This window comes from Myxococcus sp. AM010 (assembly GCF_013372585.1).
Lineage (GTDB): Bacteria > Myxococcota > Myxococcia > Myxococcales > Myxococcaceae > Myxococcus > Myxococcus vastator.
The window spans coordinates 1-57671 of sequence record NZ_JABXEO010000032.1 but is presented as its reverse complement, the minus strand read 5'-3'; the positions used below and the strand labels follow the sequence as shown (position 1 = coordinate 57671).

At 71.7% G+C, this 57671-nt stretch carries 42 protein-coding genes (1 of these 42 running past the window's edge); 13 read left to right on the top strand and 29 right to left on the bottom strand.

All coding sequences use genetic code 11. The annotated features are described in order from the left end of the window. Window positions 1–706: the 3' portion of a serine/threonine-protein kinase gene (locus HV826_RS16805; RefSeq protein WP_176418040.1), read on the top strand. 704 nt of this gene lie to the left of the window's left edge; 706 of the gene's 1410 nt are visible here — the last part of the coding sequence; its start codon lies off the left edge, out of view; its stop codon occupies window positions 704–706. Between the two features lie 13 nt (window positions 707–719). Here the strand turns inward: HV826_RS16805 and HV826_RS16800 are convergent, their stop codons facing one another. From HV826_RS16800 to HV826_RS16775, 6 genes are all read right to left on the bottom strand, one after another. Further along, on the bottom strand, window positions 720–2786 hold the full coding sequence (locus tag HV826_RS16800) for a neutral/alkaline ceramidase (protein ID WP_176418039.1): 2067 nt from the start codon (window positions 2784–2786) through the stop codon (window positions 720–722). A 145-nt stretch (window positions 2787–2931) separates the two neighbouring features. Next, window positions 2932–5103, bottom strand: coding sequence for an ATP-binding protein (locus HV826_RS16795; protein ID WP_176418038.1), 2172 nt, complete (start codon window positions 5101–5103; stop codon window positions 2932–2934). 161 nt (window positions 5104–5264) lie between these two features. Then, window positions 5265–5924, bottom strand: coding sequence for a DapH/DapD/GlmU-related protein (locus HV826_RS16790; RefSeq protein ID WP_163783462.1), 660 nt, complete (start codon window positions 5922–5924; stop codon window positions 5265–5267). A gap of 12 nt (window positions 5925–5936) precedes the next feature. Then, the gene (locus tag HV826_RS16785; RefSeq protein ID WP_176418036.1) at window positions 5937–7697 is read right to left on the bottom strand and encodes a histone deacetylase; all 1761 of its coding nucleotides are present in this window, start codon (window positions 7695–7697) and stop codon (window positions 5937–5939) included. 182 nt (window positions 7698–7879) lie between these two features. Then, window positions 7880–8584, bottom strand: a complete 705-nt coding sequence (locus HV826_RS16780) for a phosphatase PAP2 family protein (protein WP_255208083.1) — start codon at window positions 8582–8584, stop codon at window positions 7880–7882. Window positions 8585–8665: 81 nt separating this feature from the next. Further along, complete coding sequence (locus HV826_RS16775; protein WP_176418035.1) at window positions 8666–8905, bottom strand: hypothetical protein; 240 nt, start codon at window positions 8903–8905, stop codon at window positions 8666–8668. 142 nt (window positions 8906–9047) lie between these two features. Here HV826_RS16775 and HV826_RS16770 point away from each other — a divergent pair, with 142 nt between their 5' ends. From HV826_RS16770 to HV826_RS16745, 6 genes are all read left to right on the top strand, one after another. Then, window positions 9048–10463, top strand: a complete 1416-nt coding sequence (locus tag HV826_RS16770) for an NAD-dependent succinate-semialdehyde dehydrogenase (protein WP_176418034.1) — start codon at window positions 9048–9050, stop codon at window positions 10461–10463. Between the two features lie 484 nt (window positions 10464–10947). Beyond that, window positions 10948–12225 carry a DUF2380 domain-containing protein gene (locus HV826_RS16765; RefSeq protein WP_368670940.1) on the top strand — a complete coding sequence of 426 codons (1278 nt, stop codon included), beginning with the start codon at window positions 10948–10950 and terminating at the stop codon, window positions 12223–12225. Continuing rightward, window positions 12222–12692, top strand: a complete 471-nt coding sequence (locus tag HV826_RS16760; protein WP_176418033.1) for an NUDIX hydrolase — start codon at window positions 12222–12224, stop codon at window positions 12690–12692. The genes HV826_RS16765 and HV826_RS16760 overlap by 4 nt, the downstream gene beginning before the upstream one ends. A 38-nt stretch (window positions 12693–12730) precedes the next feature. Beyond that, window positions 12731–14416, top strand: coding sequence for a mechanosensitive ion channel family protein (locus HV826_RS16755; protein ID WP_176418032.1), 1686 nt, complete (start codon window positions 12731–12733; stop codon window positions 14414–14416). Window positions 14417–14573: 157 nt separating this feature from the next. Beyond that, the gene (locus HV826_RS16750) at window positions 14574–15158 is read left to right on the top strand and encodes a hypothetical protein (RefSeq protein ID WP_176423687.1); all 585 of its coding nucleotides are present in this window, start codon (window positions 14574–14576) and stop codon (window positions 15156–15158) included. 3 nt (window positions 15159–15161) lie between these two features. Then, window positions 15162–15689, top strand: coding sequence for a hypothetical protein (locus HV826_RS16745; RefSeq protein WP_176418030.1), 528 nt, complete (start codon window positions 15162–15164; stop codon window positions 15687–15689). A 16-nt stretch (window positions 15690–15705) separates the two neighbouring features. Here HV826_RS16745 and HV826_RS16740 read toward each other — a convergent pair whose 3' ends face one another. Beyond that, window positions 15706–16782, bottom strand: coding sequence for a hypothetical protein (locus HV826_RS16740; protein WP_176418058.1), 1077 nt, complete (start codon window positions 16780–16782; stop codon window positions 15706–15708). Window positions 16783–16879: 97 nt separating this feature from the next. Between HV826_RS16740 and HV826_RS16735 the strand changes: the two genes are divergently transcribed. The 3 genes from HV826_RS16735 (at window position 16880) to HV826_RS16725 (ending at window position 22003) form a co-directional block, all read left to right on the top strand. Continuing rightward, a complete protein-coding gene (locus HV826_RS16735; RefSeq protein ID WP_176418029.1) occupies window positions 16880–19813 on the top strand; it encodes a sigma-54 dependent transcriptional regulator in 2934 nt (977 codons plus the stop codon). 456 nt (window positions 19814–20269) lie between these two features. Then, window positions 20270–21241, top strand: a complete 972-nt coding sequence (locus HV826_RS16730) for a COX15/CtaA family protein (RefSeq protein WP_176418028.1) — start codon at window positions 20270–20272, stop codon at window positions 21239–21241. A 384-nt stretch (window positions 21242–21625) separates the two neighbouring features. Continuing rightward, window positions 21626–22003 carry a DUSAM domain-containing protein gene (locus tag HV826_RS16725; protein WP_176418027.1) on the top strand — a complete coding sequence of 126 codons (378 nt, stop codon included), beginning with the start codon at window positions 21626–21628 and terminating at the stop codon, window positions 22001–22003. A 19-nt stretch (window positions 22004–22022) separates the two neighbouring features. Here HV826_RS16725 and HV826_RS16720 read toward each other — a convergent pair whose 3' ends face one another. The 17 genes from HV826_RS16720 to HV826_RS16640 all read right to left on the bottom strand — a co-directional run bounded on the left by HV826_RS16720 (window position 22023) and on the right by HV826_RS16640 (window position 48446). Further along, window positions 22023–23528 carry a glycine betaine ABC transporter substrate-binding protein gene (locus HV826_RS16720; protein ID WP_176418026.1) on the bottom strand — a complete coding sequence of 502 codons (1506 nt, stop codon included), beginning with the start codon at window positions 23526–23528 and terminating at the stop codon, window positions 22023–22025. After that, the gene (locus HV826_RS16715) at window positions 23525–24283 is read right to left on the bottom strand and encodes an ATP-binding cassette domain-containing protein (RefSeq protein ID WP_176418025.1); all 759 of its coding nucleotides are present in this window, start codon (window positions 24281–24283) and stop codon (window positions 23525–23527) included. The genes HV826_RS16720 and HV826_RS16715 overlap by 4 nt, the downstream gene beginning before the upstream one ends. A 22-nt stretch (window positions 24284–24305) precedes the next feature. Continuing rightward, on the bottom strand, window positions 24306–25259 hold the full coding sequence (locus HV826_RS16710) for a hypothetical protein (protein WP_176418024.1): 954 nt from the start codon (window positions 25257–25259) through the stop codon (window positions 24306–24308). 67 nt (window positions 25260–25326) lie between these two features. Next, window positions 25327–25998 carry a DUF4142 domain-containing protein gene (locus HV826_RS16705; RefSeq protein ID WP_176418023.1) on the bottom strand — a complete coding sequence of 224 codons (672 nt, stop codon included), beginning with the start codon at window positions 25996–25998 and terminating at the stop codon, window positions 25327–25329. 107 nt (window positions 25999–26105) lie between these two features. After that, window positions 26106–27755: a mechanosensitive ion channel family protein gene (locus HV826_RS16700; protein WP_176418022.1), complete on the bottom strand. Its 1650-nt coding sequence runs from the start codon at window positions 27753–27755 to the stop codon at window positions 26106–26108. A gap of 229 nt (window positions 27756–27984) precedes the next feature. Beyond that, window positions 27985–28716: a hypothetical protein gene (locus HV826_RS16695; protein WP_368670939.1), complete on the bottom strand. Its 732-nt coding sequence runs from the start codon at window positions 28714–28716 to the stop codon at window positions 27985–27987. 53 nt (window positions 28717–28769) lie between these two features. Further along, the gene (locus HV826_RS16690) at window positions 28770–30551 is read right to left on the bottom strand and encodes a hypothetical protein (RefSeq protein WP_176418020.1); all 1782 of its coding nucleotides are present in this window, start codon (window positions 30549–30551) and stop codon (window positions 28770–28772) included. A gap of 40 nt (window positions 30552–30591) precedes the next feature. Continuing rightward, window positions 30592–32514 carry a HEAT repeat domain-containing protein gene (locus HV826_RS16685; RefSeq protein WP_176418019.1) on the bottom strand — a complete coding sequence of 641 codons (1923 nt, stop codon included), beginning with the start codon at window positions 32512–32514 and terminating at the stop codon, window positions 30592–30594. Window positions 32515–32593: 79 nt separating this feature from the next. Then, window positions 32594–34774 carry a hypothetical protein gene (locus tag HV826_RS16680; RefSeq protein ID WP_176418018.1) on the bottom strand — a complete coding sequence of 727 codons (2181 nt, stop codon included), beginning with the start codon at window positions 34772–34774 and terminating at the stop codon, window positions 32594–32596. Between the two features lie 216 nt (window positions 34775–34990). Further along, window positions 34991–36658 carry a trypsin-like serine protease gene (locus tag HV826_RS16675; protein WP_176418017.1) on the bottom strand — a complete coding sequence of 556 codons (1668 nt, stop codon included), beginning with the start codon at window positions 36656–36658 and terminating at the stop codon, window positions 34991–34993. Window positions 36659–36785: 127 nt separating this feature from the next. After that, complete coding sequence (locus HV826_RS16670; RefSeq protein WP_176418016.1) at window positions 36786–39005, bottom strand: SpoIID/LytB domain-containing protein; 2220 nt, start codon at window positions 39003–39005, stop codon at window positions 36786–36788. 3 nt (window positions 39006–39008) lie between these two features. Continuing rightward, complete coding sequence (locus HV826_RS16665) at window positions 39009–43727, bottom strand: MG2 domain-containing protein (protein ID WP_176418015.1); 4719 nt, start codon at window positions 43725–43727, stop codon at window positions 39009–39011. Next, the gene (locus tag HV826_RS16660; RefSeq protein WP_217918659.1) at window positions 43724–45292 is read right to left on the bottom strand and encodes a hypothetical protein; all 1569 of its coding nucleotides are present in this window, start codon (window positions 45290–45292) and stop codon (window positions 43724–43726) included. The genes HV826_RS16665 and HV826_RS16660 overlap by 4 nt, the downstream gene beginning before the upstream one ends. Beyond that, window positions 45289–45990, bottom strand: a complete 702-nt coding sequence (locus tag HV826_RS16655) for a DUF1175 family protein (RefSeq protein ID WP_176418013.1) — start codon at window positions 45988–45990, stop codon at window positions 45289–45291. The genes HV826_RS16660 and HV826_RS16655 overlap by 4 nt, the downstream gene beginning before the upstream one ends. 29 nt (window positions 45991–46019) lie before the next feature. Then, on the bottom strand, window positions 46020–46910 hold the full coding sequence (locus HV826_RS16650; protein ID WP_176418012.1) for a DUF2135 domain-containing protein: 891 nt from the start codon (window positions 46908–46910) through the stop codon (window positions 46020–46022). A gap of 175 nt (window positions 46911–47085) precedes the next feature. Beyond that, window positions 47086–47838 (bottom strand): translation initiation factor IF-3, encoded by a 753-nt coding sequence (gene infC, locus HV826_RS16645; RefSeq protein ID WP_407938404.1) that lies wholly within the window; start codon window positions 47836–47838, stop codon window positions 47086–47088. A gap of 452 nt (window positions 47839–48290) precedes the next feature. Beyond that, the gene (locus HV826_RS16640) at window positions 48291–48446 is read right to left on the bottom strand and encodes a hypothetical protein (RefSeq protein WP_176418011.1); all 156 of its coding nucleotides are present in this window, start codon (window positions 48444–48446) and stop codon (window positions 48291–48293) included. 160 nt (window positions 48447–48606) lie between these two features. Between HV826_RS16640 and HV826_RS16635 the strand changes: the two genes are divergently transcribed. The 3 genes from HV826_RS16635 (at window position 48607) to HV826_RS16625 (ending at window position 51315) form a co-directional block, all read left to right on the top strand. Next, on the top strand, window positions 48607–49668 hold the full coding sequence (locus HV826_RS16635) for an ATPase, T2SS/T4P/T4SS family (RefSeq protein WP_176418010.1): 1062 nt from the start codon (window positions 48607–48609) through the stop codon (window positions 49666–49668). A gap of 79 nt (window positions 49669–49747) precedes the next feature. After that, on the top strand, window positions 49748–50362 hold the full coding sequence (locus tag HV826_RS16630; protein ID WP_176418009.1) for a DUF938 domain-containing protein: 615 nt from the start codon (window positions 49748–49750) through the stop codon (window positions 50360–50362). Window positions 50363–50493: 131 nt separating this feature from the next. Next, on the top strand, window positions 50494–51315 hold the full coding sequence (locus HV826_RS16625; RefSeq protein WP_176418008.1) for a TonB family protein: 822 nt from the start codon (window positions 50494–50496) through the stop codon (window positions 51313–51315). A 19-nt stretch (window positions 51316–51334) separates the two neighbouring features. On the opposite strand, the gene HV826_RS16620 is transcribed toward HV826_RS16625, so the two are convergent. The 5 genes from HV826_RS16620 to HV826_RS16600 all read right to left on the bottom strand — a co-directional run. Continuing rightward, on the bottom strand, window positions 51335–51742 hold the full coding sequence (locus HV826_RS16620; RefSeq protein WP_176418007.1) for a low molecular weight phosphatase family protein: 408 nt from the start codon (window positions 51740–51742) through the stop codon (window positions 51335–51337). Window positions 51743–52042: 300 nt separating this feature from the next. Next, window positions 52043–52873, bottom strand: a complete 831-nt coding sequence (locus HV826_RS16615) for a hypothetical protein (protein ID WP_176418006.1) — start codon at window positions 52871–52873, stop codon at window positions 52043–52045. A 69-nt stretch (window positions 52874–52942) separates the two neighbouring features. Further along, entirely contained in the window at window positions 52943–55216 is a 2274-nt protein-coding gene (locus HV826_RS16610; protein ID WP_176418005.1) for a PAS domain-containing sensor histidine kinase, read from the bottom strand. Between the two features lie 206 nt (window positions 55217–55422). Further along, window positions 55423–55896: a thermonuclease family protein gene (locus HV826_RS16605; RefSeq protein WP_176418004.1), complete on the bottom strand. Its 474-nt coding sequence runs from the start codon at window positions 55894–55896 to the stop codon at window positions 55423–55425. Beyond that, window positions 55896–57671, bottom strand: a 1776-nt coding sequence (locus HV826_RS16600; RefSeq protein WP_255217261.1) for a lamin tail domain-containing protein, incomplete at its 5' end; no start/stop codon positions are given. The genes HV826_RS16600 and HV826_RS16605, both read right to left, overlap by 1 nt.

Sequence of the window (57671 nt, the reverse complement as noted above, 5' to 3'; positions counted from 1 at the left end):
GCTGGCGGTGACGGCCTACTACCTGTCCACGGGGCAGCTCCCCTTCGAGCGGGGGCAGATGGTGGAGCTGGCGCTGGGCACGGGCCCGGTGGGCGCGCCGCCGCCGCACCTGCTGGTGCCCGGGGTGCCGCCCGCGCTGTCGGAGGTGCTGCTGCGCGCGCTGTCGCGCCGCTGCGAGGACCGCTACGCCACCGCGCTGGAGTTCAAGGAGGCCCTGCTGCTGGCCGCCGCCCAGCCGCTGGCGGACGCCCTGTCACCCCAGACGCCGCCGCCGCGCAGCCACACGCCGGTGCCGTCCCTGGCGTGGCTGGACTCCGAAGGCCCCGCGACGGAGCCCAACATGCTCACCCCGCCCCTGACGTGGGTGGCGCGCGTGCGGCGCCGCTCCGGCGCGGGCGACGTGGAGGTGCTGTGCACCGAGCTGAGCCGGGGCGGGCTCTTCCTGTGCTGCGCGGACCCCTTCCCGCGCCTGTTCAACCGGCTGGAGTTCACCCTGCTGCTGGCCGGCGAGCTGGTGGAGTGCGCGGGCGAGGTGGTGCGGCACGTGGACGCCGCCCAGGCCCAGACGTGGGGCATGTTGTCCACGGGCGTGGGCGTGCAGTTCATCAACCCGTCCGCCCGGCTGTGCGAGCTCATCCGCCGCGTGCAACCCCACCGGCTGACCACGCCCGCGTCCACGTTGATGCGGGCGGAGGTGGTGCTCTGACGCGGGCCAGGCGTCACTTCACCGTGAAGGTCCGCGACGCGCCGGAGTAGGGCCGCACGTTGCCGTCCCAGCCCGACTTCCAGTGGCCTTCGTGGACCAGCCGGTAGGTGCCCGGCGCCGCGTCCTCCGGGATGTCCCACGTCACGGTGACGTGGGAGCACGCCAGCGTGGGCACGCAGTTCTCGCGCTTCCATTGGTAGCGCGTGGCCGGGTCCGCGTCGGTGGCCACGTCCGTCCAGGCGCCGTCCGGCTCGCGCCGCTGCACGCGCAGGAAGGTGTCCTCCAGGCGCAGGTCATTCTTGGGGTGCCCCCCCCAGAAGGTGGCGCGCGCCGTGTCGCCGAGCGAGTACGCGGGCTGTGCGTCGGTGACGACCTCGCCGAAGTCCACCCACAGGAGCTTGTCGTCGAACACCACGCCGGGCTGCAGGCTGAGCTGCTCCTCGCGCAAGTCCCTGGGCGTGGGCCCGGGCGGCACACCGGCCCCGTCCCGCAGCGAGGTGGCCAGCAGGTGGAAGTGCTGCTGAAGGGCCGCCAGCGTCCACGGGCCGAAGTGCGTGGAGGCGCCTTCATAGTCCTGGCGCGCGTACTCCTCGCGGGTGGCCACGTAGCCCGAGTAGGCATTGGACAGGCCCGCGATGACGACGTCCGTCACCCCCGTGGGCGCCAGCGCCCTCTCCACGGTGTCGCGCAGGCGGCGTCCCGCCATGGTCGTCAATTCGAAGGGCACCGCCACCAACGCCAGGTTGCCAATGGTGACCAACTGCAGGGGCAGCACCTCCGGTGTCCATGGATAAGGCCGCATGCCGCCCGTCTCCAGGACGATGGGCTTCTCCGCCTGACACGGCGTGGTGGTGAGCGAGCAGCTGAATTGCCCCCAGGCATTCTGACCGGCGGCGCAGGTGACGCCCTCCACGCCGACGCCCGGCCCGTCCTCCGCTCCCGCCAGCATGGACACGCCGATGGCGGCCGGGCAGGTGGCTCGGGGCGCGCCGTCCGCGAAGGAGGGCGCCACGTCCACCGCGTCCATCTTCACGTAGACGTGTCGGTAGTCCACGCCGCCCGTGAGCGGCGTCTTCGCCTCCGCCCACAGCTTCGCGGCGAAGTCGTACTGCTTGCGACCGGAGAGGTCCGTGTCCTCGAAGTCATCGGCGCCGCCGCCGTGGGTGCCGCCCAGGATGTTGGGCGTCACGTCGCCCTCGTTGGCGTTGGCGAAGGCGGCGACGAAGGCGCCACTGTCTCCGTCCCCCTGCGCCTGCTCGGCGAGGTACGAGGCCAGGCCCTTGTTGTCGCCACTGATGAGGGTGTTGCCATTACCCATGGACGTGGCGTGCACGGCGAACCAGTTGATGAGCCCCACGTCTGCGCCATCCGCGCGGGTGAGGCGCAGCAGCGTCATCCGCGTGTCCACGTCGTGCGCGTAGCGGGCGCGCTCATCGGCCGGGTTGAGCAGGTAGGCGTTGGGAGAGCGGTTGCGGCTGGCCCCGAGCAGCTCCCCGGAGGCCACGCGCAGCGAGCCCCCGGCGAGCCGCTCATGCGCCTGGACGATGGAGGCGACGATGCCGGCGACGATGGCCTCGAAGTTCCGTGGCGAGAAGCCCAGCGTGGTGAGGTTGTAGAAGGTGTAGTGCGAATAGCCCCCCGGCCCGGAGTGGGTGTGGGTGGCGCTCAGCAGCACGTTGTCATCGGTGTACAGGTCGCCGTAGCGCGCGCGCAGCCGCTCCACGACCTGCTGCTTCACCGCCTGGAACACCATGCCCAGGTCCGCGCTGACGAAGGCCACCCGCTTGCCGTTGCAGGGCGAGGCGATGACGAACGCGCGCGAGCGCAGCCGCTGGTGGATGCCGGTGGTCTGCTGCTCCACCATGCCGTAGCCCATCATCCCCACCTCGGCGGCGGGGCCGGTGATGTCGGCGCTGCCCGCGCCCAGCAGGAAGTCCCGCGCGTCCTCGCACGCGCCCGTCAGGCCGGACGCGGAGGACTCGGGGTGCGGAGAGGTCCGCCAGGGCTGGTGAGCCGCCTGGGCGCCCGTCGCGAGCACGAGCAAGAGCGCCAGCAGGTGCCGGACGAAGTAGGTGCGCATGGCCTGCCTCCAAGGCGCCAGGGGACATACCCCCGGAGTGGAAGTGGATAACGCTTCAGGGCGGACGCGCAGTACCGGAAGAAAGAGCCGTCGAGCGGGCTACAGTCCGCGCGAGGGCCGGAGGTGACGCCGGCCCCCCCAGCGCTCACGCGCCCGGCCGGTTCGCCGGGGTCTTGGACGGCGCGGCGCTGAGCGCCACGCGGAAGGTGGTGCCCGCGCCCACCGACGACTCCACGGAGATGTGGCCGCCCAGCGCCGTCACAATCGTGTCGCAGATGGACAGGCCCAGGCCGGTGCCCAGGCCGGAGGACTTGGTCGTGAAGAAGGGGTCGAAGATGCGGCGCAGATGCTCCGGGGGAATGCCCTGGCCCGTGTCGCTCACCACCACCAGCACCCGGCCGCCCACCTCCGCGCGGGTGGTGAGGCGGATTTCGTTCGTCTCCGAGTTGCCCTCTTCGATGGCGTGCGCGGCGTTGATGAGGAGGTTGAGGAACACCTGGAACAGCTTGCCCTCGTTGCCACGCACGAGCGGCACCTCGCCGTAGTCCTTCACCAGCCGGGCGCGGGCGCGCACCACGCTGGCGGCCATCTGCGACACGGATTCGAGCACCGCGTGGACATCCACCGACTCTTCCTTGCCGTCCTCCACGCGGGAGAAGACGCGCAGCTGGCGGACAATCTGGCGCATGCGCTCGGCGCCCTCCCGGGCGTCGTCGAGCACCTGCCGCAGCTCCACCAAATCCTCCGGAGAGAGCATCCGGGGGCGCACGCCGCCCACGGCGCTGTGCAGGTAGTCCAGGTTGGACAGCACGTAGGCCAGGGGGTTGTTCAGCTCGTGGGCGATGCCGGCGGCGAGCAGGCCCATGGAGGCCATGCGGTCGGTCAGCATCAGCTGCGCCTGGGTGCGCTTGCGCTCGGTGAAGTCGCGCGCCACGGTGATGCGCGCGGGCGAGCCGTCCAGCACCACTGCCAGCGTCACCAGGTCCGCCACCACCACCTCGCCGTCGCTGCGCACCAGTGGCATCTCCACCACGCGCGCAGCGCTCTTGCCCTCCAGCGCCTGACTCAGGTGGAGCTGCGCGGCGCCCCGGTCCTCGGGACGGACCAGGTCCAGCATGTGGCGGCCCACCAGCTCCGTGGCGTCGCGGAAGCCCAGGTACTGCACCAGCGCCGGGTTGACGGAGAGCAGCACGCCGTCGCCCACGTGCACCAGCACCGGGTCCGGGAAGGCCTCGATGAGCAGGTGGACGCCGGCCTCGGTGCGCCGCAGCGTCGTCTCCGTGCGCATGCGCAGCGCGTTGGCCGTGCGCTGCTCCAGCGCCAGGGACAGCGCGCCCGACGCGCCCGACAGCAGGTTCACCTCCATGGGGCCCCAGGACTGGGGCTCGCGGCAGTTGTCGAAGCCGATGACGCCGAAGAGCTGCCCGTGGACGTGCAGGGGCAAGAGCAGCACGGAGCGGACGCCCTGCGCCTCCAGCATGGGCGCCAGCAGCTCCGTGAAGTCGCGCGGCTGGCCCTGCACCGGCTCGCCGCGCCGCAGTTGTTCGGACTGGTCGGGCTGCAGGGCCTCGTTGAAGGGCAGGCCGTGCATGTTGGGGTCCTCCAGGTTGGGAGGAATCCCCGGCGCGCACCACTCCGCGCGCTGCGACGCCAGCAGCGCGCCGTCCTCGGCGGAGTGCAGCTCGAAGATGTAGACGCGGCTGGCGGCGGAAACGTGGCCCAGCGGCTCGACGACGGCGCCGTACAGGTCGTCCGGCAGCTCGTGCCCCATCATCCGCCGCTGCACCTGCACCATGGCGTCCAGGTAGCGCTCGCGGGTGGTGACGGCCTCCTCGGCGGTGCGCCGCGACGTCACGTCCAGGAGCGTCCCAATCACCTCGCCCGGCACGGTGGCCAGGGCCCGGGCGGACAGCTCCACCCAGCGGACACCCTGGCCACCGCCGGCATCCACGCGCAGCTCCTGACGCGAAACGGGGGTGCCGGGCACGTACGCCAGCAACGCCTGGGCGCGCTCGCGGTCCTCCAGGTGGATGGCGTCCAGCAGCGCACGGCCCCGCCACGCGGCCACCGGCGCCCCGGTGAGGCGCTCCCAGGCGCCGCCCAGCACCGTGAGCCGCCCCTGGGCGTCGAGCTGGAACACCACCTCGTGCAGCAGCTCGGACAGGTGCTGGAAGCGCTCGGACTCCACCTGGCTCCCGGCGTGCGCCGCCCGCGCCTTCATGGGAGGGAGCAGGTCACACGCCACGTCTGCGGGGACCGTCCCTGAAGCCTCCCCGGGAGCGTCGATGACGGCCGCGTCCCGTTGCTCGTCTGCCACGTGCTGGCCTCCCTTGCGCCTCATCGGGGAGGGGCCGGGGCCCTGACGGCACCAACGGCTGCCGGGAGCGAATCCAGACCCTGCGGTTCCCCTCCCGTGGCGACATCGACCCGAAGCATATCGGGTCTCAAGAACTGGAAGTCAATGAAGGCGGGAGAAGTTCACGCTCCGTCTTCGGGCTCCCATCCACCCGGAGCACCTGAGCGGGGCCGCTGCCGCCGGTCCCCCACGACGCGGGCCGGCACGCCCGCGACAATGGCCCACTCCGGCACGTCCCGGGTGACGACGGCGCCCATGGCCACCACGGCGTGGTCCCCCACGGTGACACCGTCGGTGATGCCGGCGTTGGCGCCCACCCACACGTCCGCGCCAATGACGAGCCCTCGCGAGGTGACGGGCTGCTCGCGCACGGGCCGGTCCGGGGCGAGGCCGTGGTCGAAGGCGTAGAGGGTGGCCCCGGTGGCGATGCGGGTGCCCTCGCCGATGCGGATTCCCGCGGCGCCGCCGTCCAGGCTCGCCCGGGCGTTGATGCTCACCCGGGGCCCGAGCGTCACGGGGCCATGCAGGAAGACCTCCGCGGCGATGCCGCACCCCGGGCCGATGGAGACGGTGCGTCCGGGCTCGGCGAAGATGCGCGCCTCCGGGGCGATGAAGCACCCCTCCGCGATGTCCACCGTCTCCAGCTCGCGCAGCAGCGCCTGCACCTCGCGCTGCCACGCCTCCGCCCAGCCGCGGTGGCGGGGCTTGAGGACGAAGTAGAGCCACGGCATCCAGGAGAGCCGGCGCTTGTGCTGCTCACGGCGAAGCGCGTCCAGGTCCACGCCCATTCCCTATCATGCTCCGGTGGCCCGCCGGGTGGGTTCCCAGGTGAAGCGGCAGCGCTCGCGCTCCAGGGCAATGGCCTCCACGTCTCCGGCCGCGGGCTCCAGGCGCGACACCATGTCGCTCGCCTCCCACGCGTAGGGCTGAGCGTTGAGCAGGACGTGGCCGTCCACCACCGCCTGGGAGACCTCCAGGACGGGCAACTGCCCCAGGTCGCGCAGCAGCGCCTCGAAACGCCCCTGCCGCGCCGGGTCCAGGAAGCGGAAGCGCGCGCGCGCCAGCGCCGCCAGGTGGAACCACATGGGCCGGAAGGCCACGCCCGCCAGGACGAGGCGCCGGGCCATCACGAGCAGCATCTCCGTCGACTCGCGCGCCAGGCCCAGGCCCGGCACGTCCTGGCCGGGGAGCCGCGCGCGCCCCTCGCTGAAGCGCGCGCGAGGGTGACGCAGGCTGAGCCAGTTGACGAAGAGGAAGGGCTCCCCCGCCAGCACGCGGCGCTCCACGACGCAGTCCACCAGCAGGTGCTCCTGGCCCGCCGCGCAGCCGTGCACCTCCATCCGGTCTCCCTCTCCCACGGAGCCCACCTCCACGCGCAGCCGGCTGTAGCCGAGCCGCTCCACGTAGGAGAGGAGGCCGTAGCGGAAGAAGGCGTACTCGAGCGCCTGCGCCGTGTAGTAGCCGAGGATGCGCGGCTGGCGCTGGCCGCCGCTCAAGCCCAGGGAGCCCTCCAGGTCCTCCTGGGTGATGGGCTCGTCCAATGGCGTCACGCCCTCGCGCGTCAGGGAGCGGGCGATGCGCTGATAGCGCGCGCTCAGCGGGTCATAGCGCGCCTTGATGCGGCGGCCCCCCTGCCCCGCCAGGACGAGCACGGTGCCCGCGAACACCTTCCACGCGTCGCGGTGATAGCCCCCGCCCGGCAGCCAGACGCTGGGGATGCCCCGCAGCGCGCGCGCCAGGGATCTATCTCTCCGGCGGGCGCCTCTCAGGGACAGGCCCACGCGGCCAAAGCGGTCTCCCGCGAGCACGTCGCTGCCCGCGATGACGAAGGCCACGTCCGGCCGGGGCATGCGCTCCAGGAGTCCGTCGAGCAGGGCCAGGTAGGTCCTGTCGTCCGTGTCCTCGGGGACGCGCGTCTCGTCCACCTCGGGCGACAGCGCGCCCCAGTCGCTGCCGGACAGCGAGCCAATCCAGGCCCGCTGCTGGCCCGCCAGACACTCCGCCGTGCCATCCGGTGGGTGGGCATCCAAATCCAACACCACGGCCTGTCCGTCGAAGCCGTCCGCGTGGAGGGCGGCGAGCGCTATCGCGATGTCGTTCACCGCGCAGAAGCCGCCGCCGCGCGCCGGGCCGGCGTGGTGGAAGCCGCCCGCCATGTTCACCACCGGGCCCTTGCGCGCCACCGCGAGCCGCGCCGCGCCCAGCGTGCCGCCGCACACCCGCCGCAGGTTGGACAGCAGCGCGTCCACCGGCACGTCGGCGGGGTCGGTGGCGAAGATGCGCGCCAGCGTCTCCGGCTGGCCCAGCGACTCCAGGTAGGCGGCGTCATGCACGCGCGACAGCTCGGCGAGGCTCACCGGCCGCGGGTGGTGCACGTCCTGGGAGCGCAGCGCGCGGGCCTCCAGGAGATACCAGGTGGTGAAGTCCACGCCGCGCGGCTCGATGCCCACGGAGGACTCGATGCCGGTGAGGGGCAGCCGGTAGGACTCGTCGTAGAAGGCGGGCACCGGCGCGCCGCCCCCGCTCCATCGCGACAGCCAGTCCCACAGGCTCATGGGCCCATGTCTCTCACGGCGCCAGGGCTGGGACCAGGGGCCAACGGGAGGCCCAGGCACCACGGCACAGCGGAGCTTCGCGCAGTGAACGGCGCCGTGGGCGCAGACGGGCATGACGCGGGCCGCCAGAGACCTGGCGGGTGGGGCTGGGCCTTCGCGCAAGGCGCACCGCTCGCCGCGCTTCACTCCACCGGGCGCCGGGCCTCCGCGCGCAGCGCGGGGCTCCGTCGGCGGAGCATCCGCGCGCAGACCGCCATGAGCAGCGCCCACGCCAGCCCGGCCACCCAGCCGCCCAGCACGTCCGTGGGGTAGTGCACGCCCAGATAGACACGCGTCAGGCCCACGAGGAACGGCAGCAGCAGCGCCACGGTGAGGACATAGAGCTTGAGCCGCTTGCGCTCGGCGAGCTGGGCCAGCAGCGCGCCGAGCGTGAGATACACCGTGGCCGACAGCATGGCGTGGCCGCTGGGGAAGCTCTGGCTGACCACCTCCGTGAGGTGCGGCACCACGGACGGCCGAGGCCGGGCGAAGAGCTGCTTCAGCAAGACATTGAGGCCCGCGCCGCCCAGCGTCGCGCCCAGCACGAGCAGCAGCGTCCAGTAGCGCCGCACCAGCAGGAGGAAGCCGCACACCGCCACGGTGGCGAGCGTCAGCACGGGGATGCCGCCCAGCGCCGTCACGTCCTCCGCCGCGCGCCGCAGCCACCAGGGCCCCCAGGGCCGCGCCGGGTCCTCGGGGTCGCGCAGCGCCAACAGCATGCGTTCATCGAGCTGCTGCGTCTCGCCCTCGGCCACCTCGTCCGACAGGGCGATGAAGCCCAGACAGCAGACCAGCAGCAGCAGGAGCAGCCCCAACAGCCGCGTGACCGCCACATCCCATCCCGACATCCACTGCCAGAGCCTCCGCCACATGGCGGTGACTGTATGCACTCTGGCGCCTGGCGGGACGTCTCCCGCGCGGAACGTCGGCTATCCGGGCAGACGGATGCGGTCGCTGCCCGCGCTGCCGAAGGCCGCGCCGAGGATGCAGAAGCAGTGCAGGACGATGCCTGGAATGATGAAGAACCAGTAGCCGGCCCCCACCATCAGGAACCACAGGACGGCGCGCAGGAACTGGCCCTTGTAGAGCTGCCCCAGCCCCGGAATGACGAGGGACAGCACCCCAGCGATGAGGAAGTTGAAGCGGCGCTCGCGGATGAGGTCGGCCATGGCAGTCTCCAGTCCTGACCCCCATATAAAGGAGGGGCCGGGGCAGTGAAAGCCCTGGAGTGAACGGCTGGACGCTCGGGCCACGAGCGGCACGGTCTCCCCGCGCCTGGCTGCTATCACAGGGCCCCAAGGAGGCACTCCCATGGCCATCTCCACCATCGACCCGGCGACCGGCAAGACGCTGCGCACCTTCACGCCCCTCTCCGCCGAGGAGCTGGAGGGCAAGCTGCGGACGGCCGCCAACACGTTCCGCGCCTACCGTGAGACGACCTTCGCCGACCGCGTCACCTGGCTGCGGCGCGCGGCCGACCTGCTGGAGGCCGAGGCCGACCGCTACGGCCGCATCATGACGCAGGAGATGGGCAAGCCCTTCGAGGCCGCCAAGGCCGAGGCGAAGAAGTGCGCCACGGCCTGCCGCTACTACGTGGACCAGGGCGAAGCGCTGCTGCGCGACAGGCTCGTCGACATGGGCACCGGCCGCGCCTTCGTGCGCTACCAGCCCCTGGGGCCCGTGCTGGCCATCATGCCGTGGAACTTCCCCTTCTGGCAGGTGGTCCGCTTCGCCGCGCCCGCGCTGATGGCGGGGAACGTGGGCCTGCTCAAGCACGCCCACAACGTGCCCCAGTGCGCGCTGGCCCTGGAGGAACTGTTCCTTCAGGCGGGGTTTCCGCGCGGCGCCTTCCAGGCGCTGCTCATCGAGACCGCCGACGTCAATCGCGTCATCGAGGACCGCCGCGTGCGCGCGGTGACGCTCACCGGCAGCGAGGGCGCGGGCCGGGCCGTGGGCGCCGCCGCGGGCAAGGCCATCAAGAAGGTGGTGCTGGAGCTGGGCGGCAGCGACCCATTCATCGTCATGCCCAGCGCGGACCTGGAGCAGGCGGTGGAGACGGCCGTGTCGGCGCGGCTCATCAACAACGGTCAGTCCTGCATCGCCGCCAAGCGCTTCATCGTCGCCGACGCCATCTACCCCGAGTTCGAGCGCCGCTTCGTGGAGCGGATGAAGCGCGTCACCGTGGGCGACCCCATGGACGCGAAGACGGACCTGGGCCCCCTGGCGACGCGCGGCATCCGCGACGGGCTGCACGCCCAGGTGGAGGCGAGCGTGAAGGCTGGCGCGAAGCTGCTCCTGGGCGGCGAGCCCCTGGAGGGTCCGGGGAACTTCTACCCGGCCACCATCCTGGCCGAGCCGCCGCCTCAGGCCCCCGCCTTCCACGACGAGCTCTTCGGCCCGGTGGCCACGCTGCTGCGCGCGCGCGACGTGGACCACGCCCTGGAGCTGGCGAACGCGACGCCGTTCGGCCTGGGCGCGAGCGTGTGGACGCGAGACGAGGCCGAGCAGCGGCGCTTCATTGACGGCATCGAAGCGGGCATGGTGTTCGTCAACGCGCTGGTGGCGTCGGACGCCAGGCTCCCGTTTGGCGGCGTGAAGCACTCCGGCCACGGGCGCGAGCTGGCGGACGTGGGCATCCACGAGTTCGTCAACATCAAGGCCGTCCGCATCGCCGCGGCGGAGGACACGGCGCGGCAGCCTCCGCCCCGCGGCGCCATCAGCGAGTAGCGACGGGGGACTCACAGGTCCGGGGTGAGGGGTGTGCTCAGGCGCTCTCGCGCCTTGTGTGCGCGCCCTCGGAAGCGCGGGCAGACGCAGCAGTGCGCCATGAGAGCCACTCCCCCTGGGAAGTCCGAACTTCAAGACGGACACTCTTGACGAGTCCTAGGCGGGAAGCTCCACGCGAGGGCACGCTAATCTCCGCCACGGAGGAAGCGACGCTGCGGCCGGGCGCCTTCGCCTCCGTGGGCCTGAGGGTGGACACTGCGCGCGGATGCCCTGCTGTGGATGGTGGCGGTGCTGGCCACGGGATGCGCTTCTGTGCCGGAAGCGCCCGGGCCTGGTGGAGCGCTGCGCTACACGTCGCGCGAGGCAACGTCCCCCGCACCACCCGGACGCTCCGCCGTCCGCTATTTCAGGGTCCGAGGTGCACCAACGGCGATTGCGTCGCCAGGGGCCACGTCACGACGTAACGGAAGCCGGGCCTGGCGCCGTGTCTGGAGCTGCCGGGGGAGGCGCGCGGAGCGGCGCAGCGGAGCGGCAGGCAGTCCTCGACGCCATCGACGAGGTGAAGCGCGCCTTGGCGGGCAGCGAGGCCGCGCGCGCTCGACTCGCGTCGCGTCCGCCCTCCTTCGGTGGCCGGGGACTCCATGGGGCGTTCACGCGCTACCTCGACCACGGCGACAGGCAACGGGTGTGGCTCCGAGGCGCGCTGGGGCGTGCCACCGCGCTGGTGGGCGTGGCGTCACAGGTGGGGGACTCCGACATGGAGCGGGGCCTCCTCCGCATGTCGGGGCCTCGCCTCCAGGCCGCGATGTTCGGAACGCTGTTGCTGTCCGCGTGGGTAGACTTCCTTCAACTCGCTGACGCCGTGCTTCGACAGTGCCCCGCCTATAGCGTTGAGAAGCTGTTCGCGGACCTGAATCGAGTTCAAGGCTTGATGGCTCCGACGCTGGCCGACCTCGCCTCGGGGGACTCGGAGCGCGTCGAAGAGGCGGCGACCGCGATGCCCGAGTTGATGGGGAAGCTGACCCACGAGTTCGACGCGATTCATCGAGGCGCCCGCGCGGCCATGGAGAACGGCGCCAAGCTCATGGTGGCGGCGCAGGTGGTGGAGATGTTCACCATGGTTTCCACGATGAAGCTGTCACTCCCCCGGTTGCCTCCGGCTGGACCCGCGACGCTCGGCGTGGGGCTGGTGATGAGTCCGGGTGGCGTCATGGTGGGCTCGCGAATCGTCGTCTCCGCGGAGTGGGTGGAGATGCTGCGAAGGCTGGTGCAGGCGGGAGTCCTCTCCGTTCCGGCTGTGAGCGCGGCCATCCGCATTCACGGCGGACAGGTGATGATGGCCCAGGCGCACCAGGACTTGCCCAAGGGCGTGCGCGACGCGCTGGGGGACAGCCCCGAAGTGCGCGGCATGCGGGTGACGGGCAGAGCGGGCGCGGGCCTGTCCGACGCACCGAAGCACCACGTGTTACCCAAGGAGCACCGCGAGTGGTTCGAGCAGCGCGGCTTCAAGGGCGACATGGACATCGACCAGTTCTGCGTGCGGCTGGAGCAGGCCCACCACGAGGCGATTCACGGTGGGGGGAACTGGAAGCTGGGGCGGACGTGGCCTGGAGAGTGGAACCGGATGATCATGAAGGTGCTACGCGACGCAGAGGCCGAAACTGGCCGGAGGCTGAAACGGAACGAGGTCTTGAAGCTCGTCGCGAGCTATTTGAAGGAGTACGACATCCCGATGAAGTTCACCATGGGGAGGAGCCGATGACCGTCGGACGTTCATGGCTGGGGAACTGGAAGGCCCGACTGTATGAGCGAGTCCGCAAGCACGGTTACGACTCGCTCACCGCCTTTGCCGAGGCACGCCCTACCGCCTCGCTGGTTGAACTAGCCGAGGAACTTGGCAAGGACGATGTTGCCGGCGTCCAGGTGTTTGGTGGGTTGGTGGCCGAGGCGGAGCGGAGCAAGCAACTGACTCGTCTGGTGCGCGGGCAACTCGTGCGCGAACTGCACGCATATCTCCCCAATGGATGGCCGCCCGTAGAGGACGACACAAACCGCTTCGATATCGCACAAGCGCTCGCCCGCTGGAGCAGCTACACCCCAGAGACGCATGAGGAGCGCGTGAAGCAGGTGAGAGCTGCGCTCCGCGCGAGACCTCCACCGCCCGGCTGGCGCCCGCTCGGGCCCGATGACGAGCTGCTCCGGACGCTCCTTCCCGATGAGGAAGCCTGACCTCAAGCGTGTCCGCCGACGTGATATTCCGCAGTTGCATGGAAATCTTCCAACTCGCGGATACGGTCGAATTGAACAACGCATGGCTCGTCGGCCTGAGCGTGACGTTGCTGCTGCTCGCGCTCTGGGCCGTTCTCGTGGTCTCCAGTGCGCTGCTGTACCAGGGCATCCGGCTGGTGGGGGTGAAGGCGCTGGAGCAGGCGGCCGACACCCTTCGCAAGCGCGCCCGGCTGAGCGCCGCCCTCCTGTCCTTCGTGGTGGTCATCGCTGGCATCGCCGTGCTGGGCGTTTCCCTGTGGGCGAAGAAGGACCTGGCCCCCCACTTCAATGCCTTGCTCGCGGGCGTGACGGTGGAAGGGCTGGCGGCCCTGGGGCGCGGAGCGGGGCTGTTGGTGCTGTTGCTGGTGGCCGTCCTGGTGCTGGAGCGAGCGGCGCGCCGGCTCCTGGTGCGGCTCGAACGCAGGTTGAACGCCTGGCAACTGCCTCCAGAGCACAAAGCACATGCGCAGAAGGCGATGGAGCAGGGGCCTGGCTTCATCAAGCTGCTGCTGGCCTACTTCGCGGTGGGCATGGCGGTCGCCTCGCTGCAACCCCCAGCCGCGTTCGCCTGGCTCATTGACACCGTCCTCTTCGTGCTGCTGGCCATCAGCGGCGGGCGCCTGACGGTGTCCCTGCTGCACCTGATGTCTGGGCGGCTGGTCGGGACCTGGTCGGCGAAGAGCACGGCCACGAAGTACGAGGAGTACTTCATGGCCCTCATCCGGCTGCTGCCGGTGGGGCAGAAGAGCCTGGAGGCCATCGTCTACATCTCCGTGGCGACCCTCATCATCCGCCGGTTCCAGGGCCTGGAGCTCTTCGCCCCATACGGGCCGGTGCTCATCCGCGTCATCGCCCTGTTCTTCGCCGCCAGCGTCGTCGTGGAGTTCGTCCGGCTGCTCATCGCCCGGGCCTTCAAGGTGGACGGCCTCGACCTGGATGATTCGGCCCGGCGCCGCAACACCTTCGTCGCGCTCATCCAGGGCGCCTCCAAGTACCTGGTCTACTTCCTGGTGGGGATGATGGTGCTCAGCGACCTTGGCGTGGACCCCACCCCCATCCTCGCGGGCGCGGGCATCGTCGGCCTCACCGTGGGCCTGGGCTCGCAGGCCATCGTCACGGACATGGTCAACGGCATCTTCCTGCTCTTCGAGGACCAGATATTGAACGGCGACTACATCCGCATCAACGATACGGAGGGCGTGGTGGAGGAGATAACGCCTCGCATCACCCGCATCCGCGACCGCTTCGGGCGCCTCCACATCCTCCGCAACGGCGAAGTCAAGAATGTCATCAACTACAGCCGCGGCTGGACGCTGGCCGTCGTGGACATGGCCGTGGCCTATGAATGCGACCTGAAGAAGGTGATGAATGTGATTGGCCAGGTCTGCGAGCAGGTGCCCATGCTGTCGCAGGGCAAGGTGACCGAGATGCCCAAGCTGCTGGGTATCGAGAGCATGGACGAGAGCTGGATGACCCTGCGCATTGAAGCCAAGGTGCGGCCGGGGACGCACTTCGACGTGAAGCGGCTGCTCAACCGGCTGCTGTTCGAGGCCTTCACCGCCAACGGCCTGGAAATCCCCTACCCCAAGTCGGTGGAATACGAAGGGGCCTCATTGCTGCCCGCCACCTCCGCGCCGCCGCAGGAGGAGCCGCAGGCGCTCGCCGCTTCGGACCGGCACCGGTAGCCGAGCCTGCGTCCCCATGGGCCCGGATGCCCCTGACGCCATCCGCCCCCTGACACGGAAGTCGCGGCTTCCTCCCAATGCGGCACGTCGCTCCCTCGGAGAGACCCCGGCACGAGGGTTGCTCTATTGCATCCGCAACCACTCCTCAGGGGGCTCCGTGCATTCCTCGCAGTCCGTCATCGCACCTGACTCAAGGCTCCGGCGCTGGTCCATCCGCGCGGCGTTGCTCCTCGCCTGCGTGGCGACCATGGCGACCTCCCAGGACAACACCGTGCGGGCCATCCAAGCCGGGGCCCCGTTCGCCCTCACCACCGAGCAATTGAAGACGACACGCCACGTCACGGTGCGCATCGCGCCCCAGCGCGACGAGTTCTCGACCAGCGTGTCCGTAACGACAGTCATGACGGCCCAATGGGTTCCCGACACCCCTGTCCCGGGGCAGCGGCCCACGCTCCAGGTGCAATGGCCTGTCGTGGAGCCCCACGGCAACACCCATCGCGAGCGCATCCTCCTGGCGGAGAACGACAGCGCCCCCGTTGAGGCAGCCGCATACTCCTATCACCACCTCGACTGCGACGCCCAGCAGGAGTGTGTCTGGGAGGGGGAGGTGGAGTTCAGCATCGACAGCGAAAACCCGGGCACCGTCGACATGCAAGCCTGGAGCGTGGAAATCTCAATCGACCCATACAGCGGCAAGACGCTCTCCGAGCGTGACCTCTCCGTCGTCATCTCGGAGCACTGACGCATGCCCCCCACCAGGCGCCCCTCGCCGGGCAGCGCGATGTTGCATCCCCTCACCCTGGCGGCGGTGGCCCTGCTCGTCCTCAACGACCATGTGCTCAAGGCGCAGTGGCCGTCCTGGTGGACAGGAAAGCTGTCGGACGTGGCGGGGCTCGCCATGTTCCCGCTGCTGCTCCAAGGGCTGTGGGAGCACCTCGGCGCGCGGGGCCGGGAGGACTTCGAGCCCTCCCGCGCGGTGCTCCACGGCTGCGTGCTGCTGACGGGGTTGTGCTTCTCCGCCATCCAGGTCTCCGAACTCGCGGGGGATGGCTGGCGCTGGGGACTGGGCCTGCTTCAATGGCTCCCGCGAGCAATGTGGGCCCTCCTCACGGACGCCCCACGGCTTCCGCGCGTGCTCCCCGTCGCGCACGTCGCGGATGCCGGGGACCTCCTCGCGCTGCCCGCGCTGTGGGTGGCCTTGAAGGTGGGCGGGCAGCGGTGCGCACCTCGCGCCGCGCCCAACGCGGGCGCCCCGAGCAGCGCGCCCGCGTGACACACACTCCCGGCAGCTACCGCGTCCGCGTCCGGCCACCGCCGGGCGCGCCGTGGACCTCCTCCAGCGCCTGCGTCACCGCCTCCACCTCCGCCCCGAGCTGCTCCACGCTCTGCCGCAGCCCCAGCCCGGCGAGGTCCTCGCCCGCGGTGTCCGCCGAGCGCACCCGCAGCACCTGCGCGTAGAGGCCCTCCAGGGTGTAGTAGAGGCGCATGTGCTCGGCCTCGAGCCGCGTCGCCGCGGTGGCCAGCTCCGCGCGCTGACGCCGCTGCGCCTCCAGCGCGGCCAGCGCCCCGGCCAGCCGCTCCCGCACCACCGCGTCCTCTTCCGAGGCCACCCGCGCGGCCAGCGCGTCCCGCTCGGCATCCAGCCGCTGGGCCTCATCCGGTGGCGCCAGCGCCCGCAGCTCCCGCTCGCGGCGCACCAAGGCATGACAGCCCTGCCGCAGGGCCTCCACCGTGCGCTCCGGCGCATGCACCAGCTCGCGCAGCACCGCGGGCCCCTCGCGCAGGGCCTCCATCAGCCGGTCGCAGAGTGCATCCACCTTCGCCACCCGGGCGTCCACCTCCAAGCCACCCCCGGGCGCCCGCTCCGGCGCTCCGGCGTCGCGCGCGCGGGCCTCGTCACGCCGGGGACGCTCCAGGTGCTTCAACGACGCCAGGAAGAAGCCCAGGGCCACGAAAATCAGCCACCACAGTCGGCGGGGCTGCGCCAGGGCAATCAACACACACGTCATCGACGCCGTGACATAGGCGGCGCCCCGCGCGGGGTTGCGCGAGCGGCTGGACAGCGCCTCCCGCTCGGCGCGGCGGGCGGCGCGCTTCGCCTCCCGCCGCCACTGCTTCTCCCACTTCCGGCGAACCTTCCGGGGCGGCATTTGCCCGGTGCGGCGCACCCAGGCCTCCACCGCCGCGTCCTCACGCGCGCGGCCCTCCGAGAGCGCGTCCTCCAACCTGAGCAGGCGTTCATGTTGGAGACCGGAGGGTGGGGAAACCGGAGGCTGGGAACGTCCGCGAGGCACGGGGTGACGATAACGACGACACGCCCCCTCAGGGAGGGGAAGCGCGCCATTCGTCGCCTGCTGCATATGCAGCGTGCAACAAACGGAAATGCTCAACCGTTTGCATTCGTCCTGGGAAACTCCGTAGAGAATGTGCCCTGGCGGGGGGGCGAAAAAGGGGGCAGGTGCCGTGGAGTTACCGGAGGAGAAGGCGGAGAGCGCCGGGTGGGAACCCGAGAGCATCCGCGCCCTGCGAGGTGAGCAGAGCCGCGCGGCGTTCGCCCGCCTGCTGGGCGTCACCCCTCTCACCGTCTACCGTTGGGAGCTGCCGAGCGAAGCCCCCCAGGCCCGACGTCCGCGAGGCCGCGTGGCCGTGGCGCTCCGCCAGCTCGCCGCGCGAGGCGGAGCCCCCACGCCCGCCGTCTCCGCGTCCCAGCGGCAGGAGCTGCACCCCGAGGAGCTGGCCCGCATCCTCTCCAGCGTCACCCACCTGACGCGGGCCGAGTGGCGGGCCGCGGAGGAAGAGCTGCTGTCGCTGCTGGCCTCGGGCCTGCTGCGCACCGCGGGCGCGCGGGCCATGGCCGCGGTGGGCCTGGCCTACCTCCAGCGCTGGGGCCGCGAGGACAGCCGGGGCGCCTTCACCACGCTGCTGCCCCACCTGGCCTTCGCCGACGCCGGCATCCTCCCGGAGGAGGTGGAGCTGCGCGTGCTCGCCATGGCGGCCACCCTCTACGCGTCCCCGGACGGGAAGCTGTTCGACGCGAACAAGTCCGCCGCGTACGTGGCGCGCGCGGAGGCGCTGCTGGCCAACCACGACGACCCGGAGGTCCGCTGCCAGCTGCGCATGGCCGAGGTCGCCTGCGGCTTCTACCTGGGCGAGGCGGAGCGCATCACCCACGGCTCGGGGCGGCTGGCGGATGCGCTCGTGGGGGTGAAGGACCCGGCCCTGCGGCTGCTCGCCGAGGACGCCTGCGCCCACGAGGCGGCCCTGCGCGGCGAGGCCACCCTGGCCACGCGCCGCTTCCGCGAGGTGGCGCAAGGCGCGGCGCGGATGGGCTACGCCTTCCTGGAGGCGCGCAACCTGGCCTTCCTGGCCCAGCGCCGGCTGGACGAGGCCTGCGAGCCGTCCGAGGCGCTCCAACTGGTGCGCCGCGCGCGGGAGGCCGCGTATGGCGGGCGCATGGTCCGCGGCTTCTCCTTCATCTTCGCCGCGCGCGCGGAGGCCGAGGCCCTGCTGCGGCTGGCGCGCTTCGCGGAAGCCGAGGCCGTGCTGGATGAAGGGGACGCGGTGGTGGAGGAGCTGCGCTGGACGCCGCTGTACCTGACGGTGACGCGCGCGCGGCTGTACCTGCTCAGCGGCCGGTACCCGGGCCTGCGCAAGCTGTCGCGGCACCTGACGGCCTACGACGGCACCATCCAGCGGGCCCTCACCGGGGCCTATGCCCAGTTCGCGGAGTCGCTGGCCGACCTCGCCGAGGGCGACGCGGCTCGCGCGGCGGAGGGCTTCGCCGCGGCCGGGCAGCGCGCCATGGAGCTGGGCGGCTGGCCCTACCTGCGCCGCGAGTGCCTGCTGTACGAGACATATGCGCGTGTCTACGCCTGCCAGCGCGACGAGGGCCGGGTGCTGCTGCGGCGGGCGCGCGCCTTCCTGGAGCGCATGCCGTCCGCGTGGCACTCCGCCCTGCTCCACCGCTTCGAGGCCTTGCTGCACGTCCTGGACGGGCGCACCGCGGAGGCCCGGTCGCTGCTGGAGGCCGCGCTGGGCACCTTCAGCCTCACTGGCGACTTGTGCATGACCGTCTACACGCGCCACCTGCTGGCGCTGCTGGCGCGGATGGAGGGCGACCCCGCCGCCGGCGAGCTGCTGGCCGCCAGCGAGGCGGAGCTGCACCGCGTGGGCATGGTGGTGCACCACCAGCACTTCGTGCACGACGCCGTCCGCGCGCCCCACGCCACCGCCCGCGAAGCCGAGGGCGCCCCCCGCCTGGGCGCGGAGGCCCTGGTGGTGCCCTTCGAGCGGCTGTCGGTGCGCGGCATGGGCGCGCCCCTCATCCAGCGTGAGCTGCTGGCCGTGGTGGAGGGGCTCTTCCCCCACGGCGCGCCCCGGCTGGAGGAGCTGGACTCGCAGGGTCGGGCCACGCCGCTTTGCGGCGACGCCTCCGTGCCCGCCACCGAGGCCGTGGAGTTCGGGGACGGCTGTGGCCGGCGGCTCCGCCTGGGCGTCGCGGGTCACCTGCCCTCGGACGGCCGCGCGCTGCTGACGGCGCTGTCCCGGATGGGTGGCTTCGCGCTGGAGGTCGCCGCCCTGCGGGGCTTCGCCCAGGTGGACGTGCCCGCCCTGGCCAGTGACGACGCGGACGTGCGGGACGCGGACGTGCCCGGCTTCATCGCCGCGTCGTCCGCCATGCGGCGGCTGCGCTCGGAGCTGGCGAGCCTGTCCTCCAGCCGCGCCACCGTCATCGTCACGGGCGAGTCCGGCTCCGGCAAGGAGGTGGTGGCGAGGGCGCTGCACGCCTTGTCCGCGCGCTCGCAGCGGCCCTACGTGGCCTTCAACTGCGCCGCGGTGCCCCGGGACCTCTTCGAAGGGCAGCTCTTCGGCTACCGGCGCGGCGCGTACACCGGCGCGGCCACGGACCACCCGGGCGTCATCCGCGCCGCGCACGGCGGCACCCTGTTCCTGGACGAGATTGGCGAGCTCCCCCTGGAGGTGCAGCCCAAGCTGCTGCGCTTCCTGGAGAACGGCGAAGTCTTCCCGCTGGGGGAGATGCGGCCGGTGGAGGTGGACGTGCGGGTGGTGGCGGCCACGCACCGGGATTTGGGCCAGCTGGTGCGGGAGGGCCGCTTCCGCGAGGACCTCTACTACCGCCTCCAGGTGGTGCCGGTGCGCGTGCCCCCGCTGCGCGAGCGGCGCGAGGACGTGGTGGCGCTGGCCCGGCACTTCGTCCGGCAGCTCACGCCCCAGGGGCTGGAGCCGCCGCGGCTGGGGCCGGACGCCATCGCCGCGCTGATGTCACACCCGTGGCCCGGCAACGTGCGCGAGCTGCGGAACGTGATTGAGCGGTCCATGGCCTACGGGCCGTTCCCCGCGGTGCTGGGCGCGGAGCAGATGCGCATCGCGGGCTGAAGTCAGAGGAGTTTCCCCAGCCCGCGATGCGCTCCGCCCTGTTTCCCCACACCCCTGTGGGAAGCGGCTCCAGAGGTGCGTGCCCCTGGAAGAACACACCCACGGGTCGGAGAGGGGGGAAACTCCGGCCCGGGGTGCCGAGGCCACCGAAGCGGCCTCATGCGAAAGGTGCGTGTCTCCGGCGCCCACCGCGGCACCGGATGCACTGTCGGAGGTGTTAAGCACCCGGCGTGCCAATGCCCGGGAGGGTGATTGACTCAAATGGAAATCATCCGCGCGGCCGGACAGGGGGCGGGCATATCCAATGGATGCACCACGGCATCCATCTGAATCATTCCGGATACACTGGATGTCCAGCCGACCCGACAGCCGAGCAGCCTCGCTGATGGCCAGGGTGAGCGCTCCAGGGGCGTGTGGGACAGCGGCGGAGGTGGAAGTGGGTTAATGGGGAGCGCGATGACCCACGCTGCCTCGTCCCGCCGGTTCCAGGCCTTCAGCCTGGGGGTGCTTGCCTTCACGCTGGTCGTGATTCTGTGGGGTGCCTTCGTGCGCGCCACGGGCTCGGGTGCCGGATGTGGAGACCACTGGCCGGTGTGCAACGGCGAGGTCATCCCCCGAGCCCCCAGCGTCCAGACGCTCATTGAATACACGCACCGGCTGACGAGCGGCCTGGCGATGATTCTGGCGGTGGCGCTCTTCGTCTGGGCCCGGAGGGGGCACGCCCAGGGCCACCCGGTGCGGAGCGCGGCGGCCTGGGCCCTGTTCTTCATGATGACGGAGGCGCTCGTCGGCGCGGGAATCGTGCTGCTGAAGTACGTGGCGGACAACGCCTCCGTGGGCCGGGCCCTGTGGATGGGCGTGCACCTGGTGAACACCTTCCTGCTGGTGGGCGCGCAGACGCTGGTCATCTGGTTCTCCCGGGGGCGGGCCCCGTTGAGACTGAGGGGTCAGGGGCTGCCGGGCGCGCTGATGGGCCTGAGCCTCCTGGGGCTGCTGGTGCTGGGCGTGAGCGGCGCCATCGCGGCGCTGGGGGACACGCTATTCCCGTCCACCTCGCTGGCGGAGGGTTTGCGTCAGGATGTTTCAGAGACGGCGCACATCCTCATCAAGCTGCGGGTGCTGCACCCGCTGCTGGCGGTGAGCGTAGGCGCATTCCTGGTGCTGGCGTCGCGGTGGGTGGCGCGGGCGCGGCCGTCGGAGGACGTGCGCCGCGCGGCGTCCGCCATCACCGTGCTCTACGCGGTGCAGCTGGGCGCGGGCGTCACCAACCTGCTGCTGCTGGCGCCGGTGTGGATGCAGCTCGTGCACCTGCTGCTGGCGGACTTCGTGTGGATGGCGGTGGTGGTGCTGTGCGCGGGGGGACTGGCCGCGGATGCGCCGCGGGTGGTGGCGGAGACGTCGCCCGCTTCGAGCGCCGAGCCGGCTTGAGCAAACCACTCCCGTTCAAGAGGTCGGAGCAAGCACTGGTGGACAAGCGCGCGCAGGCTGCTCCAGCAGCGCCATTGGCAGCGGCACCCGCCGTGACACAGACCACCGCGACGCTTACGCCCTGGCGTCCTGCGCCGACGGCACCGCATCGGAAGCCGCCGTGTACGTCGGGGCCCTGGATGCCGCCATGGACCAAACCAGTACCACGGCTCAAGGAGACGCCGACGACGGCCGGCGTGAACACTGCCTGAACACATATGTCCAGTGCCGGCATCAAAAGAGCCGACATGGGACGGCGACTGATATGCCTGTTTCCGGTACTGCGAAGGGCAACGGCAGTGGCCCCATGAAGACTGCAGCCGCAGAAAGCGCAAGAGGCCTCCGATGCCGGTGCATCGCACTTGGCACGCCATCCGGGAGCTCAACCGCCGCGTCAACGACATGGGCGAACCGCTTGCGCTCACGGACGAACCCCGTGCGCGCCTGATTGACGCCGCATCCAACGTGGCCATCACACCCGACGCCGTCGCCCTGGCGTTCCAAAGCAACGCGAGCGCCTCTGAGCTGCTCGGAGAAGTCACAAAGCGGATCCGTGAAGGCTTATGGCGACTGTCACGAGCGCTGACCGAAGCGACCAGACGACAGGAGGCGGGCGGCTTGGACGGAGCACGCGCGCCGCTCATCGAGTTGCTCGCCATTGAAGTCGTCTCGTTCTATCGAGAGCTCGCCCAAGCCCAGCTTGAAGCCCTCGGCGAGCCCTGACGACAAGCCCGCCCAGGCATCAACGCGAACGCGCCGCCGTGCCCAGCCGCAGCCCCCGCGGCACCACCACGCGCTCCACGACGTCGAACAGGCCACTGGCGACCAGCGCCAGCGCGGCGGCGGGGACCGCGCCCTCCAGGATGAGCCGCACGTCATCCAACCGGATGCCCGTGAGAATCGGCTGGCCGTAGCCCCCTGCGCCCACCAGCGCGCCCAGCGTGGCGGTGCCCACGTTGATGACCGCGGCCGTCTGGATGCCCGCCAGGATGGACGGCGCCGCCATGGGCAACTCAATGCGCCACAGCCGCGCCCCCGAGGGCAGACCCAGCGCCTCCGCGGACTCGCGAACCTCGAGCGGGATTCCCGCCAGGCCCGCCGCCGTGTTCCGGACAATGGGCAGCAAGCTGTAGAGGAACAACGCGGCGATCGCCGGACGCGAGCCAATCCCCAGCAGCGGAATCATCACCACCAGCAGCGCCAGCGACGGCACTGTCTGGATGACCCCCGTCAACCCCAACACGCCCCGCCCCAGCCGAGGCCGCCGCGCGGCCAGCACGCCCAACGGCACCGCGAGCGCCACCGCCGCCAGCAGCGACACCCCCACCAGGAACAGGTGCTCACGCGTCCGCTTCCACACCCGGGCGGCCAGCCCGTCCCCACGCACCTCCGAGCTGACACCCAGCGCCGTGGCGAGGAAGCCCGAGGCCACGCGCCCCTCCGACACACGCTCCAGCCGGGCCCGCGCGTTGAGCTTCACCATGGCCTCCTCGGACACGCGGCCCTCCAGACGCAGCATCGCGGCCAGGGCCTCGGGCGCCCGCGCCTCCAGGTCGTCGCGATACAGCAGCACCGCGTCGTACGCGGGGAAGTGGCGCAGGTCGTCCTCCAGCACGCGCAACCCGTAGGCTTCAATCTCCGCGTCAGTGGAGTACAGGTCCGTGAGCTGGAGCGACCCGCTCTCCAAGCCCCGGTACGCCAAATCATGGTCCAGCCCGCGCACGTCCCGCTGCGGCAACGCGTAGCTGTCTCGCAAGGCGGGCCAGCCGTCCGCGCGGTCCATGAACTCGTTGCTGAAACCCAGACGCAGCGAAGGATGGGCACGCAAGTCAGAGATGCGACGGATGCCCAGCCGCTCAGCCTCCGCTTCCTTCATGCCCAGCGCATACGTGTTGTTGAAGCCCAGCGGCTCGCTCATCCGCAACCCCGCCTCGGCCAGGGCCGCACGCAGCGCCGCGTCGTCCGGCAGGTGGCGCCCGGACAGCAACTCCTGGCGCAGCGTGCCCGTGTACTCGGGATACACGTCGAGCTCTCCCCGGCGCAGCGCCTCCCAGAGCACGGCCGTGCCGCCCAGCTCCCGCCGATGCGTGACCCGCGCACCGGTGCTCCGCGCGAGCTGCGCCGCCGCTTCTCCCAGGATGACGGACTCGGTGAACTTCTTGGAGCCCACGCGCACGCCGTCCCCAGCCGCGGACGCCCCGCCACACGCGCACACGAGCAGCGACACCAGGAGCCACACGCCCCTCACGCCTCGCCTCCCATCCCGCCGCCGGGAAGGGGCCGCTGCGCCTGGATGAACCGGGTGACGAACGCCTCCGCGGGCCGCGCCTCCAAATCCGCGAGCCGTCCCTGCTGCACCACGCGGCCCTCCCGCATGAGCAGGATGCTGTCCCCCAGGAAGCCCGCCTCCGCCAGGTCGTGCGTCACCAGCACCACCGTCTTGCGCAGCCGGGCGAAGATGCCGCGCAGGTCACCTTGCAGCTCGTGACGGACCAGGGGGTCCAGCGCGCCCAGGGGCTCGTCCAGCAGCAACACGTCCGGGTCCAACATCAACGCGCGCATCAGCGCCACCCGCTGACGCTGACCGCCGGAGAGCTGCGAGGGGTAGCGCGCCAGCGCGTCCGTGGGAAAGCGCGTCAACTCCACCAGAACGTCCAGCCGCTCGCGCGTCTTCGCCGCGGGCCAGCGCAGGTGGCTCGCCATGAGGGTGACGTTCTCCTCGCCCGTGAGGTGCGGAAAGAGGCCGCCCCCCTGGAGCGCATACCCCACCCGATGGCGCACCGCGAGCAGCGCCTCGCCCCCCGCGGGCAGCGGCTCGCCATCGAAGAGGACGCGTCCGGTGTCACACGGCAGCAGCCCGTTGAGCAGCCGCAGCAGCGTGGACTTGCCACAGCCGCTGGGCCCCAGCAGCACCGTGGTGCGCCCTGTCGGCAGGCTCAAGCTGAGCGGATGCAAGGCCTGCAAGGCCCCGTAGCATTTGGAGACGTCCTGGAGCTCGTACACGAGGTGTCGTCCTTCGCGGGCATCAAGGCAGGGTGAACGCGCCGTTGCAGACGGCGGGATACGGCGGCTCGGAGGCCAGGTGGCTGCACGCGGCGAAGAGCGCCCGGTCCTCCCACGTCACGGCCGCGGCCCACACGCGCAGCGGCCCTTCGGGAGAGGGTACCGTGAAGCGCGCGCAGCGCGTGTCCAGGTTCTCCAGCCGGCAGGGCACCTCCTCCACGGGCCCCGCGCCCGGCAGCGCATCCACCAGCTCCGCCACGCTCCGCGAGCGCCAGCGCTCCGTCACCTGGGCCTGGGCCGGCTCATGGAGGCTCCACGACAGCGCTGCCCTTTCGCAGCGGATGCGTCCCGCGCGCGCCGTGGACGCGGCGAGCTGACAACCGTCCGGCACGGCCAGGGCCCGCCACGGCAGGCGCGGCGGGACGAGCAGCGCCTCGCGTCCCAGCGTCTCACCTTCAGGGCTGCCCTTCGAGGCGAGGGACTCGAGCAGCTCCAGGCAGCGCGCCAGCAGGGGCCGCACGGGCGCGCCGACGACGCACCCGAGCTGCCGCACCCGCCCCAGCGCCCCGGTGACCGCGGAGGCATACCCGGCGGCGCGACAGGCCTCCGCCTCGCACGCCTCCCCCCGGACCGAGGGCCACGGACTTCCCGCCAGCGGCAGCGCTTCCTCCACCACCGTGGCACCGGGCCCCAGTCGTTCGGTGATTCGAGCCCGGGCCTCCCGCAGGGCCTGCTCGGGCGTCATGCCCTCCCGCTCGGTCAGCCACACCGTCACGCCGTCGCAGCGGTAGCGCCGCGAGTCGGCCCGGTCCGGCACCAGCGTGCAGCCCTCGAACAAGGCGCGGGCTTCGGGAAGAAAGGGCCCCACGGGCGTCGCGCCCTCGGGGGCCACGGGCGACACACGAGACGCGGGCGCGGCGCACGAGCACAAGGCTCCAGCCAGATACAGCCACAGCAGCCTCGCGGCGGTCCTCATGCCGCCGGAGTTAGGCGTCCCCGCTTCGTCACGTCAACCCGGCAAGTCAGTCGCCGGGACGGCGCGTTCACTCGAAGGACTCTTCCAGTCCCCGAGCCCGCTGCAGATGACGGTCCGCGAGGTTGCCTGTCCTGTCGAGCATGAGGGTGAAGGCCGCATCGCCCTTGTACGTCGCGTGGGCCTGCTTCACGAGCCGCAGGCCGCCCTCCTGGTCATCGACGACGCGCTTCAGGAAGGCCTCGTCGAAGTCCCGGCCCTGCGCCTCGCGGAGCACCTCCAGGTGCTGCTGGGCATACGCCACGGCCTGCACCAGGCGGGCGTCCGCGCGCTGCATGGACAGACTCGGCCCCGGGATGAGCCCCCCGTCCTTGCTCCCCGAGCCGCCCATCCCCGCCGTGTCCCGGGGCTGCGTGAGGTCCGCCACCACCATGTCCATGGACGGCGAGCCACCCCACGCCTTCAAGGCCTGGAGGTGCCGGCGGTGGTCCTCCACCAGCCGCAGCGCGAACTGCCGCACTTGCGGGTTGGCCGACTTCTCCAGCGCCAGGTTGCCCGCCGCGATGGCCGTCGCGTCGAAGAGGGCGAGCCGCGCCAGGAGCAGGTCCCGCTCCGACAGGGACTCGCGCGCCTGCCCGGCCTGGGCCGCCTGGGCCCGGCCAGTGAGCCCCACCAGGGGGCCCGTGCCCCACAGGGCCGCCAGGAGCGCCGCGCCGCCTGCTCTGCCAAGCCTTCCAACCATGTCCACCTCCCGACGAAGCGATGTCCGAAGGTGGGCCTCACATGGCGCTCACGGCAAACACGGCCTGCCCGGCGGGGCCTCCCCGTGGGGCCCCGTGGACACGACGCTCAGTCCTGGCGCCTGGCCGGCGCCACGACGTTGGCACCGGCGGGGCTGCTCTGCGGCACCACGCCCAGCGTGACGGCGGCGCCGTCCTGGACGTTCGCGTGGGTGGCCTCGGCGCGCAGCAGCGGCAGGCCATGCGGCTGCTTCTGGAGGAACTCGATGAGCTTCTCGCGGACGAGGCACCGCAGGTCCCACTGCTTGCCCGAATCCGCCGCGCTCACCAGCGCGCGCAGCTTCATGGTCCGCTCGGTGCAGTCCGTCACCTGGAGCCCCGACACCTTGCCGTCCCAGAGCGCGGCGCCGTCCGTCTCGCAGATGCGCCGCAGCTCGGCGCGCACGGCCGGCACGTCCGTCCGGAAGTCCGCGAAGATTTCCGCCGTGCCCAGGATGTCCGGCGACACCTTGCTCCAGTTCTGGAAGGGCTTGTCCAGGAAGTGGCTCATCGGCACCACCAGCCGGCGCAAGTCCCACACCTTCACGACGATGTACGTGAGGGTGATTTCCTCCACCCAGCCCCACTCGTTCTCCACGATGACGGTGTCGCCAATGCGCACCGGCTGGGTGATGGAGAGCTGGATGCCCGCCAGCAGCGTGGAGATGGACTTCTGCGCGGCCAGGCCCAGCACCAGGCCGGCGATGCCCGCGGAGGCCAGCAGCGACACGCCCACGTTGCGCACCGCCTCGAACTGGAGCAGCAGCAGCGAGCCCGCCACCAGCACCACGGTGGACTCGATGACCCGGCGCATGACGGCCAGCTGCGTGCGCAGGCCGCGCACGCGCGCCACGTCCGAGCCCTCCACGCCCACGCGGTGCTCCAGGAAGCCCGCCGCCAGCCGCACGAAGCGCATGAGGAACCACGCCAGCGACGCAATGACGAGCGAGCGCGCCACCAGGTCCACCAGGTGCTGCGCGGGCGGAGGGAGCAGCAGCATCCGCGTGCCGGAGGCCACCACCACCGCCGCCACCGGGTGCCGCAAGGGCCCCTTCCCCGCCGCCACCAGCTGGTCGTCCCAGCCTGACTGCGTGATGCCCGTCGCCCGCGAGCCCACCCGCAGCGCCACCGCCTCCCCCAGCCGGCCCGCCAGCCACGCGGCCACCAGCAGCAGCCCCAGGCCCAGCCACTGCCACAGCTCCAGCACCCACACCGGCCGCACGAAGAGCAGCGGCGGCAGCTTCTCCAGCACCGGCGAGCCGTACACCGTGAAGAGCGTGTCGATGGCGCGCACCGTGTCCTCGCTCACCACCCAGACGGGCCCCTCCGGGCTCTCCACGCGCTGCAGGCGGATGTCCACCGAGCCGCGCGGCAGCGGAATCTGTCCCAGCGAGTCGTAGACAGGGTCGGCCGGGTCCCCCTCCGGCTTCTGGCTGATGTTCGAGAAGTCCAGCCACAGCATCCGGTCCAGTACGAACACCAGCCGCCGCGCCAGCCGCAGCCCCTCTTCCGCCTGCTGCTCCGGCGGCAGGTGGGACAGCGACAGGTAGTGGGGCGCGCGCGCCGCGTCCCGCGCGTGCGCCGCGTCCAGGAAGCCCGCCGCCGTCGCCATGGGCGTGCGCCGGTCCACATCCGCTGGGGGCTCGCCCAGCCCTCCGTTCAGCGCGAACCCCGGCAGGGGCAGCAGCAACATCAGGAGCAGGGCAAGGCGACGGCGCATGTCGTTTCCTTCAAAGGCGGAAGGGAGATGATTTGACTCCCAACAATCACGAACGACACGGGCTGTCCAGGGTCCGCGTCACGCCGCGTCACGGCGGAGTGCCTGTCGGGCGGACGAGCGGACGCGCTCGGCCCGGCTGGGCGCCATGGCGAGGCGCCTCGTGACATGACACGGGGCGGAGCGTCCCCCTCCGAGCGCTCCGCCCCGCATCCGTCCCCCCCTGCCTGCCTCAGGGCGTGCAGGCCCCGTGCGTCACGCTGGTGCACGGGTCGCTGGCGCCACACCGCGTCCAACGCGCGCAGCGAAGCGCGTTGTAGTCCTCGAACGCCTGCACACTCGTGGTGCGCCGCCCCTGGCTCTCCGACTCCAGGCACAGCTCGTAGTCGGTGATGGGGGTGTTGGGGAGGTCATAGACAGTCTCATCCGCCGCCAGCATCCCGCTGGCGGCGGCACACTGCAGCGCGTTCGCGGGCGAGCTCGCGCGGACCTCCACCACGCGCCGGGCGCACAGGTTCGTGTCCTGGATGCCCACGCTGTACACGGTGCCGTCCGGGTCACAGGTGTGCGCCGCCACGGACTGGCAGCTCCCGCTGACACACACGGCGTTCGCGCGGCAGAACTGGCTGTTTCCCGACGAGACGCAGCACGCCTCGCCCACCTCGCCGCAGTTGCGGCAGCGCTCGCCCGCGGCCTCCATCACACACGTCAACGTGCCGCTGCAGGACGTGGTGCCCGCGCTGACGCAGCACGCGCCGCCTTCGCCGCCACACGGCTCACAGTTGCCGCTGCGGCAGACCAGCCCGGCGTTGCAGCTGGCGGAGTCCGTCCTGCAGGCACAGCCGTTGGTTCCATACTGGCTGGGGGAGCACGACGAGGAGCTGCTCTGGCAGCCGCCGCAGCCCGCCAGGATGGCCATGAACACCATCATCAGCCCTCGGATGAGGGAGAGGTTCGATTTCACGAGGAAGGTCCTTGTTTGTGGAAGCATGGAAGTCACGCTGGCCGGGACACGGCTCACGGGCTCAGCACCAGGTGGACGCGCTGGCCCTGCTCATCCTGGGCCTGCACCAGCACGCTGAAGTCATCGGCGAGCGCGAGCGCGCTCAGGACGCGGTAGCCGGCCTTCTTCAGCTCCTCCGGCAGCATCGCCTCCAGCGGCGTGGCCGCCTCCCCGTCGGGCGAGGCGAGGAAGGGCACCTGCGTCTTGCCGTCCTCGGCGGTGGCGGTGCCCAGCACCCAGCCTCCGTCGTTGATGGCCACGGCCTTCGCGGACACGACGCCCTTGGGCACGGACAGCCACCGGGCCCCCTCCTGCTGCCGCGACCAGATGAAGGGACGGAGGCGCTTGTTCGAATCGAGCCCGGTGCCCGCGAACTCGCCCACGTCGTTCAGCGCGGTGACCTCGGACTCGCTGTCCAGCAGCACCTTCACGTCCTTGCCGTAGACGCGCGCGGCGCGGGGCCCCTTCTCCGTCTCCAGCGTCACCGCCACCTCCCCCAGCGCGTTGAAGAGGACGCGGCTGGGCTGCAGCTCCGCCAGGCCGGGGTGCGGGGCGGGCCCCACCTCGTCCACGCGGTAGAGGCCCTTGCCGTCGTTCGGGTCCCGCACCAGCAGCGTGCCGTGCGCGTTGGCCGTCACGGCCTCCCAGCCCTCCAGCCACTGCTCCGCGCCCGCCTTCACGTCCTCCGAGCGGAGCAGGAACGCGTTGGGGCCCTTGGCGTTGTAGGCCGTGCCGAAGATGTCCCCTGTCGAGTTGACGCCCGCCACGCGCACCTGCTCCGCGCCGAGCACCTCGTTGAGCCAGTACGTGTCGCCCTTGCCCGTCAGCAGGACCTCCGACTTCGACTCCGCGTCCTTGTACCGGGCAATCACCGCCCCATCGTTGAGCAGGTGGACGGGGACGTAGAGCGAATCAAGGAAGCGCCAGTGCGCGAAGACAGGGAAGTACACCAAGCACGAGCGCACGCGCACCTTCACGCTCTTGCGCACGCCGCCCGACGCGCCGTAGATGACGGTGGGCCCCGTCCAATGAGGCGGCAGGCGCAGCGTGAAGCGCGCGGTGCGCTGGGCCTCGGGGACGCGCACGGGCAGCACGCCCACGCTCGCGTCCACGCTCATCAGGTCCACCAGGATGCCGCCGGTGGGCGCGGGGCTGCTGAGCCACACGTCGCCGGACAGCTCGCTGTACCCCCTGGAGGGGCAACGGCTGGAGGGCGTGACGACGACCATGGACGACAGCCGGGGCCGCGGCACGCCGCCGTAGGCGACGAACTGCTTCACCTGGACGTCCTCCGTGAAGTCGAAGTCGAAGACGATGGTCTTGTAGCCGCTCACCTTCGCCCAGGAGCCGGGCGCCAGGGTCAGCTCCACGTTGTGGGGGCAGGCGGCGCTGTCGCAGTAGGGGTCATCCGCGCCGCGCACCTGGCGGGCGTAGGCCTTCAGCGTCCCCCGCACCCGCGTCACGTAGGTGGAGTCCCCCAGGTTGTAGCGGCTCGGCAGGGTGTCATCGAAGGTCCAGGTGATGACATTCCCGGAGCGCGAGCCAGACATGTGCAGCACCAGGTCCGAGTTGAGACCGAACTGCCGCGCCGGCACGTTGAGGTTCAGCGTGTTGGCCGCCTTCGGCAGCAGCCAGTAGCCGGTGGCGTAGTCATTGCCCTTCACGCGGATGCGCGCGGCGTTGAGCCGGATGTTCGTGCCGCGCCGCACGTCGTCCACGACGTCCGCGTGGGCGGCCTGCGCCAGGAAGAAGCCAAGCAGGGCCAGGGGCAACAGCCCGTTGAGACTGCGTTTCATGAGGACCTCGACTGCGGTGGGTGGGTTGAAGCGAAGGGGCTCAGCCGCCGCGGCTGGCGGAGGCCTGGGCCATCAGCGCCATGACGCGGGCCCGGGTGGCGGGCTGCTGCCCCGGGCGGACGGAGAGGGCCTGGAGCATCCGGAGGACGGCGGCGCTGTCATCCATGCGGGGGGTGAGGACGTTGAGCAGCGCGGCCTCGGCGCCCGGCGCGAGCAGCCCGGCCACGACCCAGCCGCTCAGGCGCTCCAGCTCGGGCGCGCCCAGGGCGCGGGCGTTGAGCGCGTCCAGCAGCGCGCCCTGCACGGCGCGCTCCGGCTCGGACATGAGCGCGTCCAGCAGCATGCGTGTGGCGGCCTCCTGGGGCGCGGTGCGCAGGGCCTCCGCGGCGGCGGAGCGCACGCCGGGCGCCGTGTCACGCAGGTGGGGCGAGGCCAGGTCCATGACGCGCTGGGCGCCGCTGTTGCCCAGCGCGCGCAGGGAGTGCTCCCGCGACGCTGCGTCGTCCGCGCGGGCCAGGGCGTCCTCCAGCGGGCGCAGGAACTCGGCCGCCTCCGGGCTGCCCGCGGGCAGGCGCGAGACGACGGCGCCCAGCGCGTAGGCGGACGCGCGCTCGGTGGCGACGTCACCGGCGCTCCGGGCCTCCGCGTTCATCCGCGACAGCAGCCGGCCCGTCTCGGGCTCCGGCTCGCGGAGCAGTCCGGCGCGCTGCACCATCAGCCCGTGCGCGCCAGCGTGCTCGCGGGCCTCCGCGGAGACAATCAGCTCGCGCAGCGTGGCCTGGGCCTCCGCGTGCCCCGCGCCGGCCAGCAGGTCCAGCAGCAGCTCGCGCATCGCAGGCGACTTGCCCTGCTGGCGGAAGAGCTGTCCCAGCTCACCGGCCCGGTGGGGCTCCAGCTGGAGCGCGGCGATGGCCCGCCGCGCGAAGGAGCCCAGCTCGGGGATGGCGCCGGGGTCGGTGGCGGACGCGAGCACCTGGAGCGCCGCGTCCACCGTCATGCCGTCCGCCTGGCTGGTCGTCAGCGCCAGCGCCTCGTCGCCCTCGAAGGCCACCTGGGACGGCGCGCGGACAATGAGCTTGTCCTCCGTGGCGGGCGGCAGCGGCTTCTGCTGGCGCGAGGAGAACGTCAGGCGCACCCGGAGGCGCCGCGACATCAGCGGCCGGCCATCGGTTTGCGTGGCGTCCAGGATTTCGTCGTGGGACACGGCGGCCAGGAACCCCTCCGGGTCCCGGTCGAAGTGCGTGAGGGAGCTCAGCGTCTGCCGGAAGGCCGGCGCCGTGGCGGCGGCCCGCAGGGACTGGTAGCGCGCGCGGCGGCGCGTCAGGCGCGTGCCCTCGCCGTCGAACTGGAAGCGCGCCTCCACCTCGCCCGTCTGCGTGGACTCGACGGCGCTCCACTCGGCGTCGTCGCGGAGCTGGGTGGGGAACAGCTCCGCCGCCAGCGTCTGCGCGACCTGGCGGAACATGGGCGGCTCCGCGTCGGAGAACCGGACGGCCACGAGCGCGCCCCGGGCATCCAGCTCCAGCCACGCCGACGCCGTCTGGGGCAGGTGCGCCTGCACGGCCGCGACGTCGGGGAAGAGCGCCTGGCCGGAGAGCGTCGCGTCGTGCCGGTCCAACCGCTTCAACGCCAGCCGCACGCGCGCGCCATTCGCGCGGACCTCCAGCGCCTGGAGCGTCAGCTCACCGTCCAGACTCAGCGTGCCGTCCATCGTCTGGTGCGCCTCCCCCTGCTGCGGAACGGGGAGCGCCACGCGCTGCAGGTCGTTCCAGGCGAAGTGGTAGGTGCGCTCCTCGCCCACGGTCCACCGGAAGAGCGGCAGCCGGGAGGCGCTGACGGGCGCGTCGGCCGCCATCGCCTGAGGCGCGGCGGGGGAGAAGTAGTTCCAGACGGGCACCGCGCCCGCGAGCAGCAGGGTGGTGGTCAGCGCGGCCGTGCGGACGGCGAGCCTCGAGCGACGCATGAAGGACTCCAGACAGGTGGGGAGAGAGGCCGCCGCGGCGGCGGATGGACACGCCGCGGCGGCCAGGGGGTGACGCGGACTAGTAGACGCGGACCAGCGGCAGCGACCGGGTCTCGTTGTAGATGTTCCAGCTGTTGCCGAAGCCGTTCCAGCTCACGATGGTCGTCTCGCCCTTCAGGAAGGCCAGCTCACCGAAGAGCTTGATGCTGCCGTCCAGGAAGCGCAGCTCGATGTCCAGCTTCGACGACGCCCGGAGGAACAGCGTGTTCGGGTTCGTCGGGTGCACGGGCGAGCTCAGGTAGAGGCCGATGTCGCCGTAGAGCGGCACGTTGACGCGGGTGATGAGCAGCTCACCCCGCACGCCCACCTGGAGGCCCGGAACGCCGATGCCCACGGACGCGAAGCCCTTGACCGCGGCGAACGGGGTGATGGTGCCGTACAGGTCCACGCCCAGCAGGTCCTCGGCGCAGTTGCGGTTGACGGCGCCGCCGATGTTCAGCTTCACGCCCGCCTCCGCGGACAGGCCGCCCTGCACGGTGACGGGGACCACCACGACGACGAAGGTCGCGGAGGCCTTCGCGGCGTCGCTCTTGAAGACGGGCCTGCCCTCGTAGAACGTGACGCGCAGCGGGTAGTGCTGGTCGTGGCTGTAGAGGGAGGTGCCCATCACCCGCGCGTCCAGCTTGAGGCGGATGCCGTTGCCCTCCGTGCCGGCCTCGCCGCTCAAGTGCGCCACCTCGTGCCGCGTGGAGCCGAACACGTTCGCGTAGGCGTTGAACTCGCCGCAGAGCCGCACGTCGCTGTCGCACCAGGCGCCCAGCGTCTTGTTGCGCAGGCTCGAGCCCGGCTGGATGTACTCCCAGCCGGCCACGTAGTCGTAGCCACCGCCGAAGGTGTCGCCGCCCGCGTAGCCGCTGTCGCTGGACTCACCGCCGTGCCGCACCGCGCCCGTGGACGGGGTCAACGGCACCAGCAGGTCGCGGATGTGCGCGCCGTAGACGGCGATGTACTGCGTCAGCAGCGACGAGGAGCTCGTGTAGTCCTTCTTGTCCAGGCCCTTCAACTTGAGCTTGTCCGCGTTGCGCACGAAGCTCTCCGGACCGAAGTCGTTACCGGTCAGGAAGACGCAGGCCTGCAGGTCGGCCTCGCGGCGCGGGGCCATGGCGGCCTCCAGCATCGTCTTGTACCGGCGGGGGCTCCAGTCGCACACCGTGGCGCCCTGGGCGTCGAGGCAGCCGTCCTTCTGCGCCTTGACCAGCGACTCCTCGATGGCCTTGTCCAACCCGAACAGCCGCTCCGCGGTCTGCTTGTCCAGCTCCTCCGTCTTGTGGTCGCGCGCGCGGAGCAGCTTCGAAGCCACCGCCCACTCCGCGTAGACGGCCTCGCGCTGCCGCAGCAGCGCGGTGAAGGACTCCTGCTCCACCTGGTGGTGGTTGAGCAGGTCATCCGGGACGTTGTTGAACTTCTCGGCCTGCTCCTTGTGCCACGCGTCCGAGGGGGCGACCCAGTTGCGCGCCTCCACGTTGTTGGCCAGCTTCGCCGCCTCGGACTTGAAGACGTAGGCCTCGGTGCCCTTCGGGTAGGGGCCCGGCGTGAAGCGGAAGTACGCGTTCTTCGCCGTGCGCGCGCCGTCCCAGATGGGGGCCAGCTTCTCCTGGTCCCGGCTGTAGAGGACGCGGTTGGCGATGCCGTCCTTGCCGTAGGCCGCCTTGAAGAAGGCGCGGTCGTCGTCGCCGAAGCGCCCCGCCTCCCGCTCGAAGCGGCTGAAGTCCAGGTACTTCTCGTCGACGAACTCCTGGCAGGACGTCACCTGGGCGCCGTCCTTCTCCCAGCCTTGAATCCGCGCCAGGTAGGCCTGCTCGTCCTTCGTCAGGTTCTCCAGGTTCTTGCGGTAGAGAATCTGCCCCTTGAGCACCTGCCCCATCAGGCTCTGGTCCATGCCCTGGAAGCGCGTGCGCTTCGGGACGTGGCCCTTGTAGGCCACCGTGGCCACCTCACCGCCCATCTCCTCGGGCAGCAGCGCCTGGCGCTTGGGAGAGACCTCCCAGCCGGCCTTCCACTGCTGCTCCACTTCCCCCTGGCAGTACGCGTCGTGGACGCTGCCGCAGCTGCTGGCGCGGTAGTCGACGTCCATGCACTGCTGCAACGAGGGCTTGGGGCAGTCCTGCGCGAAGCTGGCCGGCGCGGCCAGCACCGTCGCCGACAGGCCCGCCCAGCGAAGCTGGCGGCGTAGCTGTTTCGTGTGTTTCCGCTGATTCATGTAGCGCGTCGTCCTTGTTGACGGACCGGCTCCGGGCTCGGCCCTGCCGGGGGCCCAGAGCACGGCGCGTGCCGGAGGCGCTCCACCCGGGCGCCAGAGGAGGGCCACGGGGAACGCGAGGACACGCGGGCAACAAGGAGCTGCGAGGTGTTGTCTGCCAGGCTACGGGCGCGGGTGGCGCAAGCGGCCACCCGCGCCCTTCACGTCAAGGCGGTGCTACTGGATGCTCCACACCACGGTGCCGCCGCAGGTGCCGGACGAGTAGCAGCCGGCGCGAATCTGCAGGGTGGTGGCCGCGGTGGAGGTGTACGTCAGGCTGGAGCCCCGGCCGCCGCACGCGTCGTCATTGCCGGCCGCCTGCGTGGCGCCGTTGAAGAGCCGCAGGTAGGTGTCGCCCGTGAAGGACGCGCCCGTCAGGCCGCAGGTGGCCACGGTGATGGTCTTCCCCGCGGCGATGGAGACGCTCTCATTGACGGTGTTCTGCTGGGCGCTGTTGGTGTTGCTGGCGTTGAAGCTGAAGCTGCCCGTGGTGGGGCCGGTGGAGCCGCCGGTGGTCGTCCACGCGACGCTGCCGCTGCAGCTCCCGCTCGAGTAGCAGCCCGCGTTGATGATGTAGTCGCCCGCGGCGGGGGCGACGTAGGAGATGCTGGAGCCACGGCCGCCGCAGGCGTCGTCGTTGGCGGAGACCTCGGCGCCGGCGGCGTTGCGCAGGCGCAGGTACGTGTCACCCGTGAAGGACGCGCCCGTCAGGCCGCAGGTCGCGATGGTGAGCGTCTGCCCCGCCGTCAGCGCGATGGCGTAGTTGGTGGTGTTCGCCTGGGCGCTGTTGGTGTTGCTGGCCGAGTAGTTGAACGGGTTGCCCGGCGGCGGCGGCGGCGGCGGGGGCGGAGGAGGCGGCTCGGTGGTGCCGCACAGGCGCTGGCTGCCCGCGACGGAGCAGTAGTGGTCCACGGCGGGGCGCACGTAGGTGATGTCCTCGCCACGGCAGCCCGTGTCGGTGCACTGGTTCACCACGCGGCAGCTGCCCTGGCTGACGTAGTCCGTCTCGCCACGGACCAGGATGCCGGCCACGGTGAAGTTGTCGTTCTCGTAGACGCCCGAGCCGGAGTTGCCGCCGAAGGTGTCCGTGTTGGCGATGAAGTAGTCCACCGTGCCGGAGCGGGCGTCACGCACCCAGCCGCCGTCGTCAATCTTGAACGGGATGCCGCTGCCGGAGCCAATCACGGACACGCCGGTGTTCACCGGCAGGGCGGCGCTGCCCGGACGGATGGGCGCCGGCTCGAAGCGCGGCGTGGCCGGACGGTCCAGCCGGGCGATGGCGTAGTCCAGGTTGCGGCCGTTCACCGTGCCCAGCTCGCGCGCGACGATGGACTGACAGGAGAAGACGTCCTGCGTCGTCACCGTCTGCAGCCCCGAGGCCGACGTGCGGTAGAAGTTGAAGACGAAGCGGGTGTTCGAGCAGTCCGACGTGCTGATGCAGTGGCCCGCGGTGAGCACCAGGTCGTCATCAATGAGCGTCCCCGAGCAGAAGGCCGGGGTCGGGTCGCTCAGGAAGCGCTGCGTGGAGCACAGGTTGTAGGCGCTCTGCAGCGTGGACGCGTTGAAGGTGATGTTGTTCGGGTTGGAGGTGTTGAGCGCCGACGGGCGCATCAGCGCCACCGTGGACTTCTCCGCGCGCTGACGCAGCGCTGAAGAGGCCGTGTACGCGTAGACGTCCGTGCGGTGGTCGGCGCCGTAGATGACCTCCTGCTGGTCGGCGCCCAGCGCCGGGGACTTCTCGTCCACGGGGTCCATTTCGGGAGCCGGTCCACAGGCCGCGACCGACACGGAACACAACAACGCGCCGAACAGCTTCCGGCGCAGGGGGATACGGGTGATGCGCATGGGCGACCACTCCTGCGATGAGGGCCCGCCAGAACGGACGAGCAAGGCCACTCTACGCCCGCCTCCGACATCATTTCATGCAATTCAGTTACAAACTGAACAACCCGACAGAGCCATTGAAAAGTTATTACTTGGTTTCACTGCCGTAGGCATTTTCGAGCAGAACGTCGCTGCGCGAGCCCGAGGCCTTGGCGGCTTCGACGTCCAGGCCCTCGCCATGGCCGCGGCCACGGCCTTCGAACAGCAGGGACGCGCCATTGAATGACGCGGTGCGCGGGCACGACGGCAGCTTCAGGCCGGAGCGCAGCAAGTCACACGGCAGCGAGCGCGCGGTGTCGAACGTCGCGTCGCCCTCCGTCTCCGCGCGCAGGTAGTGCACCCGCCCCGCCGCGAAGCGCAGCGACACCAGCCCGCGTCCCAGCAGGCGCTCCACCTCCGCGCGGGGCCGCGCCTGTCGCCAGGGCTCCTGCCCGCCCTGGGAGAAGGTCAGCCACCTGCGCCACTTCAGCGGCGCCAGGCCCAGGGCCTTCGCGTCCTCGGACCGCACGCGCACGGTGCCGCGAAAGGCCTGGCAGTGCGTGGTGTCACAGACAGGGCGCCCCGGGTGACGGCTGTGGCCGTGCTGCTCGTTGTGCGCCACCACCCGCGCCAGCGCCACGCGAGGCTCGCCCGTCAGCGTCGCGTCCTCGGCGGACACCACGCCCGCCGCGTACCGCAGGCGCGTGGTGCGGAAGATGAAGTCGGAGCCGCGCCGCGCCTTCATCGCGCTAGGGGTGGTGGGGACGCCCGGCGGCGGCCGGTACGGCGGAGGCTCCGAGGTGATGAAGACGCCCGCGTAGTCACGCCCTCCTTCCGGACCGCCAGGGAAGCGCACGCGCCAGGGCGCGCCCAGGCACACCGCCGCGCCGCGCTTCGTGAGTGAGGCCAGCGGCGCCCAGTCCTCCGCGCCCACGCGCGGCCCCCCCTCCACCAGCGAGAAGCCCGCGCCGGCGCACCGTGCCTCCACGTCGCCAGCGGGCAGCAGTCCCAGCACCTGCACACGCGCGGCTTCCAGTCCGGCCTGCTTGCGCGCGCGCGCCAGCGCCTTGGGCACTTCGTCCGCGAACTGGCGAGGCATGGCCCCGGGCCGCACCACCACCGCCACCAGGTCCGCGTCCACGGCGGCAATCCAGCCGAACTGGGGCCGGCTCGCCGCGTCGCGCACGGTGCCCGTCTTGGTGGCCACGCCCGCCAACGACTTCGACGCGGGCAACTCCGCCAGCGTGCCGCGCGCGGCGTTGTCCGCCAGCAGCGCCACCACCTCCGGCCGAGCCTCCGCCAGCAGCCGGTACGCCTGCGCCACGCCCCAGGGCGACAGGGCCCGCGTGGAGCGAAGCCCCGTCGCCTCCGCCATGTCCTCCGGCAGGCCCGTCAGCCCCACCGAGGCCAGCACTGGCCCCCACGCGCCGAAGGCCCGAGGCGCCGAGCCCCGCGCCTCCCAGTCCAGGAAGTAGCCATTACACGAGCGCAGCAGCGCGGTGCGCGCGTCCACCTTCGGCGGCAACCCCGCGCCGCAGAGCCACTCCGACACGCCCGGGCGCGGCGACAACACCGGGTGCTCCGCGCCCGCCGCGTACAGGAAGGGCTTGAGCACCGAGCCATATGGCAGCGCGCGCCGCACGTCGCCCTCCGACAGCAGCACCTCGCCCGAATGGCGGCTCACCACCACCGTGGCGGGCCGGGCCTCGCGCACGCCCACGCCCGCCAGCTCGTCAATGGACAGCGGCGACGCCCACCGCGCGCCGTCCTGGCACAGCCTGAGCCTGCGCGTCAGCGCCGGGGGGAAGCCCGGGGACTCGTTCAGCAGCCGCGCCAGCGCGCGCCGGGCCCGGGGCGTGTCCACCTCCGGCGCCACGGCCAGCGCCGACGCCGCGCGGGACAACGACAGGTAGGGCCCCTCCTTCCACGAGGGCAGCTCGCCGCTCACCGCCACGGCGAAGGCTTCGTGGAAGAGGCGGTCCTCGCTGGACTGGGGACACGCCCACCACAGGAGCTGGTGTGCCAGCTCGTGCCGGAGCGCCAGCCGCAGCCGCTCATCCAGCACGCCCGGCGTGTTCTGCCGCAGCTCCACCCACCCCGGGCGCCCCTGGCCATTGCGCTGGGGCGTCAGCGCCGCGCCCTTCTGGAGGACGATGGAGCCAGGAGGCTTCGCCGGCGCGCCTCCGGCCTCCTGGACGTAGCGCGCCTCCAGCGCCGTCCAGGCGGCCTCGGCCTCGCGGCGAAGCCCCGCCTCGGGCGTCACGTCGCCGCGAGTGACGAAGGTCGGGGTGGCCGCGAGCAGCACGGCCACCGTGACGGCCAACCCCATGGACTACAGGTCGCCCTGGCGCTTCTTGGAGGGCACCACCTTCAGCGAGTCCGCGGCCGTCCGCCCGTGGATGCTGGCGGCGTACATGTCCTCGATGTGGGCGGGCGGCGCGGAGAAGGTGCCGGCGAACTGCGCGCGCAGCACGTAGCCCACGGTGCGCGGGCTGTCGCTCCACCACGCCGGCTCCTCGAAGAAGAACGTCGCGCGCTCCGGGTCGAGCACGCGGCGCTTGAGCGCCTCGGCCGCCAGCGGCAGCGAGTGCGGGGGCCCGCGGAAGGCCTTGTCCTCCTGGAGCGGCACGAAGCCCGCGGGCACCGCGTCCTCCACCACGTAGTACGCCGAGCGCACGCGGTTGTCGCCGCGCGCGTCCAGCGTCAGCTCCACGTAGACCTCTTCACCCTGGGACACGGTGTCGTCCGCGCCCAGCCGCACCTTCCCGCCCTCGCGCAGCACGTAGTAGGCGCGCTGGATGGACATGCCCTCCGCCTTCGGCTGCACGGCGGACAGCGGGGTGCGCGTGGTGGCGCGCAGCGTGGCCACGCCGTCGAAGCCGCCCACGTCCACGGTGCGCGTGCCCGGCGCCAGCACCGCCACCAGGCCCAGCCCGCGCGGGGTGAACTTCACCGGCGCCTTCACGCCCTTCACCTCGGGCGCCTTCATGCCCTGCATCGCCTTCGCGTCACGCTCCAGCAGCCACAGCGAGTGCAGCAGCGCGGTGCTCCGGTCGAAGGTGGACAGGTCAGGCTCGGACAGCAGCTCCAGGATGCGGCGGCGCGCGCGGGTGATGTCCAGCGTGCCGAACGAGGCCGCGTGCGCGGCGATGGCCGTCAGGCCCACGCGCCGCAGCGGGAAGCGGAAGAAGGCCTCGGACTGCTCCAGCGGCTGCCCCGGCGTGTGGGCGGCCAGCGTGGCGTAGCCCTGCGCGCTGCGCGTGACCAACGCATTGATTTGGGACTGGAGCGCGGGCTCCTTGATGACGCCGGCCTTCTCCGCGGCCAGCACCGCCAGGGCCAGCGGGTACAAGTCCCCACCCTGAGCGCCCTGCACCAGCGCCCGGACGCGCGCGGCCTGCTTGGAGCCCTCCAGCCGGGCCAGCACGTAGGCGCGCGTGGCGTCGTACTCGGGCGGCAGGCCCTCCTGCGCCTCCAGCCAGCGAGCGCTCTCCACCAGGCGCGGGTCGGCGCGGTCCACCAGCCCCGCCTCGGCCGCGTAGGCCAGCCCATCCAGCGCGATGAGCGTCAGCGGCAGGCTCGGCGTCTCATAGCCGCCGAACCAGGTGAAGCCGCCGCCCTTCACCGACAGGTCGAGGATGCGCGCGGTGCCCTGCACGGAGCGGCTGCGCGCCTCCGCCAACAGCGCCTGCGTGTCCGTGTCCAGCTTCGCCAGCGCGCCCGCCTTCTGGAGCACCTGGTACACCGCCACGTTGGGCACGGTGGTGGACACGAGCTGCTCCAGGCAGCCGTAGGGGTACGTGAGCAGCTCGCGCACGTTGGCCAGCGCCGCGTCCACGATGGACGGCTGGAGCACCAGCTCCACGCGCGCCAGCGTCGCCTCCTTGGGCGCGGGCACCTCCAGCGCGCCGCCGCCCCAGGCGCTCACCTTCACCACGTCCTCCACCGCCGCCGGCCCCACCTCGAAGCGCTTGAGGTCCATCAGCGGGTCCTTGCCGCCGGCCACGTTCACGGTGAGCTGGGCCGCGCCCGTGGACGCGGCCTTCAGCGTCAGCGGCACCACCTGCTCGCCGCCCTTGGCCAGCTCCACCTTGTGCTCGGACTGGTCCGCCTTCAGCGCGCCCAGCGACGCCAGCTTCACGTCCAGCAGCTGGCTGGCTGGCGACTTCTCCCCCGCCGAAAGGCGCACGGAGGCGAGCGCCTCGTCACCTTCGCGGAGGAACTGCGGCAGCGCGGCGTAGAGGTTGAGACCGCCGCGCGTGGCGAACTCGGAGGTGCCCTCGCCGAAGCGGCCGGAGGTGTCCGCCGCCACCGCCGTCACCACCCAAAGCGTCTGGTTGGAGGGCAGCGTGAAGCGCACCGTGGCGCGGCCGTCCCGGTCCGTCACCACCGCCGGGTCCCAGTGCGCGGTGTCGCGCTCCAGGTCCTTCGTCTGGCGGCTGGGCGGCTTGATGGAGGCGAAGGCGTGGTCCGGCAGGCCCGCCATCTTCCGCGCCAGCGCCTCGCCGTAGCCGTAGCCCTGGAACTCCGAGGAGAAGAAGCTGGACACGTTGTTGCGCGCCGGCGGGTAGAAGAAGTCCAGCACCTTGGGCCGGAACTCGCTCTGGATGGCGTAGACGGCCTTGTCCACCACGCCCACGGAGAGCTGCGCCACCACGCCGCGGCCCTCGTGGTCCACCACGCGCACGTCGATGCGCTGCTCGGTGAGCGGCGTGGCCTCCGCGCGGCGGGGCTGCAGCTCCACCGTGAGGGTGCGCTCGCGCGGAATCACCCGGAAGGCCACCGTGCGCTCCTCCCAGCGGCCCGTGGCGGTGGGGTACGCGACGGACGCATACACCGCGCTGCCGAAGCGCTTCTCCACGTTGAAGCTGTGCACCAGCGTGCGGCCCGTCAGCTCCACCACCTGCGTGTCGTAGAGCGAGGCGCCCGACAGCGTCACCCACACCGGGCCCGCGTCACGGCCGCCCGAGCCCCAGCTGTCCGGCATCAGCGCCACCAGCTTCGCGGTGTCTCCCGGCGCCAGCGTCCCGGACAGCGAGGCCAGCGTCAGGTTGGGCACGCGCGCCACCGGCTCGTCCGCGCCGCCGATGACCAGCAGGGACTCCTCGCCCTGCCACGTCTCCCCGTTCTTGTCCTTCACCACCACGCGCGCCAGCACCGTGCCCACGTCCGAGGTGGGGACCTTCTCGCGGTGCGTGCCATCCGCCGCCGTGGAGAAGGAGCGCTTGCCCAGGCGCTTCTCCGAGCCATCCGCCGCGCGCCGCACGAACTCCACCTCGCCCTGCGTCACGCCGTAGGGCTTGCCCGACAGCGTGGTGGCGCGAATCGCCAGCGTCGCGTCGCCGCTCTTGGCCACGACGGCGTCGGAGTAACGCGCCAGGCCCAGCACCTCCACCTTCGACAGGAAGAAGGCGGACGTGGCGTTGGCGAAGGTCTCCTGGTCGTCGCGCGCGCGAACGGTGAGCGTGTACCGGTACGGCAGCCGCTCCTCGCCAGCGGCCAGCGCCGGCACGGCGACCTCGACCTCGGCCTCGCCGTTGGCGTCGAAGCCGCTGGCGCTGGACCACGGGTCGTCATAGGCGCCGCGCGCCTCCACGGAGGAGTACAGCCGCTCCGGCACGCTCAGCTTGCCCTCCGTGCTGGAGGCGCTGCCGTACGTCACGTCGCTGCCCTGGCCGCCCTTGCCCGCGTCATCCACCCAGGCGGGCGCGTCCAGCAGGCTGCGGTAGAGGAACACCTCGTACTTCGTCGCGTCGGGCGTGCCGCCGGCATAACGGCGGGCGCGCACCTTCGCGCGCAGCGTCTGCCCGGGCACCACCGTCTCCGACGCGGGCTCCATCTCCAGGTAGAACGTGGGCTTCACGTAGTCCTGCACGCGGGCCTCGCCCTGGTGCGGGTGCCCATCCACCTCCGCCTCCACGCGCAGCACGCCCGTGCCCAAATCCTCGGGCACCTTCAGCGTGCCGTGGAAGGCGCCGAACTCATCCACCGCGGCGCGCGTGGTGAGCGCGCGGCCCTCCTGCGAGACGAGCTTCACCGCCACCTGGCGCTTCTTCGGCGTGAAGAGGCGCGCCAGGAAGGTGTCCGGCTGGCGCACCACGCCGCGGAACTTCACCTCGTGGCCCGGCTTGTAGATGGGCCGGTCGCTGTAGATGAACACGTCCGGCGCCACCGCCAGCGCGGAGTAGAAGTCCGTGTCGACGATGGCCGTGTCCCCGCCCGCCGTCGCCGTGGCGATGACGCGCGGCTCCGACACCTCCAGCGTGACCTCGCCCTTCGCGTTCGTCTTCCCCACCGGGCCCTTGCCCTTGGGCAGGTACACCCGCACCTCGGCGCCCTCGCGCGGCTGCTGGTCCCGGCCCGCAACGCGCACCAGCACCTGGCCATCCGTCTGCTTGAGCTGCACCGTCAAGTCACTGACGACCAGCACCACCTGTCCCTCCACGCGGCCCTGCACCAACTGGAGCACGTAGGTGCCCGAGGGCAACGGCGCCAGCGTGACGCGGCGCTCCTGGAAGCCGCTGGGGCCACTGGCGTCGAAGCCGGGGACGTTGAAGTCCCGCTCGGCGCCGCCCAGGTCCAGGTTCAGCCACTGGCTGCGCGCCACCGTGAAGCCGGGCGGCACGCCCACCAGGCGCTCCGGTCCCTCGGCCACCTTGGCCAGCGGCTCGCCCGAGCCCGACGCCCGCGGCGGACGGGGCATGACGCCTCCCACCTCGTCCCGGAAGGCGGGGTTGAGCGTGTCGAGCAGGAACATGCCCGGCGTGCGCACCGCGTTGAAGCCCCGGCTGAGCGCGCGGCCCGGGTTCTTCAGCGTGGGCGGCGTCTGGTACGCGCGCCGCAAATCTCCCTGGGCGCGGATGAAGGCGTCCAGGTTCTCCGGCTTGAGGACGCGCAGCTCGACGGGGCCCTTGTCCTCGAAGGCGACGTCCACCGCCACCGGCTCCTGGGTGCCATAGGAGCGCGGGACGGTGATGTAGAGCGGCTTGGCCAGGGCCACGCCGGACAGCATGAGCGCGGACAGAGCCGCCAGTCGGATGAGGCACTTCATGACCCGAAACCTCCAGGAACCAGCGAATCGCCCTGCACGGTGCCGCGCAGGCCCAGGTACGGCAGCGACTCCAGGTCGCTCCGCGCCGCTTCGATTTCCGGGGGCGCCGCGCTCGGAATGGGAGCGTTGCGGCGGACCCGGAACTCGGACAGGTAACCATCCATGGTGAGCCCGCTGAGCAGCCGGCCCGTGTTCACCCCGAAAGCCACCGAGGTGGGCGCGCGCAGCCCCGCCACCACCGGGCCCGCCGCGTTGAGCATGTTGGGCTGCTGGCCCGCGCACGCCTTGCGCAGGCGCTCCAGCTCCGCGTCGTTCGACGCCAGCACCACGTGGTTGCAGTGGGTGCCGCGCACCAGCCGGTTGTAGCCACCGGAGAACAGCCCCTCCAGCGCGGCCGCGTCGTCGGTGCGGCCCCACAGCACGGCCAGCTCCACGGGCAGCTTCGCGTCACCGCGCGGCGTCCACACCAGCGCCACCTGGCGCGTGCGCGTGGGGCCCTTGCCGCCGCCCTCCTCCCAGTACGCCTTGAGCGTCTCGGGCTCCAGCGACTCCGGCAGCTTGAGCTGGAAGGCCAGCAGCACCGGCGTGTCCTCCGGCACCAGCTTGAGCAAATCATCGGACAGGGGCGCGGCGTCCAGGCGCGCGGGGCCGTCCAGCAGCTCGCCCGCGATGCCCCGGCCCACCAGCCGTCCCGCCTCAACGCCGAACTGGAGCCGCGTCCCCGGGGCCAACCCCACCACGCTCGACAAGAGCTGCACCTCGCGGCCGTAGGCCTCCGCGTCATAGCCCAGCTCCACGTCCACGCCGTCCTTCGCCTCCAGCTCCGGCAGCTCCGCGCACAGGCCGTGGAGCACCGCCACCGGGTGGCGCGCGAGCACCAGCCTGTCGTTGAGCCGCCCCGCCCACAGCGTCTGCTCCGCCACCAGCCAGCGCTTCATTTCGAAGGTGCCTTCCGAGCCGCCACCCGGGCAGTGCGGCGCCGTCATGCCGCCGCGGCTGGCCACGCCGTCCAGCGCCTCGTACGCGGACGTCGCGGCGCGGCCCGGCTTGGGGAGGATGAAGGCCGGCGTGCTGGCGCGCGCGTCACCGGCGAACCACGTCACGCGGAAGGGGGCGTCCAACAGCTGCCCCGCGAAGAGGTCCAGCACCGCGCCCTTGAAGCCCGCCTGGAGGTCCTCGCCGGTGGAGCCGAAGAAGGCGGCCCACGCGCCGATGAAGCCCTGGCCCAGCGGCTTCTGGAGCTGGTCGCGCAGCCACACGTTGGCCGCCAGCGCATCCCGCACCTTGCCCGGGTGGTGCACGTCCACCCAGAGGGCGGAGGGCGCGGCCGTGCCGGGCACCTCCAGCGCCGTCATCGCGGGCTCGGGCAGGCCTTCCACGCCGGCGCCCGCGCTGGGCGGGCCCTTGCGCTCACCGCCGAGCAGGTTCGTGACCGTGCCACCGCCGTCGCGGGACTCGCCGCTGCGCCGGCCCAGGAAGAAGGCTCCAGCCACGGCGCCGCCCACGAGGACGGTAACCACGCCGATAAGCAGCGCCTTGGGCGGGCCACTCTTGGGAGACGTCATGACATCCACTCCTTGAAACGGAAGAAGCCGAGGAAGGAAGCGTTCTGCGGCACCGGGCGCCACTCCAGCGGCGCCTCGGTGGCCAGGTGGTGGAGGACGCCGGTGCGCACCGCGGCGCCCTTCTCCCCCGGGTGGTAGACGACGCGCGCGGGCGCGTGGGCCCGGTCCTCCGGGCGCACCACCAACATCAAGTGGAAGATGGGGCCCGCGTCCTGCTCCTGGCGGAAGGCGAGCACGTCGCCGGTGCGCAGCGACTCCCGGGTGGCGTCGTCGCGGCCCAGGAGCTGGAAGCTGTGCTGGAGCAGCACCTCCGCGTCCGCGAAGTCCGATGGGCGGCCCCGGCCGTCACGCCACAGCGGCGTGGACAGGCGGTCCGAGGCCATCTGCTTGTATGCGGAGCGGAAGGCGAAGCGGATGAGGCCCGCGCAGTCACGCTGGTCCGGATGCCACGCGGCGTCCTGCTTGCGGACCTGGGCCAGCGCCACGCGCGCCACCAGCCGGCGGAGCAGCACGTCGCGCGCCTCGGGCGTGGATGACGCCGCCGCGTCCTGGGGCATCGCGTCCGATGCCGCGTGGGTCCGCGCACTGGCCAGGCCGGACGCGGACGGCGCGGACGCCTGAGGCCGCACGCCAGCTGTTCCGTTCGCCAGTGGCGCGGACGCATGGAGCAGCAGGAGCACGGGAAGGACGCGGCGCATGGGCGTGGAGCCTCCGGACGACGGAGGCGTCAGTACTCACCTTCGCCGTTGCCATTGGACTGGAGCGCCTTGAGGGCCTCATCCAGGTTCTTGGGCCACGCGGCGTGCTTCGGACGCGGGTCCTGCGAGGGCACATACACCTCCGCCTGCCCGGCCCCGAGCACGTTCACCCAGGCCAGCACGCGGGTGGTGCCCGGCGTGGCCAGGGGGATGCGCACCATGCGGCGAATCTCGCTCGGCGTGCCCTCGAAGAGCGACAGGTTCAGCGTGGCCACGGTGTGGGCCTTGTCACCGCTGGGCCAGTAATTGGTGGCCACCAGGTACACGCCCTTGGGCGGCGCGCGGTGGATGTAGAGGTACGGGCCATACGCGGGCTGGTCGAAGTCTCCACCCTGCGAGTTGAGGAAGAAGGTGCCCCCGGAGGGGCTCGCGGTGTCGGCCCAGTACACGTGCGCCATCTTCTGCACGTCCAGGGTGTCGCCCTCGGCGCTGGCGTCGGTGGGCTCGTACAGGTGCAGGTCGGTGTAGACGCCGTCGGTGTCGCTGGTGAGCACCACCTTGAAGGGCACCGGCGGAATCTGCGCGTAGCTGGTGGCCTGGGCGCGCGCGGTGCCGGCCTGGTTGGTGGCCATCACCGTGACGACGTTCTTCCCGCTGGCCGCGGGGAACTTGCGGCTGAAGCGCCCGCGGTACGTGCGCATCAGGTAGCGGTCGCCGTTGATGGACACCACCACCGGGTCAATGGTGGTGTCGCTGACGGTGCCCTCGATGAGCATCATCCGGTCCACCGTCCAACCGCCCGAAGGCGCGGACAGGGTGACGACAGGGAGCGTCTTGCCCTTGCCAATGGGCACGCCCTGTTGACGGGGATTGGCGGCGGGCGTCTGCGCCAGCAGCACGGCGAGGAGGACAGGCAGCATGACGCGTCCTTGATGGGAGGAGGTCCACGAGCGTTCGCGGGCGGACAGACTGCGGCAGCAGTGCCCTCCATTTCAAGTCGCCTGCCAGCCTGCTGGGCGGCGAGCCACGCCTTCCCGACCTCCGAGAGGCGCCACACGCGGTGGGAATCAAGACCCACCGCGTGCCGGCAATCCCTCAGGACGCCGTCGGGCTCTGCGCCTCGGCTGCTGCCGGCGCGGCCTGCGCTTCCTTCTTCTCCTCGGCCTTTTCTTCGGCCTTCACCTCGGCCTTTTCTTCGGCCTTCGCCTCGGCCTTTTCTTCGGCCTTCGCCTCGGCCTTTTCTTCGGCCTTTTCCTCAGCGCCGCCGCTGGCACCAGCCGGCTTGCCTGTGGCAGGGGCGCCCGGAGGAGCGGTCCGCTTGGCGGCGCTGGCGGCCTGACGAACCAGCTCGCGGGCCTTCTGCGCCACCTTCGGCGTGGGCGCGAGGATCATGAACATCAGACGCCCTTCCATGCGGGGCATCTGCTCCACGATGGCCACGTCCTTCAGGTCCTTGGCCACGTCGTCGAGGATGGCCGTGCCCTGCTCCTTGTGCGTGATTTCACGACCACGGAACTGGATGACGACCTTCGCCTTGTTCCCGTCCTCGATGAACCGGCGGGTATTGCGGACCTTGAACTCGTAGTCGTGCTCTTCCGTCTTCGGACGGAGCTTCACTTCCTTGAGCAGGACCGTGACCTGGGCACGCTTCGCTTCCGAGGCCTTCTTCTTCTCCTCGTACTTGAACTTGCCGTAGTCCATGATCTTGCAGACCGGAGGACTGGCCATGGGGCTGATTTCAACGAGGTCCAGCCCCTCTGTCCGGGCGCGATCCAGCGCCGCCTCGAGAGGCATGACCCCGAGCTGGCTACCGTCAGAGCCGACGACGCGGACCTCACGGGCACGGATACGGCGATTGGTTCTCTGGTCGCGGCTCCCGCCGCGGCTGCTTCTCTGTTCGCGAATGATGGTGACTCTCCTCCGAATTGGGTTTCAGGCCTGCCCACCCAAAGGTGTGGCAGGCAGGTCCACGACAACAAGGGACCGTACACACATGTGAAGCGCCCCGCCCTGCTTGGGACCCACGCCTGGCAGTGTAACCCGCGGGCGCAGGAGTACATCCCAATGCCCGCTCGCCCGGTAGGAAGGGGAGCCCTGGGTGAACTTTCCTCTTTGGGGGACGGTAACGCCAGAGATAACGCCCGAGCCGTCCACCTGCCGTGGAACCATGCCCCCAATGTACCCCCCAAGGGCCCTCTGGGGGCGCCACTCCAGCTCGACCTGGGGGGCCGGGAATTGCCGGGTGGGAAACAGACAGGCGTGGACGGAACGTTCCTTCCAGCCCGGACCCGGACCCGGAGTCACGGCAGGAGGCCCACGCCCTGCGCTGCCCACTCGCTCCCCGGGGCGGTGCGCAGGGCGTCCACGGGCGGGGGCAGCCGCTCGCAGACGGACGGGTGCTCCGGAGGCATCTGCTCCGTGCTGGCGAGGCGGGCCCGGTTGAGCTTGCCCGTCATGCGTCACCAGGCGGCCGGCGGCCTACGTCACGGCGGGCGCCCCGGGTGGCCCGGGCCGTCCACAGCTCCAGCGCGCGGGTGGGCGTCCCCGCGTCTCCGCAGCCTCCGTCCGGAATGTGTCCCGTGAGAGAGTCGGCCGTCTCCGCATTGGAGTGACACCATGAGTCCGCCCCGTCCGCCCATCTCCGCCGTGATTGCAGGGCTGCTCGAAACGCTGGCCCGGGAGGACCGCTCCGTGGCCACGCCGCCCGCGGCGCAGACTTTCGATGAGGCCGCGCGGGCGCTCTACGCCATCGCCGGGCAGACGCGGGCCGCGCACTTCTCGGTGTGGGCGGACACGCTCGAAGACGGGCAGGACGCCGCGGGCATCAGCTTCTTCTATGACGTCCCCGACACGTCGGCGCGGCCGGGGCTGCTCGGCGCGGAGAAGCGCGCGGTGCGGCATGCCCTGGACCTGTCGCTTCACGGGCCGCTCACGGAGGCCATGGCGGCGCTCGCGAAGCGCGGCGCCGATGCCCGGTGGCCCGACCGCGGCAGCGTGCCGTTCCCGTTCGAGGCCCGCGACCCCGACGTGGCGTTCCGGGTCCTCTTCCAGCCGGGCGCGCTGGGCCCGTGGGTCATCTCCGTGGCCCGGGACCGGCGGACGCGGGACGCGTTCCCCTCGTTCGCCTCGCTGCCCTTGTCCGCCGAGGAGTCCGGCTTCCTGTCGGAGCGGTTCCTCCAGCTCGACTCGCTCTTCCAGGGGCAGGGGGTGCTCTTCACCGGCGCGCGCGGCTCGGGGCGGACGACGTCGCTCCACGCGGCCATCGAGGCACTCCCGGATGGTGTGCGCGGGCTGGCCGCGATGGAGACGCCCCGCGCCACGGACCTCCGCTTCGGCATCGTCCAGCCCGGAGGTGAGGCGACGATGGCGGGCACGCTCCGCGCGTTCCTGAGACAGGACCCGGACCTGGTGTTCGCGGACGAGGTCCGCACGGACGAGGAACTGCGGATGCTCATCAACGCGTCCCTGACAGGGCACGCAACGGCGGGCGTGCTCGAGGCCCAGACGCCCGAGGCCGCGCTCCAGCGGGTGCGCGCCGCGCTCCCCGACGTTTCCGTGGCGCCGCTCCTGGTCCATCACACCGTGGACGCACCGTCCGGCGCACGCACGGTGGCGCTGTACCGCGTGGTGGCGGATGGGACGGGCCCGGGCCGCGTCGAGCGCTGGCGGCCTGACTGAACGCCGTGCGTCCGCTGGCCCACGCGGGCGGCCACCCGGCGCTCGCGCGGAACGCGGCGGATGTGCGAAACCTCAAGGGATGAAGCGTCACGCCCCGGCCTCGGAACGCAATCGCGAGCCCCTGCTCGCCGTCCTCCGCGAAGTCCTCCCCGCCTCCGGCAGGGTGCTGGAGGTGGCCAGCGGCACGGGTCAACACGCGGCCTGGTTCGCCCGCGCCCTGCCCCACCTCGTCTGGCAGCCCACCGACGTGGACGCGGAGTCGCTGGAGAGCATCGAGGCGTGGCGCGCCGAGGAAGGCCCGCCCAACCTGCTGCCCCCGCGCCGGCTCGACGCGAGCGCGGAGTCCTGGCCGGAGACGGACGCGGACGTCATCCTCAACGTGAACATGATTCACATCTCCCCCTGGGCGGCCTGCCAGGGACTGATGCGGGGCGCGGGCCGGGCGCTGCCTCCCGGCGGGCTGCTCGTCCTGTACGGCCCCTACTTCGTCGAGGGCCGCGAGACGGCCCCCAGCAACCTGGAGTTCGACGCCTCCCTCCGCGCCAGGAATCCGGCGTGGGGCGTGCGGTCGCTGGAGGCCGTCACCGCCGAGGCCGCCCTGCATGGCCTGGAGCGCGAGCGCGTGGTGGACATGCCCAGCAACAACCTCACCGTGGTCTTCCGCAAACCCCGTCCCCCGGTGTCCCCGCACTGAAGGCCGCCCGACACCGCGCCGGCTGAGTGCGGACCGCCGCACACGCCCGCGGCGCAGGCCCCCTTCACGCCCGGCACGCGCGCCCCTACCCCCATCCCGTTGCGAGACGTGGGCGGGACAGGGGGCACACCATGCCGGACGCACCAGCGAGGGCCCGCGCGCCGGAGGCCGTGTTGTTCGCCTCCGCCCTCCCGGGCCACGTGACTGGGGCCCGGAGCCATCAACGCACGCTGGTGCTGGTCCTGGCCGCCGTCGGGCTGCACGTCGCGGCGCTCTTCGGCGCGGCCTCGCTCTGGCACGGCCTGCCGCGACGGCTCGAAGGCGAAACCACCCGGGGAGAGGTCCTCGTGCTCCGGCTGACCGCCATGCCGCCTTCGGCGCCCGTGGGGGATGTCACCGGGACGGCCCCCGTGGCCCCTCGCCCCCGGACCGCGCGCGGGGCTCGGCCCTTGCGCGCGCCCACGCCGCCGCGCACCGCCGCGGCACCGCGCGCCCCCGAGCCCGAAGCGCCGCTGTCCGTCGGGCGCCCCGCCGGCGTCCCAGCCCACGGCCGTGACAGCCTGGCGGGCCGCGCCGTGGCGGGCATCACCCAGCGCGCCCTGGGGCCGGGCTTCCCCGGGCTGCTCGTGGAGCCGCCGCCCGCCACGGTCCCCGACAACCGCGAGGACGCCGCCCGGCGCTCCTTCGAACAGATGTTCCGCGACCGCTTCGAGGACGTGCCCTACCCCCACGAGGCGCGGATGGCGGGCATCGAAGGGTCATTGGTGCTGCGCATCTCCGTGGGCGTGCAGGGTCAACTGGTGGCCCTGGGGGTGCTGGGCCCCTGCCCCCACCGCCTCTTGTGCGAAGCCGCGCAGGAGGCGGTGCGGCGCGCCGCGCCCTTTCCACCGCCGCCCCCGGCGCTCGGCGACCGGGTCACCGTCGAGCTGCCCTTCAACTACCACCTGCGATGAGCGCGCGTGCGAGGCCGCGCTAGCCGGCGCGCATCCATCCTTCGCGCTCCAACAGGCCGGCCACGCGGGCGGCCAGCTCGTCGCGGATGCGGTGGACCAGGACGTCCGACTTGTCCTTGGGGTCCTCCAGCGGCCAGTCCTCGCGCTGGAGCCCCGGTACCTGGGGACAAGCCTCGCCACATCCCAGGGTGATGAGCCATTGCGCGCCCTGGGCCAGGTCGTCCGTGAGCAGGCGGGGCTTCACGTCGTGCAGGTCGATGCCGATGTCCCGCATGGCCGCGAGCACTTCGGGATGCACCTTGTCGCCAGGCTGCGTCCCCGCGGAGACGGCGCGCGCCTTCTGGGGGTCTACCATGACGTTGAAGAACGCCTCCGCCATCAGCGAGCGGCCAGCGTTGTGTACACAGGCGAAGATGACCTTGTTCATCAGACGTCCGACTCCATTCCTCAAAGGTTCACGCGCCCCTCCCCCCGCGCGAAGCGACTTTCAGTGTGTTCAATCGCTTGCATATCTCACGGACGGCTGGCCGCAAAGGATGAGGCCGGGCGGACGAAAGGCCACACGCGCCTACCTTTGGCGGGCGCAATCCATTGCGCATGTGAAAAACGCCTGCAACTGCAACGTGGCGCGCAACTGGGAGGCACACACGGGGGGGCGGCGGCCCGGCCCAGCGCCCCCGTGGAACGGGAGGCCTGGGCCGGGAACGCCCATGACACGGCGGAACGGCTACTCCAGGCCCGCGGCCTGACCTTCCGCGCCGGCGCCGCCCAGCACGAAGCCGTCGAAGGCCACGTTGGCCATCAGCTCCACGCGCTCCTTGTGCTTCTTCAGCAGCGCCACGTTGGCGGCGGCCGCCTTCTTGGATTCCTCGGACAGCGGCTGCTCCTCGTTCGCGCGGGTCTCCTCAATCGAGTCCAGCGTCTCCTGGAGCTGCGCCCGGGCCTCCTCCAACTGCGCGCGCTCCGCGTCGGCGAGCGAATCGTCCGCCAGCCGCTTGTCGACCTCGGCCAGCTGCGTCGTCATCATCTTCCGGCCCTGCTCCGCCGCGGCGCCAAGCTGGTCCAGGCTGTCGGCCACCATGGAGGCATAGACGGTGGTGGTGATGCTCTGGAACTCGGCGGGCGACATCCCCTGCGCCTTGAGGCCGGCGATGTACGCCTTGCGCACGTCCGCCATCAGCCCCATGAACAGCCCCGCGGCGTCCACGGCCGCGTTGAAGCCCGGCTTCTCGTCACCGTCGCCCGCGTGCTCGGCCTCGAACTCCTTGGACTTCACCTCGAAGGCCTTGAAGGCCGGCAGCGCCGACTCACGCACCGTCAGGTAGGCCAGCAGCCGCTGCTCGTCGAGCGGCAACACCTGCCCCTCCGGAGGCGCCTTGAATGGATTGCTGGCGTTGAGCTGCGTCAGCTCCTGCTCCTGGGCCTGCATCGTCTGCACGGCTTCGAGGCTGCCGCCGAACTTGTTCTTGGCCCAGATGCCACCCGCCAGCATCAAGCCAATGCCCGCCAGGATGAAGACACCGCAGCCGATGCCCAATCCGATGAGGACCTTCTTCATGAAACCCTCCAGGGAAGACGTGTCACCACGGACCCTGTGCTAGCCGGGCCGGGCCCCCTGGAGCAAGCGTCACGGTGTCACGGAGCGTTCGACACCCGGGCGAGCGAGCTGCGTGGGCTGGCGGGGCAGGCGGGCCTGGAACGTGGTGCCCTCCTGCGCCGTGGAGTGGACGCGGACCACGCCGCCGTGGGCATCCACGATGTGCTTCACGATGAAGAGGCCCAGCCCCAGCCCGCCCCGGGCGCCCTTTCGCTCCGGGCGCTTCATCGGTTCGAACAGGCAGGTCCGAAGCTCCGGGGCAATGGGCCCGCCCGAGTTGTGGACGGTCAGCAGCACGTCGTCACGCAGCCCCTGCGTGCGGATGCGCACCGGGCAGTGCTCCGGGCTGTAGCTGAGCGCGTTGTTGACCAGGTTGGTGATGACCTGCGCCAGCCGGTCCGCGTCCCACAGCCCATGGCCGTCTCCCCGGCACTCCAGCTCCAGCCTCCGCTCCGGGCGGGCGAGCCGGACCTCCTCCACCACCTGCCGTGTCAGCTCGTGCAGGTCCAGCCACCGGGGCTCCATGGGGATGCCCCCGCCCAGCCGGGCCTGCGTGAAGTCGAGCAAGTCCCTCAGCATGCGCGTGGCGCGCTCGGCGCTGGAGAGGATGCGGCCCAGTCCCTTGCGGAGCCGCTCATCCAGGCCCTCCCGCCGCAGCATCGCGGTGGCGGACATGCTGATGGCGGAGAGGGGATTGCGCAGGTCGTGGCTGACGATGCCGATGAGGAGCTGCTCGAACTCCGCGCGCCGCTTCGCCTCCAGCTCCGTCGCCCGCCGCTCGGTGATGTCCTGCATGGCGCCCACCATGCGCGCCGCGTGGCCCTCCTCGTCGCGAATCACCTGCCCCCGGTCGGAGATGACGGCCCAGGTGCCATCCCCGCGCAGGAAGCGGTACTCGTCCGTCCAATGGCTCGCGCCCTGGTCGATGACGGTCCGCATGTCCTGGGCAATCCGCTCGCGGTCCTCCGGATGGATGTGCTCCGTCCACCATTCGATGTCCCGCCGCGGGGCGCCCGGGGGCAGCCGGAACTGGACGGCGGCCAGCTCGCTCCATTCGATGGTCCCCGCGTCCAGGTCCCATTCGTAGATGACGTCGCTGGTCGCCAGCGTGGCCAACCGGTAGCGCAGCTCCGACTGGCGCAGCACCTCCTCGGCGCGCCGCCGCTCGCTGATGTCCAGCGACACGCCCGCCACGCTCATCACGCTGCCGTCGGGCCCGATGACGGGTGAGATGCCCGTCATGAAATAGGAGCCCGCCATCTCCACCTCCAGGGTGAAGGACTGTCCCTCCTGGGCGCGCAGCGTGGCGGCCACGAGGTCCGGCCGGTCGCGGTACACGTCGAACGCGGAGCGCCCCACGTAGGCGCCTCGCTCCAGTCCCAGCGCGCTCAGCCGCTCGCCCTCGAAGAGGGTGATGATGCCCCGCGCGTCCGTGGCCCAGAGGATGACGGGCAACTGGGTGACGATGCGGCGCAGGTGCTCACGTGCCTCGTCCCGCTCGCGCTCCAGCCGCTTTGACTCGGTGAGGTCCGCGGAGAAGCCACACACGCCAATGACGCGCCCCTCCACGTCCGGCAGGGGGAACTTGAGGGTCTGGAAGACGCGCGTCCCATCGGGGAGCGGCACGTGCTCGTCGATGGTGAGCTGCTGGCCCGTGTCCAGCACCTGCCTGTCGTTGAGGGTGAGGGTGCTGGCGACCTCCGAGGAGAACAGGTCGAAGTCAGTGCGCCCCAACACATCGCGCCGGAGCCTGCCGGAGGTCTTTTCGAAGCCGTGGTTCACGTAGAGGTACCGGCCCGCCGTGTCCTTGGCGTAGATGACCGTCGGCGCGTGGTCGAGCAGCCGGTGCAGCCAGGCCCCCGTGGCGCGCGCGGTGCGCTCATCCTCCTGGGAGGACTGGCCCACCGCCTCCGCCAGCCCCGCGTCGAGCACCTGGACCAGCGCGCGCAGCCCCGCGAGCTCCGGGACCCAGCCCACGGACTCCAGGCTCTCGAGGATGGCCTCACGCAATGCGCCATACTCGAGCACCAGCGCGTTGATGCCGAAGCCCGCCAGGTAGCGCTCACGTCCATACTCACGGCCCAGGGTGCGAGCCTCCGCCAGCCGCGCCTCCAGGGAGGGGGTTCGGAGCAGCCCCCCCAGCCGCCCCACGAGTTTGTGCAGCCCCCCCTCCTCCGAGCTCGCCAGGGGAGCGAGCGCACCGAGCGCGGAGCCCACCCCCGCCAGCCAGCGCCGGGTGATGTCCTCTCGCAGGACCTCCAGCGCATCCGGCAGCGTGAGCGTCGCCGTGACGCGTGAACTCATGCGCGCGCCGTCGTCGTTGATGATTGCCCTGGCATGTCCTCACCAGCCCCCCAGCCAGGAACGCCCGCCATCTCCATGCGGGCGGCGCGTGGCTGTTACCCTTGGGATACATCCCATCCCCCGGCCGGACTGCCCGTCTCCGAGTCAGGCTCGGATGAGGCCTCGTGGAAGAGGCGGCCACGCTGGCGCCTCTTCCGTCAGGTGGTTCACCGCTGACAGGGAACGGGCGCGCAAGCCCCCCAGACGCCGCGCCGCGCCAGCCGGGCCTGCGCCTCCAGGGCCTCGAACTCCGCGCGCCTCGAGCGGCCCGCGGGAGGAACGTGGAGCACGCAGGCATGGCCTCTCTCCACCAACAGCGTGTTCACCTCCCGGCCGTCCACGGACACGTAGGCAAGGAGCCGACCGAAGCGGTCCTCGCACGCCTCGCCATAGGTCAGTGTCACCCGCCTGCCGTCGACGAGTCCCCGGTTGAAGGCATGGGCCTCCGGACCGAAGCAGTCACCGCCCGCGCCCGTGCGCTCCGGTGCATCCGCGAGCAGGTAGCGAACACGCTCGCCGCGCTCCAGGACGATTGTGTCCCCATCCAAGACCTCCGCCACGCGTCCCGAAGCAGGGCCGCAAGCGACGTCCGCGTCACCCTCACCACAGGCGGCCAGCAAGCAGGCCACCGCAGCTGTCATCAAAGCGCGCATGAGCGGTTCACCCCTCCCGGCGTGCCCCGGTCGCCCCGGCCATAACGGGCCGTCTCGGGCGTGGGGCAGAAGCTCCCGGGCCAGTCATTGCGCTGCGGGTCGCTGCGCCCGGGGTCGAGCTGCGAGGACACACCTGGAATGGCCGCCCCCGTCCACGACACGGCGTCGAGCACGCGGCCTTCCACCGAGAGCAGGAGCTTCCGGCTGCCCGCGGTATTCGCCAGGTTGAAGTTGAAGGTGCCGAGCGCCGCGGGCAGCCCGCCGTTGCGGGACACATCCTCACTGCGCGCCAGGACGGCGCGGCTCCCGGCCTTCACGGCCAGGCACAGCGCCGAGTCGAACGTCGAGCGGCCCCCGCCCTCGTTGGACAGGGACACACCGTTGAGGTCCACGTCACGCAGCGCGAGCACCTCCACCCACTCCCCCGTGGCATCCGCCACCGCCTGGGGGTCCGCCATGAGCTCGGTGAGCACGAGCGAGCCCGCATCGGGCACCCTGCGCGCCCGAGCCCTTCCGGTAGTCCGGTCAATACATCCGTCCTCGAGCGTCCCGGCGTCCACGCCGCCATCGGAGGTTCCACCGTCGCCGTCGCCGCCCGGCGTGCCCGCGTCTCCCGCACAGACACGATTCCCGCGGCCGGGTGTCCCCTGGTTGCCGCGCGAGCCATAGGCGGCCGTGGCCGCGCACCATGCGGAGGGCGCGTCATTCTGGACAGCGTCCGCGAGCGGTGCGGACACCTGCGTGGCCACGCCATCCACCGCCAGACCGTAGTCGGCCGCATCGACCACCACGCCCCCCGCCTTCACCTGCAGCCGGCCGCCCGCGTTGCGCAGGTCCATGCTGAAGGTCGCCACGGGCGGAGGAAGCCCTCCGTTGAGGGTGGCATCCGTGCGGCGAGCCAGCACCGCGTACTCCCCCGCCGCGAGCGACAGGCACCCCTCCGCCTTCACGGTCGCCTCACCCGCCTCGGCGACCAGCGTCACGCCGTTGAGGTCCACGGGAGCCGTGGCCCTCAGCTCCACCCACTCCCCCATCGTGTCGTCGCCACGCGGATTGGCCATGACCTCGGTGATGACCAGGTCGCCAGGCGCGGGCGGCAGGACGGGCCTCACCGCGCCAGCGCCCGCGGGCCTGCACGTCGCCACCACGCCCGCGTCCTCCGGGACGCCCGCGTCACCCACGGGGCCACAGGGCGCGTTCGCGGCGCCAGGGCTCCCCTGGAACGCCCCACCGGCCCCCGCGTCGGGCGAGTCACACCAGCGGGCCAGGTCGTCGTTCCCCGCCATGTCCGGCACCAGGCGGCCGTCGTAGATGCGCGACACCCCGCTCTTCGCGGGCGCGGAGAGCGGGACCTCGTCCAACACCCGCGCCCCGCACCGGAGGCCCAGCCGTCCGCCCGAGTTCCCCAGCGCCCCCAGCCCGTCGCCATAGGCATGGTCGACATGCGCGGGCACCGGCCCGTCGCGCACATCGCCCAGCACCACGGAGTCACCCGCCGCCACCGTCAGCTCCTCGAGGACGGCGTAGGCCTTCTCCTGCGAGCCATCCGAGCGCGACGCGTAGAGCGTCAGCCCGTACAGGTCCACGGGCGCGCGCATGGGGTTGTGCAGCTCCACGTACTCCTGCCCCGTGTCCGTCCCCACCGGGTCGTTGAGGTACTCGGTGATGACGACGTCACCGGGCAACAGCCCCGCGCACGCCGCGTCCACGTCTTCGTCCAGGGGCGCCCCACCACACGCCCACGCGCCCGCCAACCCCAACAA

Excerpts from the sequence above, each read along its gene's own strand:
- HV826_RS16800 (WP_176418039.1), bottom strand. The coding sequence starts at position 2,786 with ATGCGCACCTACTTCGTCCGGCACCTGCTGGCGCTCTTGCTCGTGCTC.
- HV826_RS16785 (WP_176418036.1), bottom strand. The coding sequence starts at position 7,697 with ATGAGCCTGTGGGACTGGCTGTCGCGATGGAGCGGGGGCGGCGCGCCG.
- HV826_RS16780 (WP_255208083.1), bottom strand. The coding sequence starts at position 8,584 with ATGTCGGGATGGGATGTGGCGGTCACGCGGCTGTTGGGGCTGCTCCTG.
- HV826_RS16775 (WP_176418035.1), bottom strand. The coding sequence starts at position 8,905 with ATGGCCGACCTCATCCGCGAGCGCCGCTTCAACTTCCTCATCGCTGGG.
- HV826_RS16770 (WP_176418034.1), top strand. The coding sequence starts at position 9,048 with ATGGCCATCTCCACCATCGACCCGGCGACCGGCAAGACGCTGCGCACC.
- HV826_RS16760 (WP_176418033.1), top strand. The coding sequence starts at position 12,222 with ATGACCGTCGGACGTTCATGGCTGGGGAACTGGAAGGCCCGACTGTAT.
- HV826_RS16755 (WP_176418032.1), top strand. The coding sequence starts at position 12,731 with ATGGAAATCTTCCAACTCGCGGATACGGTCGAATTGAACAACGCATGG.
- HV826_RS16745 (WP_176418030.1), top strand. The coding sequence starts at position 15,162 with ATGCCCCCCACCAGGCGCCCCTCGCCGGGCAGCGCGATGTTGCATCCC.
- HV826_RS16730 (WP_176418028.1), top strand. The coding sequence starts at position 20,270 with ATGACCCACGCTGCCTCGTCCCGCCGGTTCCAGGCCTTCAGCCTGGGG.
- HV826_RS16725 (WP_176418027.1), top strand. The coding sequence starts at position 21,626 with ATGCCGGTGCATCGCACTTGGCACGCCATCCGGGAGCTCAACCGCCGC.
- HV826_RS16710 (WP_176418024.1), bottom strand. The coding sequence starts at position 25,259 with ATGAGGACCGCCGCGAGGCTGCTGTGGCTGTATCTGGCTGGAGCCTTG.
- HV826_RS16705 (WP_176418023.1), bottom strand. The coding sequence starts at position 25,998 with ATGGTTGGAAGGCTTGGCAGAGCAGGCGGCGCGGCGCTCCTGGCGGCC.
- HV826_RS16700 (WP_176418022.1), bottom strand. The coding sequence starts at position 27,755 with ATGCGCCGTCGCCTTGCCCTGCTCCTGATGTTGCTGCTGCCCCTGCCG.
- HV826_RS16690 (WP_176418020.1), bottom strand. The coding sequence starts at position 30,551 with ATGAAACGCAGTCTCAACGGGCTGTTGCCCCTGGCCCTGCTTGGCTTC.
- HV826_RS16685 (WP_176418019.1), bottom strand. The coding sequence starts at position 32,514 with ATGCGTCGCTCGAGGCTCGCCGTCCGCACGGCCGCGCTGACCACCACC.
- HV826_RS16680 (WP_176418018.1), bottom strand. The coding sequence starts at position 34,774 with ATGAATCAGCGGAAACACACGAAACAGCTACGCCGCCAGCTTCGCTGG.
- HV826_RS16675 (WP_176418017.1), bottom strand. The coding sequence starts at position 36,658 with ATGCGCATCACCCGTATCCCCCTGCGCCGGAAGCTGTTCGGCGCGTTG.
- HV826_RS16670 (WP_176418016.1), bottom strand. The coding sequence starts at position 39,005 with ATGGGGTTGGCCGTCACGGTGGCCGTGCTGCTCGCGGCCACCCCGACC.
- HV826_RS16665 (WP_176418015.1), bottom strand. The coding sequence starts at position 43,727 with ATGAAGTGCCTCATCCGACTGGCGGCTCTGTCCGCGCTCATGCTGTCC.
- HV826_RS16660 (WP_217918659.1), bottom strand. The coding sequence starts at position 45,292 with ATGACGTCTCCCAAGAGTGGCCCGCCCAAGGCGCTGCTTATCGGCGTG.
- HV826_RS16655 (WP_176418013.1), bottom strand. The coding sequence starts at position 45,990 with ATGCGCCGCGTCCTTCCCGTGCTCCTGCTGCTCCATGCGTCCGCGCCA.
- HV826_RS16650 (WP_176418012.1), bottom strand. The coding sequence starts at position 46,910 with ATGCTGCCTGTCCTCCTCGCCGTGCTGCTGGCGCAGACGCCCGCCGCC.
- HV826_RS16640 (WP_176418011.1), bottom strand. The coding sequence starts at position 48,446 with ATGACGGGCAAGCTCAACCGGGCCCGCCTCGCCAGCACGGAGCAGATG.
- HV826_RS16635 (WP_176418010.1), top strand. The coding sequence starts at position 48,607 with ATGAGTCCGCCCCGTCCGCCCATCTCCGCCGTGATTGCAGGGCTGCTC.
- HV826_RS16630 (WP_176418009.1), top strand. The coding sequence starts at position 49,748 with ATGAAGCGTCACGCCCCGGCCTCGGAACGCAATCGCGAGCCCCTGCTC.
- HV826_RS16625 (WP_176418008.1), top strand. The coding sequence starts at position 50,494 with ATGCCGGACGCACCAGCGAGGGCCCGCGCGCCGGAGGCCGTGTTGTTC.
- HV826_RS16620 (WP_176418007.1), bottom strand. The coding sequence starts at position 51,742 with ATGAACAAGGTCATCTTCGCCTGTGTACACAACGCTGGCCGCTCGCTG.
- HV826_RS16615 (WP_176418006.1), bottom strand. The coding sequence starts at position 52,873 with ATGAAGAAGGTCCTCATCGGATTGGGCATCGGCTGCGGTGTCTTCATC.
- HV826_RS16610 (WP_176418005.1), bottom strand. The coding sequence starts at position 55,216 with ATGAGTTCACGCGTCACGGCGACGCTCACGCTGCCGGATGCGCTGGAG.
- HV826_RS16605 (WP_176418004.1), bottom strand. The coding sequence starts at position 55,896 with ATGACAGCTGCGGTGGCCTGCTTGCTGGCCGCCTGTGGTGAGGGTGAC.